The 55375-nt window shown below is 70.8% G+C and carries 52 protein-coding genes, 4 tRNA genes and 1 pseudogene (2 of these 57 running past the window's edge); 26 read left to right on the top strand and 31 right to left on the bottom strand.

All coding sequences use genetic code 11. The features are described from left to right. Nucleotides 1–4, bottom strand: partial view of an ROK family transcriptional regulator gene (locus tag ACTFTM_RS07150; RefSeq protein ID WP_449565050.1) — the start only. Its footprint begins 1172 nt before the window's first position; 4 of the gene's 1176 nt are visible here — the first part of the coding sequence; it begins with the start codon at nucleotides 2–4; its stop codon lies off the left edge, out of view. A gap of 165 nt (nucleotides 5–169) precedes the next feature. Here ACTFTM_RS07150 and ACTFTM_RS07145 point away from each other — a divergent pair, with 165 nt between their 5' ends. Further along, entirely contained in the window at nucleotides 170–1624 is a 1455-nt protein-coding gene (locus tag ACTFTM_RS07145) for a glycoside hydrolase family 3 N-terminal domain-containing protein (protein WP_449565049.1), read from the top strand. Between the two features lie 236 nt (nucleotides 1625–1860). Here ACTFTM_RS07145 and ACTFTM_RS07140 read toward each other — a convergent pair whose 3' ends face one another. Then, nucleotides 1861–2523: a GNAT family N-acetyltransferase gene (locus tag ACTFTM_RS07140; protein ID WP_449566562.1), complete on the bottom strand. Its 663-nt coding sequence runs from the start codon at nucleotides 2521–2523 to the stop codon at nucleotides 1861–1863. A gap of 170 nt (nucleotides 2524–2693) precedes the next feature. On the opposite strand from ACTFTM_RS07140, the gene ACTFTM_RS07135 reads away from it, so the two are divergent. Next, nucleotides 2694–2879, top strand: a complete 186-nt coding sequence (locus ACTFTM_RS07135; RefSeq protein WP_449565048.1) for a DNA repair protein — start codon at nucleotides 2694–2696, stop codon at nucleotides 2877–2879. 137 nt (nucleotides 2880–3016) lie between these two features. Then, nucleotides 3017–3535, top strand: coding sequence for a hypothetical protein (locus ACTFTM_RS07130; protein ID WP_393134411.1), 519 nt, complete (start codon nucleotides 3017–3019; stop codon nucleotides 3533–3535). 9 nt (nucleotides 3536–3544) lie between these two features. Here the strand turns inward: ACTFTM_RS07130 and ACTFTM_RS07125 are convergent, their stop codons facing one another. Further along, entirely contained in the window at nucleotides 3545–4060 is a 516-nt protein-coding gene (locus ACTFTM_RS07125) for a hypothetical protein (protein WP_449565047.1), read from the bottom strand. Nucleotides 4061–4207: 147 nt separating this feature from the next. Then, the gene (locus ACTFTM_RS07120) at nucleotides 4208–4960 is read right to left on the bottom strand and encodes a Clp protease N-terminal domain-containing protein (RefSeq protein WP_449565046.1); all 753 of its coding nucleotides are present in this window, start codon (nucleotides 4958–4960) and stop codon (nucleotides 4208–4210) included. A 133-nt stretch (nucleotides 4961–5093) separates the two neighbouring features. Here ACTFTM_RS07120 and ACTFTM_RS07115 point away from each other — a divergent pair, with 133 nt between their 5' ends. Then, entirely contained in the window at nucleotides 5094–5909 is an 816-nt protein-coding gene (locus ACTFTM_RS07115) for a DUF72 domain-containing protein (RefSeq protein WP_449566561.1), read from the top strand. A 10-nt stretch (nucleotides 5910–5919) separates the two neighbouring features. Here ACTFTM_RS07115 and ACTFTM_RS07110 read toward each other — a convergent pair whose 3' ends face one another. Together ACTFTM_RS07110 and ACTFTM_RS07105 are read right to left on the bottom strand one after the other, a co-directional pair. Next, nucleotides 5920–7767, bottom strand: coding sequence for a glycoside hydrolase family 15 protein (locus tag ACTFTM_RS07110; RefSeq protein WP_449565045.1), 1848 nt, complete (start codon nucleotides 7765–7767; stop codon nucleotides 5920–5922). 62 nt (nucleotides 7768–7829) lie between these two features. After that, a complete protein-coding gene (locus tag ACTFTM_RS07105) occupies nucleotides 7830–9026 on the bottom strand; it encodes an FUSC family protein (protein WP_449565044.1) in 1197 nt (398 codons plus the stop codon). Between the two features lie 124 nt (nucleotides 9027–9150). Between ACTFTM_RS07105 and ACTFTM_RS07100 the strand changes: the two genes are divergently transcribed. After that, a complete protein-coding gene (locus tag ACTFTM_RS07100) occupies nucleotides 9151–9600 on the top strand; it encodes a hypothetical protein (protein ID WP_449565043.1) in 450 nt (149 codons plus the stop codon). Nucleotides 9601–9656: 56 nt separating this feature from the next. Here the strand turns inward: ACTFTM_RS07100 and ACTFTM_RS07095 are convergent, their stop codons facing one another. From ACTFTM_RS07095 to ACTFTM_RS07080, 4 genes are all read right to left on the bottom strand, one after another. Beyond that, nucleotides 9657–10043 (bottom strand): hypothetical protein, encoded by a 387-nt coding sequence (locus ACTFTM_RS07095; RefSeq protein WP_449565042.1) that lies wholly within the window; start codon nucleotides 10041–10043, stop codon nucleotides 9657–9659. 101 nt (nucleotides 10044–10144) lie between these two features. Then, on the bottom strand, nucleotides 10145–10714 hold the full coding sequence (locus tag ACTFTM_RS07090; protein ID WP_449565041.1) for a kinase: 570 nt from the start codon (nucleotides 10712–10714) through the stop codon (nucleotides 10145–10147). 22 nt (nucleotides 10715–10736) lie between these two features. Next, complete coding sequence (locus tag ACTFTM_RS07085; RefSeq protein WP_449565040.1) at nucleotides 10737–11087, bottom strand: nuclear transport factor 2 family protein; 351 nt, start codon at nucleotides 11085–11087, stop codon at nucleotides 10737–10739. Nucleotides 11088–11213: 126 nt separating this feature from the next. Further along, nucleotides 11214–11822 carry a CGNR zinc finger domain-containing protein gene (locus tag ACTFTM_RS07080; protein ID WP_449565039.1) on the bottom strand — a complete coding sequence of 203 codons (609 nt, stop codon included), beginning with the start codon at nucleotides 11820–11822 and terminating at the stop codon, nucleotides 11214–11216. Nucleotides 11823–11873: 51 nt separating this feature from the next. Between ACTFTM_RS07080 and ACTFTM_RS07075 the strand changes: the two genes are divergently transcribed. The 4 genes from ACTFTM_RS07075 (at nucleotide 11874) to ACTFTM_RS07060 (ending at nucleotide 14441) form a co-directional block, all read left to right on the top strand. Then, entirely contained in the window at nucleotides 11874–12599 is a 726-nt protein-coding gene (locus ACTFTM_RS07075; RefSeq protein ID WP_449565038.1) for an AzlC family ABC transporter permease, read from the top strand. After that, on the top strand, nucleotides 12596–12904 hold the full coding sequence (locus ACTFTM_RS07070; RefSeq protein ID WP_449565037.1) for an AzlD domain-containing protein: 309 nt from the start codon (nucleotides 12596–12598) through the stop codon (nucleotides 12902–12904). The genes ACTFTM_RS07075 and ACTFTM_RS07070 overlap by 4 nt, the downstream gene beginning before the upstream one ends. A gap of 150 nt (nucleotides 12905–13054) precedes the next feature. After that, nucleotides 13055–13489: a DUF6010 family protein gene (locus tag ACTFTM_RS07065; protein WP_449565036.1), complete on the top strand. Its 435-nt coding sequence runs from the start codon at nucleotides 13055–13057 to the stop codon at nucleotides 13487–13489. A gap of 16 nt (nucleotides 13490–13505) precedes the next feature. After that, nucleotides 13506–14441 (top strand): GlxA family transcriptional regulator, encoded by a 936-nt coding sequence (locus ACTFTM_RS07060; RefSeq protein WP_449565035.1) that lies wholly within the window; start codon nucleotides 13506–13508, stop codon nucleotides 14439–14441. 87 nt (nucleotides 14442–14528) lie between these two features. On the opposite strand, the gene ACTFTM_RS07055 is transcribed toward ACTFTM_RS07060, so the two are convergent. After that, nucleotides 14529–14604 (bottom strand) — tRNA-Lys (locus tag ACTFTM_RS07055). Nucleotides 14605–14671: 67 nt separating this feature from the next. Then, nucleotides 14672–14968 carry a DUF6582 domain-containing protein gene (locus ACTFTM_RS07050; RefSeq protein ID WP_435204561.1) on the bottom strand — a complete coding sequence of 99 codons (297 nt, stop codon included), beginning with the start codon at nucleotides 14966–14968 and terminating at the stop codon, nucleotides 14672–14674. Nucleotides 14969–15191: 223 nt separating this feature from the next. On the opposite strand from ACTFTM_RS07050, the gene ACTFTM_RS07045 reads away from it, so the two are divergent. Continuing rightward, complete coding sequence (locus ACTFTM_RS07045; RefSeq protein WP_449565034.1) at nucleotides 15192–16313, top strand: DUF1996 domain-containing protein; 1122 nt, start codon at nucleotides 15192–15194, stop codon at nucleotides 16311–16313. Nucleotides 16314–16360: 47 nt separating this feature from the next. On the opposite strand, the gene ACTFTM_RS07040 is transcribed toward ACTFTM_RS07045, so the two are convergent. Both ACTFTM_RS07040 and ACTFTM_RS07035 read right to left on the bottom strand, forming a co-directional pair. Further along, nucleotides 16361–19051 carry an RICIN domain-containing protein gene (locus tag ACTFTM_RS07040; RefSeq protein WP_449565033.1) on the bottom strand — a complete coding sequence of 897 codons (2691 nt, stop codon included), beginning with the start codon at nucleotides 19049–19051 and terminating at the stop codon, nucleotides 16361–16363. Nucleotides 19052–19373: 322 nt separating this feature from the next. Next, complete coding sequence (locus tag ACTFTM_RS07035; protein WP_449565032.1) at nucleotides 19374–22358, bottom strand: glycoside hydrolase family 3 C-terminal domain-containing protein; 2985 nt, start codon at nucleotides 22356–22358, stop codon at nucleotides 19374–19376. 272 nt (nucleotides 22359–22630) lie between these two features. Between ACTFTM_RS07035 and ACTFTM_RS07030 the strand changes: the two genes are divergently transcribed. Next, the gene (locus tag ACTFTM_RS07030) at nucleotides 22631–24304 is read left to right on the top strand and encodes a Na+/H+ antiporter (protein ID WP_449565031.1); all 1674 of its coding nucleotides are present in this window, start codon (nucleotides 22631–22633) and stop codon (nucleotides 24302–24304) included. A gap of 64 nt (nucleotides 24305–24368) precedes the next feature. Here the strand turns inward: ACTFTM_RS07030 and ACTFTM_RS07025 are convergent, their stop codons facing one another. After that, entirely contained in the window at nucleotides 24369–24914 is a 546-nt protein-coding gene (locus ACTFTM_RS07025) for a hypothetical protein (RefSeq protein ID WP_449565030.1), read from the bottom strand. A 120-nt stretch (nucleotides 24915–25034) separates the two neighbouring features. Continuing rightward, nucleotides 25035–28106 (bottom strand): VWD domain-containing protein, encoded by a 3072-nt coding sequence (locus ACTFTM_RS07020; protein WP_449565029.1) that lies wholly within the window; start codon nucleotides 28104–28106, stop codon nucleotides 25035–25037. 168 nt (nucleotides 28107–28274) lie between these two features. Between ACTFTM_RS07020 and ACTFTM_RS07015 the strand changes: the two genes are divergently transcribed. Continuing rightward, the gene (locus tag ACTFTM_RS07015; protein ID WP_449565028.1) at nucleotides 28275–29480 is read left to right on the top strand and encodes a DUF418 domain-containing protein; all 1206 of its coding nucleotides are present in this window, start codon (nucleotides 28275–28277) and stop codon (nucleotides 29478–29480) included. A 24-nt stretch (nucleotides 29481–29504) separates the two neighbouring features. Here ACTFTM_RS07015 and ACTFTM_RS07010 read toward each other — a convergent pair whose 3' ends face one another. Continuing rightward, nucleotides 29505–30236, bottom strand: coding sequence for an SDR family oxidoreductase (locus ACTFTM_RS07010; protein ID WP_449565027.1), 732 nt, complete (start codon nucleotides 30234–30236; stop codon nucleotides 29505–29507). A gap of 105 nt (nucleotides 30237–30341) precedes the next feature. On the opposite strand from ACTFTM_RS07010, the gene ACTFTM_RS07005 reads away from it, so the two are divergent. Beyond that, the gene (locus ACTFTM_RS07005) at nucleotides 30342–31190 is read left to right on the top strand and encodes a LysR family transcriptional regulator (protein ID WP_449565026.1); all 849 of its coding nucleotides are present in this window, start codon (nucleotides 30342–30344) and stop codon (nucleotides 31188–31190) included. Between the two features lie 79 nt (nucleotides 31191–31269). On the opposite strand, the gene ACTFTM_RS07000 is transcribed toward ACTFTM_RS07005, so the two are convergent. Further along, a tRNA-Lys gene (locus ACTFTM_RS07000) sits at nucleotides 31270–31345 on the bottom strand. A gap of 188 nt (nucleotides 31346–31533) precedes the next feature. Here ACTFTM_RS07000 and ACTFTM_RS06995 point away from each other — a divergent pair. Beyond that, nucleotides 31534–32805 carry an Ig-like domain-containing protein gene (locus ACTFTM_RS06995; RefSeq protein ID WP_449565025.1) on the top strand — a complete coding sequence of 424 codons (1272 nt, stop codon included), beginning with the start codon at nucleotides 31534–31536 and terminating at the stop codon, nucleotides 32803–32805. A 253-nt stretch (nucleotides 32806–33058) separates the two neighbouring features. Next, nucleotides 33059–34336 carry an Ig-like domain-containing protein gene (locus tag ACTFTM_RS06990; protein ID WP_449565024.1) on the top strand — a complete coding sequence of 426 codons (1278 nt, stop codon included), beginning with the start codon at nucleotides 33059–33061 and terminating at the stop codon, nucleotides 34334–34336. Between the two features lie 127 nt (nucleotides 34337–34463). Here the strand turns inward: ACTFTM_RS06990 and ACTFTM_RS06985 are convergent. Together ACTFTM_RS06985 and orn are read right to left on the bottom strand one after the other, a co-directional pair. After that, nucleotides 34464–34539, bottom strand: a tRNA-His gene (locus ACTFTM_RS06985). A gap of 108 nt (nucleotides 34540–34647) precedes the next feature. Then, nucleotides 34648–35238, bottom strand: a complete 591-nt coding sequence (gene orn / locus ACTFTM_RS06980; protein ID WP_396801517.1) for an oligoribonuclease — start codon at nucleotides 35236–35238, stop codon at nucleotides 34648–34650. A 73-nt stretch (nucleotides 35239–35311) separates the two neighbouring features. Between orn and ACTFTM_RS06975 the strand changes: the two genes are divergently transcribed. Beyond that, complete coding sequence (locus tag ACTFTM_RS06975) at nucleotides 35312–36589, top strand: glycosyltransferase 87 family protein (protein ID WP_449565023.1); 1278 nt, start codon at nucleotides 35312–35314, stop codon at nucleotides 36587–36589. A 120-nt stretch (nucleotides 36590–36709) separates the two neighbouring features. Here the strand turns inward: ACTFTM_RS06975 and ACTFTM_RS06970 are convergent. From ACTFTM_RS06970 to ACTFTM_RS06960, 3 genes and pseudogenes are all read right to left on the bottom strand, one after another. Continuing rightward, nucleotides 36710–37045, bottom strand: a pseudogene (locus ACTFTM_RS06970) (hypothetical protein); the annotation flags it as partial. Nucleotides 37046–37724: 679 nt separating this feature from the next. Continuing rightward, nucleotides 37725–38456 (bottom strand): YcnI family copper-binding membrane protein, encoded by a 732-nt coding sequence (locus tag ACTFTM_RS06965; RefSeq protein WP_449565022.1) that lies wholly within the window; start codon nucleotides 38454–38456, stop codon nucleotides 37725–37727. Nucleotides 38457–38473: 17 nt separating this feature from the next. After that, nucleotides 38474–40138 carry a copper resistance CopC/CopD family protein gene (locus tag ACTFTM_RS06960; protein WP_449565021.1) on the bottom strand — a complete coding sequence of 555 codons (1665 nt, stop codon included), beginning with the start codon at nucleotides 40136–40138 and terminating at the stop codon, nucleotides 38474–38476. Between the two features lie 202 nt (nucleotides 40139–40340). Between ACTFTM_RS06960 and ACTFTM_RS06955 the strand changes: the two genes are divergently transcribed. The 4 genes from ACTFTM_RS06955 to ACTFTM_RS06940 are packed head-to-tail and all read left to right on the top strand — an operon-like array spanning nucleotide 40341 to nucleotide 43279. Next, nucleotides 40341–40931 carry a sigma-70 family RNA polymerase sigma factor gene (locus ACTFTM_RS06955; protein ID WP_449565020.1) on the top strand — a complete coding sequence of 197 codons (591 nt, stop codon included), beginning with the start codon at nucleotides 40341–40343 and terminating at the stop codon, nucleotides 40929–40931. Between the two features lie 32 nt (nucleotides 40932–40963). Then, nucleotides 40964–41488 (top strand): MauE/DoxX family redox-associated membrane protein, encoded by a 525-nt coding sequence (locus ACTFTM_RS06950; RefSeq protein WP_449565019.1) that lies wholly within the window; start codon nucleotides 40964–40966, stop codon nucleotides 41486–41488. After that, a complete protein-coding gene (locus ACTFTM_RS06945; protein WP_449565018.1) occupies nucleotides 41481–42197 on the top strand; it encodes a DsbA family protein in 717 nt (238 codons plus the stop codon). Before ACTFTM_RS06950 ends, ACTFTM_RS06945 begins: the two co-directional genes overlap by 8 nt. Next, nucleotides 42194–43279, top strand: coding sequence for a hypothetical protein (locus tag ACTFTM_RS06940; RefSeq protein ID WP_449565017.1), 1086 nt, complete (start codon nucleotides 42194–42196; stop codon nucleotides 43277–43279). Before ACTFTM_RS06945 ends, ACTFTM_RS06940 begins: the two co-directional genes overlap by 4 nt. A gap of 104 nt (nucleotides 43280–43383) precedes the next feature. Here the strand turns inward: ACTFTM_RS06940 and ACTFTM_RS06935 are convergent, their stop codons facing one another. Genes ACTFTM_RS06935 through ACTFTM_RS06920 form a run of 4 tightly spaced genes read right to left on the bottom strand, consistent with a single transcriptional unit; the run spans nucleotide 43384 to nucleotide 46059 of the window. After that, on the bottom strand, nucleotides 43384–44142 hold the full coding sequence (locus ACTFTM_RS06935) for an energy-coupling factor ABC transporter ATP-binding protein (protein WP_449565016.1): 759 nt from the start codon (nucleotides 44140–44142) through the stop codon (nucleotides 43384–43386). Beyond that, complete coding sequence (cbiQ, locus tag ACTFTM_RS06930; protein ID WP_449565015.1) at nucleotides 44139–44909, bottom strand: cobalt ECF transporter T component CbiQ; 771 nt, start codon at nucleotides 44907–44909, stop codon at nucleotides 44139–44141. The genes ACTFTM_RS06935 and cbiQ overlap by 4 nt, the downstream gene beginning before the upstream one ends. 14 nt (nucleotides 44910–44923) lie before the next feature. Continuing rightward, nucleotides 44924–45343 carry a PDGLE domain-containing protein gene (locus ACTFTM_RS06925; protein ID WP_449565014.1) on the bottom strand — a complete coding sequence of 140 codons (420 nt, stop codon included), beginning with the start codon at nucleotides 45341–45343 and terminating at the stop codon, nucleotides 44924–44926. After that, entirely contained in the window at nucleotides 45340–46059 is a 720-nt protein-coding gene (locus tag ACTFTM_RS06920; RefSeq protein ID WP_449565013.1) for an energy-coupling factor ABC transporter permease, read from the bottom strand. Before ACTFTM_RS06920 ends, ACTFTM_RS06925 begins: the two co-directional genes overlap by 4 nt. 231 nt (nucleotides 46060–46290) lie before the next feature. Here ACTFTM_RS06920 and bcp point away from each other — a divergent pair, with 231 nt between their 5' ends. The 4 genes from bcp to ACTFTM_RS06900 all read left to right on the top strand — a co-directional run bounded on the left by bcp (nucleotide 46291) and on the right by ACTFTM_RS06900 (nucleotide 48055). Beyond that, nucleotides 46291–46767, top strand: coding sequence for a thioredoxin-dependent thiol peroxidase (bcp, locus tag ACTFTM_RS06915; protein ID WP_449565012.1), 477 nt, complete (start codon nucleotides 46291–46293; stop codon nucleotides 46765–46767). A gap of 30 nt (nucleotides 46768–46797) precedes the next feature. Beyond that, nucleotides 46798–47394: a hypothetical protein gene (locus ACTFTM_RS06910; RefSeq protein ID WP_449565011.1), complete on the top strand. Its 597-nt coding sequence runs from the start codon at nucleotides 46798–46800 to the stop codon at nucleotides 47392–47394. Continuing rightward, nucleotides 47385–47458 (top strand) — tRNA-Leu (locus ACTFTM_RS06905). The genes ACTFTM_RS06910 and ACTFTM_RS06905 overlap by 10 nt, the downstream gene beginning before the upstream one ends. Before the next feature lie 69 nt (nucleotides 47459–47527). Then, nucleotides 47528–48055, top strand: a complete 528-nt coding sequence (locus ACTFTM_RS06900) for an N-acetyltransferase family protein (RefSeq protein WP_449565010.1) — start codon at nucleotides 47528–47530, stop codon at nucleotides 48053–48055. Between the two features lie 29 nt (nucleotides 48056–48084). On the opposite strand, the gene ACTFTM_RS06895 is transcribed toward ACTFTM_RS06900, so the two are convergent. Together ACTFTM_RS06895 and ACTFTM_RS06890 are read right to left on the bottom strand one after the other, a co-directional pair. After that, nucleotides 48085–49119 (bottom strand): expansin EXLX1 family cellulose-binding protein, encoded by a 1035-nt coding sequence (locus ACTFTM_RS06895; protein WP_449565009.1) that lies wholly within the window; start codon nucleotides 49117–49119, stop codon nucleotides 48085–48087. Between the two features lie 96 nt (nucleotides 49120–49215). After that, nucleotides 49216–50034: an MOSC domain-containing protein gene (locus tag ACTFTM_RS06890; RefSeq protein WP_449565008.1), complete on the bottom strand. Its 819-nt coding sequence runs from the start codon at nucleotides 50032–50034 to the stop codon at nucleotides 49216–49218. Nucleotides 50035–50254: 220 nt separating this feature from the next. Here ACTFTM_RS06890 and ACTFTM_RS06885 point away from each other — a divergent pair, with 220 nt between their 5' ends. Then, nucleotides 50255–51331 (top strand): LCP family protein, encoded by a 1077-nt coding sequence (locus ACTFTM_RS06885; RefSeq protein ID WP_449565007.1) that lies wholly within the window; start codon nucleotides 50255–50257, stop codon nucleotides 51329–51331. A gap of 327 nt (nucleotides 51332–51658) precedes the next feature. Further along, a complete protein-coding gene (locus ACTFTM_RS06880; protein ID WP_449565006.1) occupies nucleotides 51659–52963 on the top strand; it encodes a sugar transferase in 1305 nt (434 codons plus the stop codon). A gap of 24 nt (nucleotides 52964–52987) precedes the next feature. Here the strand turns inward: ACTFTM_RS06880 and ACTFTM_RS06875 are convergent, their stop codons facing one another. Together ACTFTM_RS06875 and ACTFTM_RS06870 are read right to left on the bottom strand one after the other, a co-directional pair. Beyond that, a complete protein-coding gene (locus ACTFTM_RS06875; RefSeq protein WP_449565005.1) occupies nucleotides 52988–54235 on the bottom strand; it encodes a DUF1501 domain-containing protein in 1248 nt (415 codons plus the stop codon). A gap of 1 nt (nucleotide 54236) precedes the next feature. Continuing rightward, on the bottom strand, nucleotides 54237–55375 hold the 3' portion of the coding sequence (locus ACTFTM_RS06870; RefSeq protein ID WP_449565004.1) for a DUF1800 domain-containing protein. Its footprint extends 130 nt past the window's final position; 1139 of the gene's 1269 nt are visible here — the last part of the coding sequence; the start codon falls outside the window, past its right edge — the gene reads right to left on this strand; its stop codon occupies nucleotides 54237–54239.

Below are 55375 nucleotides of genomic sequence, written 5' to 3'. Positions count from 1 at the left end.
TCATGCCACGTCCTCTAGTTTTAGTAAACTTTGCTAACTGTAAACCGACCTGCGAACGGGTAGCCGTAGCGTAACGGTCACCCGGAGGCAGAGCGCTCGGCCAACCCGGCAGGGCGACGACCACCGCGGGTACACGTTCGTATCCACGGGAAGCGAAGGGGGAAATCTCGTGGGGCTCGATCCAGGACTGCGCCGGCTCGCGCTGGGCACCTTGCTCGCCGCGTACCCGGGAGCGGTCCCGCCGGAGTGGGCGGTCGACCTGGTGGCCGACGGACTGGCCGGGCACACCCTGTTCGGCACGAACGTGCACGACCCCGCGCAACTGGCCGCGAGCACGGCGGCGCTGCGCACCGGCCGGTCGGACGTGCTGATCGCCATCGACGAGGAGGGTGGCGACGTGACCCGGCTGGCCCACGCCACCGGCAGCCCGTACCCCGGTAACGCCGCCCTCGGCGCGGTCGGCGACGTGGCGCTCACCCGCCGGGTCTACCAGTCGATCGGCGCGGAACTGGCGGCGCTGGGCATCACCGTCAATCTGGCCCCCACCGTCGACGTGAACACCGCCGACGACAATCCGGTGATCGGCACCCGCTCGTTCGGCGCCGACCCGCTGCGGGTGGCCGCACACTCGGCCGCCGCCGTCAGCGGCCTCCAGGCCGCCGGTGTGGCCGCCTGCGCCAAGCACTTCCCGGGACACGGCGCGACAGTCACCGACTCCCACCACGAGCTGCCCACGGTGGACGTACCACTGGAACTGCTCCGCCAGCGCGACCTGCCGCCGTTCGCCGCGGTCGTCGCGGCCGGCGCGCAGGCCGTGATGACCGCGCACATCCGGGTGCCGGCGCTGACCGGCGACGGCCCGGCCACCTTCAGCCGGGCGGTTCTGGTCGACCTGCTGCGCGCCGAGTACGGCTTTACCGGCACCGTCATCACCGACGCGCTGGAGATGAAGGGCGCGGCGGTGGCCGCCGGCGGCGTGGGACCCGCCGCCGTGCGGGCCCTGTCGGCGGGCGCCGATCTGCTCTGCATCGGCGCACAGGTCGACGCCGCACTGGTCGAGCACGTGGCCGCCGAGATCGTCGCGGCCACCACCGACGGCCGGTTGCCGATCGCCCGGGTGGAGGAGGCGGCCGGCCGCGCCGCCGCGCTCGCCGCCTGGACCCGGGGCGCCGGCCGCTCGTCGGTCACCCCCGACCCCGATCTGGGGTACGCGGTGGCGCGCCGCGCGGTGCGGGTGGAGGGGCTGCTCACCGGTCTGGACCAGCCACTGGTGGTGCAGTTGCACACCGAGTCCACGATGGCCGAGGGTCGGGTGCCGTGGGGCCTCGGCCCACACCTCGACGGTGGACGCGAGATCCGCGTGGTGGCTGCCGAGACCGATCAGGCGGCCCTGCGCGAGTTGGCCGGGGATCGACCGATCGTGCTGGTCGGGCGGCATCTGCATCGGCTGTCGGGCGGCCCGGAGCTGATCGACGCGCTGGCCGCCGCGCATCCGGTGACCGTCGTCGAGATGGGCTGGCCGGGTACCTGGCGACCGTCCGGCGTACGGGCGTTCGTCACCACGTACGGCGCGAGCCACGCCAACGGTCGGGCGGCTGCGGAGGCGCTCGGCCTGGCGAGCTGACCCTGCGTTACCGACCCGCGCACAGTGTCACCGCACTTTATCGCAGGTCAAGTCCACTATTCGACACTCCGACTCGACAGCTCGCACCTTGCAGCTTGCAGTTTCGATACGTAGCGTGATCGATATCGGATCGCCGCGTCGGTGCCGCGGCCGATCGGAGAGAACCGGGGACCTGGGGGCAGGTTGCGGACCGTGGATCCGGCCCGGGATCCACGGTCCGCGCACTGAAAGCCACCTCAGCGCGGATACACCCCGTACGACCGCCAACCCCGGTCCGGGAAGCCCGCCGCCTCCGCGACCCGGGCCGAGGCCTGGTTGTCCCGCTCGTGCAGGTACGTCGGCACCGCGCCCTCGTCCAGGACCCGCCGCGCCGCCTGCGCCACCAGCCGACGCGCGAGACCCCGACCGCGGGCCTCCGGGACGGTGCCGACGGCCAACTCGTGCCCGTACGCGTCGTGGCGCTTGATGGCGGCGCCGGCCAGGTAGGCGCCGTCGGCATCGCGCACCACGAGCACCGGTCTGTCGAACAGCCGCAGCCAGGGCGGCAGCCCGGGCGCGGTCGGCGCGATCCACTCCCCCACGTCGGGCAGGGGCGCGGGAGCGTTGGTCCAGCGGAAGGGACCGTCGTGCACGCAGAAGGCGGGGTACCCGACAGCATCGGGCAGCGCCGCGAGCATCCGCTCCGGCGTGCGCTCGATCAACGCCCGGATCGCGGCGACCCGGTCCGGCGCGACGGAGAGCACCGCGCTCTGACGGGTGTCCACGGCGAGGGCCGGACGCAGTCGGCCCTCCCAGGCCGGCAGGGCCCGTCGATGCGAGGCGACCACGTGCAGCCCGGACCCGGCCGGCCATTGACCGAGCCAGGAGGCGAGGTGCAGTTGCAACCGCCGGTCGAGCATGCGCACCTCCCGTCACCCCAACAGTCGTGATCACCGTACGCCTGAGCGGCCCGGCCGGACGGACCATCGAGCCAGCGCGGGACGCTGCCCGAGATCCGGGAATCAGCTCGCGGCATCGACCGTCATAGGTATTTCCATACCTGGACACCTTTCTCTGCGACGGTATGGGCATGCCGATGCAGCCGAACGACCGCTTCCACCAACACCCCGCGCGACTCTGGCGAGCGGGCGAGGCCGCCACGGACGTTCCGACGCAGGCGCGGTACCGGGTGATCCGGGTGACGGGCGGGCTGCCCTGGGCGACGCTGAACGAACTGCCGGCCGGCTCCGGCCGGCACGGTCTCGACCGGCACTGAACCCGCCGGGCCGGCAGCTGCCGGGACCAGCGTCGGGGACGACACACCGCGGGAGGACCTGCGACGGCATTCGCACACCTGTCGGGTAATTTCTTCCAGGTCCGGCACCCCGGCCTACGACAGGAGAAGCTCCCCGCATGGGCAAGAAGACGATCCACGTCTCCGACTTCACCGGAACCGTTCTGCAGCAGGACGACGAGGTGGTTCGTGTCGTCGTCCTGGAGCACCCGGACCTGGTCGCCGGGCCCGTGCAGCTCGACGCCACCCCGGGCGAGGTGGAGAACATCGACGACGCCGCGCTGGACGTGGCGGTGGTCGAGATCCACGACCGGCACGGCGGGGGCGAGCCCCGACGGGTCGTCCTCACCGCGAGCGAGTTCGACGCGATGGCCACCGACGTCCCGATGGCGCAGTTGTTGAAGACCGCCGAGCGGGTTCGCCCGCCCAAGGCCCGCAAGAGCACCGAGAAGATCGACTACGGCACGCTGGAGCACGCCGGCAAGCCGCACCGGGGCCGCGTCACCGAGGAGGAGGCCCGGCTCGTCCGCGAGCAGCTCGACGAGGTCAACAAGCGACTCGCCGACGCGGGCGTACGCCAGATCGACCCCGCCGATCCGGAGCACGCCCTGCGCTACGGCTTCCCCGACGTCTCCTGAGCGAGGACGTCAGCAGGTCTTCTCCGCCCGCTTGCGGAAGGCGGTCTCGGTGACCGCCTTCCGCCTGCCGGCCGCCTCCCCGACCAGGACGTCTTCGGGCCCGAGCGCGGTCAGCTCGTCCAGCGTGAAGTGGACGGGGACGGCGTTGCGCTGCGTGCCGTAGGCAGCGGCCGAATATTCGACTGCGGGATCGAAGGCGACCAGCGTCTGCTCGTCGACCGTCCAACCCGGTGGCAGCTCGAAGACGGTCACACTCGTCACCTCGGCGTCGCCCATGCGGTCGATGGTCCAGCTAGCGGCCGGCGTGGGATCGATGGTGAAGACGCTGATCCGCTCCAACTCGAACACGGCGCACTCGGCGAACAGCAGCACCGGCCGACCGTCGACGGCCCGGACCGCCAGCACCTCCTTGTCCGCCGGGCTACAGGCCGACATCCCGGCCAGGGCGGCGGCCACCACGAGGATGCCCACCACCCCCCGATTGCCAGTGCCCCGGCGGGACATCCGTCCGTCGGCACGTCGCATTGCGCCGTCCCCCGTTCCGCCGGCATCGATGCATCGGCATGTCGCCCTCCGGCAACCCGAGGTTAGGCGAGGGGTCGGCGACGTGCGGGCCGGCGAGGACATGCGCGACTTTTCCGTACCGTCGCGCGCCCTCCGGTCCTGTTGCCGCTACCGGGCCTCGTCGTCGGCCGCGGACGCCTTGACGACGGCCGCGAGGGCGGCAGCCAGGTCGCCTTCGACGGATTCCTTGGTCAGGCCGAGGTCGGTGAGCACGCCGGCCCCGTCCTCCTGCTCCAGCAGGGCGAGCAGGATGTGTTCGGTGCCGATGTAGTTGTGCCCGAGGCGCAGCGCCTCCCGGAAGGTCAGCTCCAACGCCTTCTTGCCGGCGGCGTTGTAGGGGATCAGGTCGGGGACGTCGTCGGTCCTCGGCGGGAGGACGGCGGCGACGGCCTCGCGCACCGCCGCCGGGGCGGCGCCCCGACCGGTCAGCACCCGGGCGGCCAGCCCGTCGGGCTCGGCGAGCAGGCCCAGCACCAGGTGCGCGGGACCGATCTCGGGATTTCCGGCGGCGCGGGCCTCCTCCTGCGAGGCCATCACCACGTTGCGGGCGCGCGGGGTGAACCTCCCGAAGCCTGCGTTCGGGTCGAGCGCCGCCGCATCGGTGGAGCCCTTCGCCACGAAGCGCTTCTGGGCGGCCTGCTTGCTGACCCCCATGCTGCGGCCGATGTCGGTCCAGGAGGCGCCCGAGCGCCGGGCCTGGTCGACGAAGTGACCGATCAGGTGGTCGGCGACCTCACCGAGATGGTCGGCGGCGATCACCGCGTCGGTGAGCTGGTCGAGCGCGTCGGTGTGGGCCTTCTTGATGGCCTGGATCAGGTCGTCGAGCTTGACGGAGTTGCTCATCTGGAATGGCTCGGTCATGCCGTCAACCATAGGTTGACGGGGCCACTTCGTCAACCCGTGGTTGACGGCTTCGGTCGCGCAGGTGCCGGATATGGTGGGCGCGGCCGCACACCGGAGGAGGGCCGCCATGCGTCTGCACGTGGGATGCGCGATGTGGAGTCACCGGTCGTGGCCGGGCCACTCGCTGCCGTCCGGCGAGCGCCTGCGCCACTACGCGGGCTGGTGCGACGCCGTGGAGGGCAACACCACGTTCTACGCGACCCCGACCCGGGACACCGTGGCGTCCTGGGCGGCGCAGACCGAGGCCGACTTCCGGTTCGTCCTCAAGCTGCCCAAGGTCGTGACGCACGAACGCCGACTCACCGACACCGGCGAGCCACTGCGCGCCTTCCTGGACGCGATCGAGCCCCTCGGCCCGCGCGTCCACGCCCTCTGGATCCAACTGCCGGGGTCGTTCGCGCCGGACGACGTACCCACGCTGAGCCGGTTCCTCGCGCAGCTCCCGGGTTCCCACCGGTACGCCGTGGAGGTCCGCCATCCCGCGTTCTTCACCGAGGCCCGCGCGACCCGACTGCTCGAGGAGACCCTCACCAGGGCATCGGCCGAATGGATCCCCTTCGACACCACCGCGTTCTTCAGCCGCCCGCCGACGAGTGACGCCGAGCGCGACGCCTGGATGAAGAAGCCCCGGGTGCCGCTGCGATCCGTCGCGCTGACCGACCGCCCGATCGTGCGCTACCTGGGCCGCGACGACGACGCCCGAACCGTCGAGGGCTGGCAGCGCTGGGTCGAGGTCACCGCCGGCTGGCTGCGCGAGGGCCGCTCCCCCACCATGTTCGTCCACACTCCGGACAACGCCGACGCGCCGCGGCTCGCCCGCCGCTTCCACGACGAGGTACGCGCCCGCGTGCCGGCCCTCGACGCGCTGCCCGAGCCGGTGTCCGTCGAACCCCTGACCCTCTTCTGAGCGCTGGCGGTCACGGCTCGCGGTCGAGGAGCGTGTTCAGGTGGTGGGCCGTGCTGATCAGGGAGAGGTGACTGAACGCCTGCGGAAAGTTGCCGATCTGCTGCCCGGTGGGCGCGATCTCCTCCGAGTAGAGCCCCAGCGGCGTGCTGTACGTCAGCATCTTCTCGAACGTCAACTGGGCGTCGTCGAGCCGTCCGGACTGGGCGAGGGCCTGGACGTACCAGAAGGTGCACATGCTGAAGGTGCCCTCCGAGCCGGCGAGGCCGTCCGGCGAGGCCTGCGGGTCGTAGCGGTAGACGAGGCTGTCCGAGACCAGCTCATTGTCTATCGCCCGCAACGTCGACAGCCACATCGGATCGTTCGGCGCGATGAAGCCCACCCCCGGCATCGCGAGCAGCGAGGCGTCGGTGATGTCGGTGCGGTAGTGCTGCACGAAGGCCTGCCGTCCCGGATCGAATCCCCGAGCTATGACCTGCTCGTAGACGGCGTTGCGTTCGTCCGCCCACCGGGTGATGCTCGCGGGACGCCCCCGGTTGTGGGCGATGCGGATGGCACGGTCGAACGCCACCCAGCACATCATCCGCCCGTAGGTGAAGTCCTGCCGGCCGGACCGGGTCTCCCAGATGCCGTCCTCGGGCTGGTCCCAGTGGTCGCAGAGCCAGTTCATCAGGCCGGCCGCCTTGCGCCACCCCTCGTACGACGCCATCAGTCCGCTCTGGTCGGCGAGGTGCAGCGAGTTGAGCGCCTCGCCGTAGATGTCCAGTTGCACCTGGCCGGCGGCGCCGTTGCCGATCCGCACCGGCGCCGACCCGCGATACCCCTCCAGGTGGGGCAACACCTCTTCGGGGAGGTTCGGCGAGCCGTCGACGCGGTACATGATCTGCAGCGGCACGTCACCGTCGTGGGCGTCCTGGATGCGTGCTTCGAGCCAGGACAGGTAATTCTGGGCCTCCTCGGTGAAACCGACGCTGAGCAGCGCGTGCACCGAGAACGAGGCGTCGCGGATCCAGGTGTAGCGGTAGTCCCAGTTCCGCGGCCCGCCGATCTGCTCCGGCAACCCCATCGTCGGCGCGGCGACCAGGGCGCCCGTCGGGGCGTACGTCATGAGCTTGAGCGTCATGGCCGACCGCTCGACCATCTCCCGCCAACGGCCGGTGTAGGAGGTGCGCAGGGCCCACCGACGCCAGTAGTCCCGGGTCTCGGCGAGCAGGTCACAGGCCTCCTGGGTGGTGAGAGCCCGGGGAGCGTCGGGGCGGGCCGTCTCCAGGACCACCCCGCCGATGTCTCCCGCGTGCAGCACGTTGCGGAAGCTGACGCCCTCCTCGTCACGCTGGATCGTTCGCCTGTCGACGAGCCGTTCCGAGTCCTTGAACGGGGTCAGCGTGAGCGAGAGTGTCGAGCTACGAAAGACGTCGCCCTCCGGATGAACCTCCAGCTCGTACGGATCCCGGCCGTAGTTGAACCGGGGCCGGCAGTCGAAACGGAAGGGCATGCTTCCCCGGATCATCCGGACCAGCCGGACCAACCGGTGCCGGTCCGTGGCCTGCTCGCCCGTGACGGGCATGAAGTCCAGCAACTCTCCCACCCCGTCGGCGCCATGGAAGCGGGTGATCAAAATCGGCGTGCCGGGTAGGTACAACTGTTTGGTCGTGTAGTCGATGCCGTCGGGCGAGAGCTGGAAGTGCCCACCCTTGTGGCGGTCGAGCAGAGCGGCGAAGACACTCGGCGAGTCGAAGCGCGGCGCACAGAACCAGTCGATCGTGCCGTCCTTGCTGATCAGCGCGGCGGTCTGCAGGTCACCGATCAGGCCGTGCTCCTCCACCCCCGGGTACGTCGTCCCCACGCTGAACCCCCTCATCAGGCTGACGGCGACGACTACCCGGGAACCCGCGCGCTACACGAACGCGGCCGCGTGAGCCGTCAGCTCCGTTGCTGGTCCACCGCCTGCCGCACCAGCGCCGCCGCCTTCTCGGTCTCCAACCCACTGGTGATGAGCAGGTCGTGGGCGGCCGCCCGGTACTCCCCCACCGCGACCAGCCCGGAATAGCCGAGACGATGGATGTGCGGACGGGTCGAGTCCCCTACGAACCCCTGCGCACGCCCGACCAGTTCGACGCCCGCCAGGATCTGGTCGCGGGCCTCCCGAGGCTCCCGACCGACCTGGACGGCTCGGCGCAGCGTTGGCAGCGCGTCGGCCAGCAGGTCGATGGCCTGCGGAAACTCCTCGGGAATCGGCTCGTCGTCCTTCAGGGCTGTCGTCAGCCGCCGGCACAGTGACCGGCAACCGTGCAGGCTCCGTTCCAGGTGGCGGATCGCCGTGGTGTGGAATTTCAGGGAGTCGCGCTCGCGCCACCGCAGGGGTGCCAGCCGCGTCACCTCCTGCGCGGCCCCGAGCCCGTCGTTGAGAGCGGCCAGGCGGGGATCGAGTTCCCGCAACCTGCGCAGGCTCCGCTCGGCGTCCCCGAGATCGCGCGTCCGCAGCGCATTCGCGAGGTCGTGCATGATATCGGCCGCCGGCCCGACCACGGGCTCGGCCAGTCGCAGCAGCGTCCGCTGCGGATTGATGGGCACCAGGAGCAGACCGACCCCCAGACCCACGAGCCCACCGATCGCCGCGTCGACGAAGCGCGGGATGGACAGGTCGCGTAGCGGCGGCTCCAGCGTGGCGATGAGCACCGCGGTGCCACCGGCCTGGGTGAGCAGCGAGCCACCACCCTTGAGCAGGATGGCGACCGTTATCGCCAGGACGACGACCACGCCGGTCTGCCAAAACCCGATGCCGAAGAACGGCATCAGCGTGTCGCCGACGGCGAGCCCCAGGGTCACCCCGGCCAGCAGCTCGATGGTGCGCCGCAGGCGTGACCCCATCGAGGCGGCCACGATGCCGACCGCCGTGGTCGGCGCCAGGACGGGAGAAGGGTTGCCCAAGAATTGGTACGCCACGAACCAGGCGATCGCCGCGGCGATGCCGGCCTGCACCGCGAGCAGACCGAACAGGCGCAGCCGCCAGGCGCGCGAGCGCAGCCCCTCGTGTGCCCGCGCCCGTAGCCGGTCGACCCGGGACTCTCGGCGGTGCGTCGACTCGCCGGCGGCCTCCGACTCCTGGTGGGCACACATCCGCGCCGCATACCCGGGCGAGCGGGAACCTATCCGGCCAGGCCACGCCTGCTCGGAATCAACAGTTGTCGACGTCTGCTGTACTCGACAGCGAGGATTCCCTCGGCGAAGGAGGCCCCGTGCCATGTCCAGCTCCGAGTTCAGCCCCGACAGCCTGCGTACGCTGATCCGCGCCGGCGCCTGGATCAGCCGTCCCGACACCGGGAAGGCCGCCGTACACCTGTTGACCTTCACCAAGCTGCCGGACCAGCCCGGCTTCGCGGACCTGGTCGAGGTCGTGCAGATCCCCGAGTACGACGACGGCCACGACATCCAGGTGGCGGTCATCCGGGACTGGCCGGCGCTGCTCGCGCTACCGGCGGTCGAGCACCTGTCCGACGACGACAGGCGGCTGCTCGCCCTGGCCGGCAGCCTCGCCACCGGGCAGCCCGTCGACCTGGCCGCCAACGCCGCCGTGCAGGGCCACGAGCACGCCGCGAAGGTCGCCGAGGCGATGGTGATCGCCGCCGGCTACCACATGAAGTACGAGGTCACGGCGACCGAGCGGCTCACCACGAGGTTCGCCAAGGCCTGACCGCCGGCCTCCGGAACGCCGACCGGCCCCGCCACCGGTGGGACGGCCCCCAAACGTCAAGGGGTACGACCTTCGCCCGCATCGCGGGGTAGCCAGCGCAGCGCGGCGTCGGCAGTGTCCACCGGGCTGCCGTTGAAAGCGATCGCCGCGTCGGGCGCCCATTGCCGGACGAGGTTCACCACCTTCTCGAAGAGAAGGAGCAACGGCTCGTGCTTGCGGAGGCCACCGCCGACCACCACACAGGTGTAGTCCTTACGCTTCAACGCCTCGACGACAGCGGACTCGGCGTCGTCGTCGGGTGCCACCAGGCACAGGTCGGCTTCGACGCCGTGCTCGACGAAACGGGCCTGACCGCGTGCTATCGCCGCCACCACCGGCGCCGGATCCCAGCCCGGGATCCGCGCGGGATCAAGACCAATCACCAGTACGGGACCCAGCGCCATCCGCTACTCCTGTAAGCGGTCCACCGTCGTTCAGCACGGTCGATGCTGCCACAGTGGCAGCGGTGCGGCGTACGGCGACACCGGTGGACGGCTGGGCGGCTCTAGACGGGCGGAACATCAGGCAGCAGGTCGTCGTCACGTCCGGTCTGGGGTAGCCCGGCGGCAGCGGCGATGGCCTCGACGGCCTCGTCCAGTCCGGTCGTCTCGGGCAGGACGAGTTCGTCAGGCCAGCCCAGGACGTCGTGAGCGGCGTACCAACCGCTCATGTGCTCGGCCGTGAACTCAGTGACCTGGGGACGGGTGAGGTGCCGACGAAGGGTCTCGGCCAGCGACACGTCGAGGTAGCAGAACAGTGACTGACCGCGGTGGCCGTCGCGGAGCGCGGTCAGCATTCCTCGGTAGCGACTGGTGTGCATGATGCCTTCCATGACCACGTGGTATCCGTGGTCCAGCGCGAATCGAACTGTCTGCCCGATCAACGCCGGCGCCGCCCCGCCGGGCTTGTCCCGCTCGCGCAGCAGGATGCGGCGCAGGTAGTCCTGCTCGACGAGGGCGCAGCCCCGGCCGTGCCGGCGTCGTAGCTCACGACCGATGCTGCTCTTGCCGGAGCCGGAGTTGCCCCGGATGCAGACGAGGATCGTGTCCGGGCTGCCGATGGGTTCAGCGACCACGATGCCTCCTCGGCTCCCTACGTCACTCCCGGATCTCCATCTCGGTCACCAAACCCCCGTCGAAGCGGTACACATGCGTAACGATGTGGTCGGCGAGTGTGGCTCCGGTCTTGTCGTGTACCACCTGATGAACGGTGACGGCAATACGGCCGTCGGCCTCCGTACTGAACGCGGTCGGCGTGACGGTGGGTTCGATCTGCTCCCACTGTCGACGCCAGTAGGCACTCACCATCTCCCGGCCGTGGACCATGCCTCCTTCCCAACCGTTGGGCCAGGAGACGGCCGGCGTCATAACGGCCAGCAGAGTGGGGATGTCGCGCTCGTTGAAGGCCGCGTAGAGGTTGGCGAGCAAAGCCTGTTCTGGCGAGTCCATCGAGCCAGCATGGCCGGTGGCCACGACTTCCCGACATGTTCTTCGCTGTCAGCAGATCGTCCTGGCGAAGCGGTAGGCCGTCGTCCGGGCATCGACCGGGTCCGGCTCGGCGGCGACCGCGAGGGCTCAGTCGGTACGACGATGGCGCTGCACGTAGTTGCGCACTCGGGCGCGGTTGCCGCAGTCCAGCGGATCGCACCAGCGCCGGCTGCGGTTGCGGGTGCTGTCCAGGAACAGCCAGCCACAGCCCTCGCCGTCGCACCGACGCAATCTGGACAGGTCGGGCTGGCCCACCAGGTCGACGACCGACAGCGCCAGGTAGGGCACGAGCGCCGGCACGGACGTCGGGTCGACCACCGGCGCCAACGGCAGCCGGGCCGGAAATGTCGCGACGCCGAGTGCTTGCCGCCACCCGGTCGTGATCGTGGCGAGGTCGGCGGGGTCGACGATTCCGCCGTCGACCTGGGCGTCCATCACCCGGGTCGCTGTGTCGCGCAATCGCCGGACCGCCTCCAGTGCCCGGACGGCATCTGCGGGCCGGTCGGCCAGGTCATCCATCAGCCGGCCCCGATCGGCCTCGCCCATCACGGTGGCGAACCAGTTCACCAGGTCCGCCGGATCGGCGAGCCGGTCGATTTTCCGGGCGGCGTCGAGACGCCACGACATCGTGTTGCACAGGTCCAGGGCAAGGTGACCGCCGATCCGGCTCCACACGTACGCCCCCGCTTCCGCCATGCCGACGACTCTACATGAGCTACATAGCTTTAGGGCATGTATGGTCCGACCATGACGCCTTCCATCAAGGGCGGCTGGCGTACCGGGTTACGAGTCGGCGCCGGCCTGGCGGCCGGTTCGTTCCTGCTGGCCGTGAGCTTCGGCGCGTACGCCGTCACACACGGCTGGCCGGCGGCCCTGACGATCGCCCTGTCGCTGCTGGTCTTCTCGGGATCGGCACAGTTCGCCCTGGTGACGGCACTCGCCGGTGGTGGGCTGCCCGCCGCGTTGACCTCGGCCGCACTGATCAACCTCCGATTCGTACCCATGGCGGCGGCGACCGCGCGGCACCTGCGCGGCGGCCGATGGCGGCGGGCCGTCGAGGGGCAGGCCGTCGTCGACGGCTCCTGGGCCGCCGCTCAGCGACCCGACGGCGGGTTCGACCGGCGGATACTCATCGGCGCCACCCTGGCGCAGTGGCCGGCCTGGGTCTGCGGCACCGCCATCGGCGCCCTGGCCGTTCCGGACACCTCGCTGATCCACACCTGGGGGATCGACATCGTGTTTCCCGGCTTCTTCGTCGTCCTGCTGGTCGACTCGCTCACCGGCCGACCCCGTCTGGCGCCGGTCGCCCTGGCGGCCGCGGCCGTCGCCGGTACCGCTGCCCGGTTCCTGCCGGTCGGCGTGGCGCTGCTGCTGGCGGCCACCGCCGTGCTGCTCGCCGTCTTCGGACAACGCAGCGCCACGTCACCCGCAGCGGGCACGCCCCGCAGCACGGCAGCGGAGCAGGTCGGATGACCACCATGATCGTCGCGATCGTCGCCCTGGCGGCGATCAACATCAGCTTCAAGGCGGTCGGGCCGGCGATACTGGGAGACCGCCCTTTCCCCGCCCCGGTCCAGACCGCCGTCGACGCCCTGCCCGCCGCCCTGCTGGCCGGCCTGCTCATGACCGACCTGCTCGGACAGTACTGGCGGGCCTTCGACTGGACGCTGCTGCCGGGCCTCGGCCTGGCGGTCGCGCTGCGCATCTCCGGCCGATCGCATCTCGTCTGCATCGTCGCGGCGGTCGCCGGCACCGCCGCGCTGCGCGTCGTGGCCTGAAGCCACGGCCGACCGGGCAGGGCGACGCACTTCGCTGTGCCAGTGGCGAGAATCCGGCGGACCATGGCATTTTCGCCTCTCGTCCCCGACTGCGAGCTTTCCTAGGCTCCCTCCCGACACGCTTCAACTGGAACGGAAACGGGGCGGACCATGCTTCGCTATGTCATACCGGCGGTGATCGGGCTGGTCTACGTCGGGCTCAATTCCCTCGTTCCGGAGCCGCATCGGCGACGCCTGAACGCGCTCGTCGTCACCGGCGCCGGGGCTGCCTACATCAGCGGTGGCGGGTTCGGACTGTGGGAGTTGCTCTTCTGCGCGCTGCTGCTGGTGGTGGGCTACGCCGGGCTCACCTCGTACACCTTCATCGGCGTCGGATGGCTCCTGCACACGGTGTGGGACGTGCTGCACCACCGACGCGGCACCCCGATCATCCCCGCACTGCATGACTCGTCCTTCGGCTGCGCGCTCTGCGATCCGGTCATCGCGCTCTGGTGCTTCGCCGGCGGCCTGTCGGTCAGAGACGTGTACGACCGGGTCACGCGACGGGCGACCGATGCGCCGCCGCCGGTGACCGCACAGTCCTGACTGGTTGAATTCCGCCATGCACACAGTGGCCGTGCTCGCCCTCGACAGTGTCGTCCCGTTCGATCTGGCCACCCCGATGGAGATCTTCCAGCGCACCCGCCTGCCCGACGGCCACGCCGGCTACCGCGTCCTCGTCTGCGCCGCCACACCGACGGTAACCGCGGGCGCGTTCCGCATGGCGGTGCCGTGGGGCCTGGACGTCCTCGTCGACGCCGACACAGTCGTCGTGCCGGGCGTGTCCGACCCCGCCGCCGCGACGCCCGCAGTGGTCCTCGATTCGCTGCGGACCGCCGCCGCGAACGGTGCCCGGATCGCCTCGATCTGCGGTGGCGCGTTCACCCTCGCCGCCACCGACCTGCTCGACGGGCAGCGTGCGACCACGCACTGGCTCGCCACCGACCGGCTCGCCGCCGAGCATCCACGGATCCAGGTCGACCCCAACGTGCTCTACGTGGACAACGGCCAGTTTCTGACCTCCGCCGGCGCCGCCGCCGGGCTCGACCTGTGCCTACACCTGGTCCGCCGCGACCACGGCGCCGCTGTCGCGGCCGCCACGGCGAGGTTGTCTGTCATGCCGCTGGAACGCGCGGGCGGACAGGCCCAGTTCATCACGCACGAACCACCCGCCGCCGACGGGGCGACCCTGGAGCCGCTGCTGACCTGGATGCGCGACAACGCCCGGCGTGAGCTGACCCTCGCCGACATCGCCCGCCACGCCGGCTTGAGTACCCGGACCCTGAACCGGCACTTCCGCGACCAGACCGGCACCAGCCCGCTGCGGTGGCTGCACCGGGTCCGCGTCCACCAGGCTCAGCATCTCCTGGAAACCACTGTCCATCCCATCGAGCGGGTGGCTACCCAGGTAGGTTTCGGCTCCACCACCGCCTTCCGGGACTGCTTCAAGCGGATCACCGGCACCAGCCCGCAGGCGTATCGGCGGAGCTTCCGGTGACCGCTACGCCCGGCACGATGGTCAGCGGCCCGCGCTGACGAAAGGACCCCGACCCGGCGGTTAGTGCCAGGTCAGGGCCTTGATCGTTGGTGCGCCGCCAGGGACTCGAACCCCGAACCCGCGGATTAAGAGTCCGCTGCTCTGCCAGTTGAGCTAGCGGCGCTCGCTGACAACGACGAGCACGCTAACACGCCCGCGAACCCACCTCGGAACCCGTCCCCGGGCCGCGCTCAGTGGGCAGGGTTCGGGGTGTGCGGCAGCTTGCCGAGTTGCTTCCAGTTCGTCTCGGCGACCTCGACGCCGTAGTGCTTCGCGGCGGCGAGGATGTTCTGGAAGGCCAGGTCGCGGTCGGCGTCGGTGACGCCCTGCACCTGGTCGAAGCGGGCGATGGCGTTGCGGACGTGGCCCGCGTCGGTCATCGGCTCCTTGCGCTTGCCGGGGAACGCGAAGACGGTCTCCGGCAGCTCGCGCTTGTCCTTGTCGGTCAGGCCGCCGTGCTTCTCGTGGGGCTTCCAGGTCGACTTCATCGCCCACCATTACCCATTTTTCGTCCAGACGTACGGCCGGACCGGCTTGATTAAGAGTGTTTAAAGACCCTGTCCGGCATGCGCGGCGAATGCCTACCATACGGCGGCCCGTGAACGTTCGGGTCAGCCTGTCGTCTGCTCGTTGGAGTGACCCGTGTCGTACGAAGGCCCACCGCCGTCACGTCATCGCCCTCCAGGGTGGGCCACCCACAGGAAACTGAGCGTGGCTGCGGGCGCGGCCGTCGTGCTCGTCGTCGCGGCCGGGGCCGTGTACCTGGGCAACGGCGCAGCGCAGCCCCAGCCGTCGAACGCGGCCAACGCCCTCGACTATCCGTCGCCGTCGGGTGGGCAGGTGGAGTCGCCCGGAGCTGCGGTGTCGGCCTCCGCGACTCCGTCGGTCTCCGCGACGCCGTCGACCGGCGCGACGCCGTCGACCGCTGCCGCAGCGAAGACCCCCGTGACCGGCTGGGTTCCGATCGACCGTGCGGCGTGGAAGGCGCAGGCCGACGCGTACCGGGCGCTGAAGATCGACCCCGTCCCGGCCGGTGTCGGCGACCTTCCGGAGTTCCGGGCGGACTGCCAGTACAGCCACCGACTGCCGGACGACCCGATCGTCGCCCCCGGCCTCCCGGGCGCCTCACACATGCACTCCTTCGTCGGCAACAAGGCCGTCGACGCGAACACCGTCGCCGCAGACCTGACGAAGTTCACGGCCACGTCCTGCAAGCCGATCCAGGACCACTCGGCGTACTGGGTGCCCACGCTCTACGACAACGCGACCGGTAAGCCGGTCGAGACCACCGGCTTCCGGGTCTACTACCGTTCGCTCGCGAAGAACTCGACCGGCCAGATGCCCATGCCCAACGGCCTGCGCATGATCTCCGGGGACGCCACGAAGAAGAAGCCGACACCGCGCGGCACATCCGGCCAGTTCTACTGCGCCTTCTACGGCCCCGGCGACCTCGACGGCGTCGCCCGCAGCACCAACGGCAACTGGCCGATCTGCGGCGGGACGGCCACGCTGCACTTCATGCTCCAGTTCCCGGACTGCTGGGACGGCAAGCACCTGGACAGCCCCAACCACAAGGACCATGTGGCGTACGGCAGCGGCAACACCTGCCCGCCCGGCCACCCGGTTCGGATCCCGGCGATCACGTTCGACATCCAGTACCCGGCCAGGGGCACCCCGGCGGGCTACTACCTCTCCTCCGACAAGGCGGGCAAGAGCGCCTCGTCGATGCACGGCGACGCGTTCGTGATGTGGGACGTCAACACGATGAACAAGCGCACCAAGAACTGCGTCCTGGGACGCAGGACCTGCGACAACTACGGCTACCAGAAGTAACCCGGGGCCAGGCCGGTGTCGGCCTGGCCCCGGGTTACCGGTGGTGGTCAGCTACGCAGCGTCCACCGCTGGTTCGCGCCACCGTTGCACGTCCAGAGGATGAGCTTCGTGCCGTTGGCGCTGGCCGCGCCGTTGGCGTCGAGGCATAGCCCGGACTGGCCGTTCGTGATGGTGCCGTTGCTGTTGATGTTCCACTGCTGGTTCGCGGCGCCGTGGCAGTCCCAGATGATGACCTGGGTGCCGTTGGCCGTGCCCGCCCCGGAGGCGTCCAGGCACTTGTTGCCGTACACCATCAGCTGCTTGCTGGACGTGGAGGTCCATCGCTGGTTGGCGCCGCTGCCGCAGTCCCAGAGCTGCACCTGGGTTCCGTTGGTGGTCGAGGAGTTGGGGACCTCGACGCAGCGGCCGGACTGGCCGCCCACGAGCTGGCCGCCCTGCTGGGTGCCGCCGCCGCTCTGCTGCCGGACGATGGAGGTCGACTCCGCCGACCGGTTGTTCTGGGCGTCGACGACGTAGAGGCGGTACTCGCCCTGGGTCGACGGCACGGCGATTGACGTGGCGTTACCGGCCGCCCTGGTCATCGTCGCACCGGCCGTGAAGGTGGTGGTGCCGTACGGTGCCAGCCAGACCGACTTGCTCGCGTCGCCGGTGCTGCGGATCGGGATCGTCGCCGTGGCGCTGGTGACGTACGTGCTGGCCGGCAGCACGTAGTTCGGCGCGGAGAACCTGCTGGCCGGGATCATGTCCCGGTAGGCGTCCTCAAGACCGGAGTTCGCCGCGATGGCGTACGCAGCCGCCGGCCACACGTAGTCGGAGGAGACGAGGATGTCGGCGACCGTGCTGTTCGGCAGGTTCTTGTTCGACACCTTGTTGATCGGGCCGTAGATCTGCGTGATGCTCAGGTCGTGCTTCCGGCCGAAGTCGTCGGAGTTGATCATCCAGGTGACGTTCTTGTCGATGCTCAGGACGTTGTCCCGGAAGGTGATGTACGCCGAGCCCTCGTCCGGGTGGAGTCCGTACTTGTGCCCCGAGGGCACGCCCTGGAGATAGTTGTTGGTGATCGTGGTCCCGGGCTGGCTGCCCAGCGTGTAGATGGGCGCGGTGTCGCTGAGACGCTGGACCGTGTCGATGATGTGGTTGTAGCTGATCGTGTTGTTCCGCGCCGTCGTGGTTGGCCGGTTCGGCGCGATCGAGCCCGACGACCCGTCGAAGTTCCACCAGCCCCAGCCCATCGTGATGCCCGACCAGGGGGCCTTCTCGATCCGGTTGTGCTGGATCGTCAGGGTGTCGACGAAGTACGCCGAGATGGGGCTGTGCCCGTTGAACAGGACCGCGCTGTCGTACAGATAGTTGTTCTTGATCTCGATGTTCTTCGGCAGCCCCTCGACCTGCGGGAGGTACTTCTCCCGGTTACTCGACGTGCCGTCTCCGATGTAGACGTGCTGGGGATGACCGACGTCGATGGCGGAGCCGGCGATGTCGTTTGTGTAGTTCCCGAACAACTGCGAGTTCTGCACGTCGTTGACCATGCTGATGCCGTCGGCGCCGGTGTGCTGGACCCGGTTGCGTTGCAGGAGGATCCCGTCGGCGTTCTGCACCTGGACGATGCCGGGCGTGACGTCGACGTTGCGGTAGTAGTAGACGTGGAAGTTGCCCTTCGCGTACGCCTGCGCGCCGAGGTTGCCCTGCTGCGCCTGCTTGAACGACGAGCCGGCGACGTTGAACAGGTTCCAGTCGGAGTGCTGCACGGTCAGCCCGGAGAACGTGAGGTTGCGCGCGTGGCTGCTGGTCGAGGTTCCGGCGACCCGCAGCACGGTGGTGACGTTGTTCGGCGCGTAGACCGACGCGGTCGTCATGTCCTCGGAGCTGGCCTTGTAGTAGTAGACCGTCTGGGTGCCCTTGTCGAAGTAGAACTCACCGGGCGCGTCCAGGAACTCGTACGCGTTCATGAGTTTGTGACTGCCGCCGACCTGGGCGTTGCCGTTGAACGCGCCCTGCGCGATGGCCGCACCCGGCTGCTGGAACAGGGCGACGCGGTTCGTGCCGTCGGTGGTCACCTGGCGGACCCCCACGATGGCGGTGGTCCAGGTCGTGCCCGTCTCGATCTCGATGTCGTCCTGGTTGCGGGCGATGGCCGGGAAGTCGCTCTGGCTGTACTTCGCGCCGTCGCACTGGGAGCCCGACTCCCACGCCCAGGACGCCTGGCCGGCGGTGACGTTGTACGTCCCGTAGCAGCCCGCCGAGCTGACCGTCTTGGTCGCCATCTGCGCGCGCTTGTCGTTGACGTAGAGCGTGCGCAGCTTGGTGCTGCGGTTCAGCGGCGCCTTCCAGATGTTGCCGCTGTGCTGGGTCCACCCGGTGACCGGGACGCCGCCGTCGAGGACGGGGGTCTCGCCGGGGTAGGCGGCGTAGCTGATCCGGTACCCGTTGGTGCCGGAGTCGCTGGCGCCGAACTCGACGGTGCTGGTGACCGGATATCTGCCGCCGCGCAGGTAGACGTCGATGTCGCCGGACATGTTCGCGTTAACAGTACGGACGACGTCCCGCGCCCGTTGCACCGTCTTGAACGGGGACGCCAGCGTGCCCGCGTTGGAGTCGTTACCGTCGGGCGCGACGTAGTACGTCGCCTGGGCCGCGGCCGAGGCGGGCGATTGACTGATCACCACGGCCGGCAGCGTGGCGGCGACGAGCGCCGCCGCGAGCAGTGCCGTTCGGGTGGTGGATGCGGCTGATCTCACGTGCTGTCCTTTCTCACTTGTCGTCGACGTGGTGCCTGATACGTGCATCGAGCGACAAGCAGGGAACAGCGACGCCACCAAGGTTCGGCGGGGGCGGGTGGTGCCGCCCGACCGCACTCTTTGCCAATCGCTACGAAGTCTTGGCCGGAGCGTATGTCAGACGTGTGACGAATGCAATACGAGATTGGGTCCCATCTATGTTTAAATGCCTATCAAAGGCGTCAATCAGACGAGCCGCACTAGGCTTGATCGTCGATCATCCGATGAATCCGGGAACGGCTCGGGCCGGGGTCCAGCAGCACCCCGGCCCGAGCCGGCCAGATCACCGCAGCGCGAAATCCACCAGCCGCAGTGGAGCGTCGAACACCAGGTAGACGTCGTGGGTGCCAGCGGTCCGTGCCACCGCGGCGCTGACGCTGACGTACCGGTAGTCGTCGCCGGTGCTCGGCACGGTGGCCGTACCGAGCAGTCGACCGGTCGGCGAGCCCAGCCGAACCTGGACCGTCCCGGTGCCCGCCGTGGCCTTGGCGACCCGCGCCGTGAAGGTGTGGCTGTCGGGGCGCAGGGCGGACTTCGTGAACGAGATCCACTGGCCGGCGGCGGTGGCGCCCACGGCCGTGCCGCGTACCTTCGTCTCGTCGACGAGCCGGACCCCCGCGTACCCGTCGAAGTTCTCGGCGCGGGTCGTCCGGGACAGGTCCCGGGCCGGGATCGTCTCACCGCGCACCGTGACCGCCGTGCGGGCCCGGACGTCCGTGGCGCTCGCGCCGACCATCAGGTCGTACGTGGACGACTCGACCACCCACCGGCTTCGGGTCACGTCCCAGTTCGCGAGGTCGGCGGCCCGCACCCGCAGCGTCACGGTGCGGGTCTGGCCGGGAGCGAGCTCCACCCGCTGGAACGACCTGAGCGCCCGGATCGGCGTCTTCACCCGCGAGGTGCGTTGGTGGCTGTAGAGCTGGACGACCTCGGAGCCGGCCCGGCTACCGGTGTTGGTCACGTCGACGCGGGCCGTGATGGTGCCGTTCGCCGCGACCGGCCGGGTGTCGGCGCGGAGCTGGCCGTACCGGAACCCGGTGTACGACAAGCCGTGGCCGAACGGGTAGAGCGGCTTCGCGGTGCTGTACAGGTAGGTCTGCCCGGACGAGATGATGTCGTACTCCAACAGGTCCGGCGGTAGTTGCCGGTCCGAGCGGTACCAGGTCTGGGTGAGCTTGCCGGACGGGTTGCGGTCGCCGAACAGGACGTCCGCGACCGCGTGGCCCGTCTCCGCGCCCGCGTGGGTGGTCCACACGATCGCCGGCACGTGCTCCTGCTCCCACCCGATCGTGACCGGGTAGCTGGTCTGCAACACCAGCACCGTCCGCGGGTTGGCCTTCGTCACGGCCTTGACCAGCGCCTCCTGGCCGGCGCTCAACGCCATCGAGGTGCGGTCGTGCGCCTCTCGTCCGTTGATGAACGGGTTGCTGCCGACGACCAGGACGGCGGTGTCGGCCGCCTTGGCCGCCGCGACGGCACGGTCGACCCCGCTGCTGATCACCTCGCGCTGGAAGTGCGTCGCGTCCGCCGCGCTGGACGCGCCGAGCTTGAGCGCGCCGTCCTCGCCGACCGTGATGTAGGTGTTGACGCCGAACCAGCTCTCCGTCGTCTCGTAGCCGGCGTAGCGCAACGCGACCGTCCCGTCGGCCTGCGGCTCGAAGGTGAACTGCTGCTGGACGTACCAACCGTTCGGCTGCTCGTCACGGGTGACGAACGGCCCCCAGTTGTAGCCGAGGTAGCGCCCGTTGGCGGCGTTGCGCAGCGTCACCACGTTCTGTCCCCAGTCGACACTGTCGAACTGGGCCGCGAGCGAGGCGTCGGCGCCGGTGGCGGCGACCGGGTCCGCGTCGGTGGTGCCGGTGGCCGTCACGTACCGGCCGGTGGACGGGTCCTTCAGCGCGATCCGGTCCGCCCCGTCGAGCCCGTCGACGCTGGCCGAGCTGCCCAACCGCTCGCGGATGCCGTCCAGCGCGGTCACCTGGTACGGCAGGTCGGCGCCGTACCAGTCGGTGTAGAGGGTGTCGGCCAACGGGCCGAGCACGGCCACCTTGCGGGTCCGCGCCGGGTTCAGCGGAAGGGCCTGCCGCGAGTTCTTGAGCAGCACCATCGCCTCACCGGCGGCCTGACGCGCCAGCCGTTGGTGTTCCGGGCTGTTGATGACGTCCGGGGTGATGCCGCCGTACCGGCCGCCGCCCGGGTCGAACTCGCCGAGGCGGAAGCGCAGGTTCAGGATCTCGGAGATCCGGGCGTCGATGTCCGCCTCGGTGAGCAGGCCACTGGAGAGGGCCTGCTTGATGGCGTTAACCGTCGGCTGAGCGTTGGTGTCGTCGGTGATGAAGCTGTTGAGGCCCGCCTTGACGATCGCGGCGTTCCCCTCGGCCTGCGTCGGGTAGTACCCCTGCGAGGCGACGAGGTTGTTCGGCGCCCACGCGTCCGTGACGTTCATCAGGGGCTGGTGGGTCCAGCTCCGCACGACCGTCGCCAGGTCCGGGTCCACCGTCGCCGGACGGCCGTTGACCAGGTTGTACGAGGCCATCACGCCGGTCGCCGCGTCGGCGGCGATGGCCGGCTTGAACGCGGCCCGGTCGTACTCGTTGAGCACCCTCGGCGGGACGTTCGACGAGGTGACGTCGCGCCGGACCTCGTTGTTGTAGGCCAGGTAGTGCTTGAGGGTCGGCGCGCTCTTGAGGTGGTCCGGGTCGCCGCCGGTCATCCCCGAGCCGTACGCGGTGGAGATCTTCGCGGTCAGCAACGGGTCCTCGGAGTAACCCTCCTCGTTGCGACCCCAGCGTGGATCACGGAGCAGGTTGACCACCGGCGCCCAGAGGTTGAGACCCCAGACCCGCGGGTTCTGCGCGTGGTAGCCGCGCGCCTCGTCGCCCACGGCCGAGCCGACCCGCTGGATCAGGTCCGGATTCCAGGTGCTCGCCATGCCCACCGGCTGCGGGAAGGACGTGCCACGGGCCTTGACCACCGCGCCGTTGTTGTCGATGTCGGTCGACCAGGCGACGCCGTGCAACGCCTCGGTGCCGGTCTTGAACAGGCCGATGCCCAACCGGGGAACGGCCGGTTGGTACTGGTGCAGCCAGGAGATCTTCTCGTCCAGGGTGAGCCGGCCGAGCAGGTCGTCGACGCGGACCTGGACGGGCAGGTGCGGGTCACGGAACGGGTAGGTGGGGTCGGCGTGTGCCGTGCCGGGGACGGTCGGCAGGGCGAGCAGGGCGAGCGCGAGCGCGGTGATTCCGCGCCGAAGGCGCCACTTCCGCATGCGGTTCTCCTCATGTCGTACGACAGGCGCGATTCAGCGCCAAGACCGGCCTGGCCAGGCTCGACACCCGGCTGACGGGCCTGAACGACGAATCGTCGAAGCGCTTCGACGACCCAGCCGCGTAACCACGGCCATGAATGTGGTGATCGCGCAACTATAGAAGCGCACCAATTGATGGGCAAGGCCGGACGGTCGCGCGCCGAACCCGTGTGGTCCTCCGACGGGTAGGGTCGACCCGAGACCCACGCGCCGACCCGGGGGGACGTCACCAGGTGAGCGCCCATTCGATGGTGTTGTTCGTGCTCGCCGCCGTGGCGGTCATCGTCGCCGTCCGGTGGGTGGCGTCTCGTACCGGCCTGCCGGCGGCCGCGTTGCTGCCGCTCATCGGCATCGTGTACGCGCTGCTGCCCGGCCCCAACATCGGTCTCGACCCGGAGCTGGTGCTCATGGTCGTGCTGCCGCCGCTGCTCTACAGCGCCGCGTTGGACTCCTCACTGCTGGACATCCGCCGGAACCTGCGCATCGTGGTCAGCCTCTCGGTGGTGCTGGTGCTCCTCACCGGGCTGCTCGTCGGCCTCGGATTCCACCTGTTCGTCGCGGGCGCGACCCTGGCCGCCGGAATCGCGGTCGGCGCCGCCATCGCCCCACCCGACCCGGTGGCCGCCCTCGCGGTGGGCCGTCGGGTCAACCTGCCGCCGAAGATGGTCACGATCATCCAGGGCGAGGGGCTGCTCAACGACGCGACCGCGCTGACGATGCTCAGCGTCGCGGTGGCCGCCGCCGTCGGCGGCACGTTCTCGTTCCCCGCCGCCGTGGCCCAGTTCGTGCTGGCGGCGGCCGGTGGGGTCGCCGTCGGCGTCGCCGTCGCCTGGGCGAAACGACTGGCCCGCCCGCTCACGGCGGACCCGCTGCTGTCCAACGCGATCTCGCTCGCGACACCGTTCGTGGCGTACCTGCTGGGCGAGGCGCTGCACGTCTCCGGCGTGCTCGCCGTGGTGATCGCCGGGCTGATCGTCGGCCACCAGACGCCCCAGGTCGGATCCGGGGCCGCCCGACTCCAGACCAGCGCGGTGTGGCGCCTCGTCGACTTCCTGCTCGAAGGCTTCGTCTTCCTGCTGATCGGCCAACAGCTCCCCGAGGTCGTGAAGAACCTGCGCCAGTACGAGACGTCGACGATCGTCATCGCCGTCGCGGTGTCCGTGGGCGTGGTGCTGCTCCTGCGTCCCGCGTGGCTGGTGCTGACCCAGTCGCTCCCCCGCTCCCTGCACACCCGCCTGGGCGGCATCTCGGAGCAGGACGACGCCGACGAGCCCGGCAGCGCACGACAGGTGGCGCGGGCCGACCGCAACGCCCGCCGACTCAACTACCGCGAGGTGGTGGCGCTGAGCTGGTCCGGCACGCGGGGCGTCATCAGCCTGGCCGCGATCTTCACCCTGCCGCTGACCACCGACGACGGGTCGCCCTTTCCCGACCGCGACCTGCTGCTGTTCTGCACCTTCGTGGTCGTGCTGGTGACGCTCGTCGGGCAGGGACTGACCTTCGCACCGCTCGTGCGGATGCTCGGCCTGCGCGCCAACGAAACCGACCAGGCCCGCGTACGCAACGAGGCCCGCTCCGCAGCGGTCGAGGCGGCCCTGACCCGCCTCGACGAGGTCGCCGCCGCCGAGCCGGACAGCGCGGTGGCCGTCAACACCACCCGTACCCAGTTGCTGGCCCGCCTCGCGCGATACCGCGGACGGCTCGACCTGCTCGAACAGAGTGGGTCGACGGAGATACCCACCTCACCGCAGTACGAGACGGCGCTGCGGGTCCGCCGTACCGCGCTCGACGCGCAGCGCGAGGAGCTGGTGCGCTGGCGCGACTCCGGGCGGCTTCCCGACGAGGAGCTGCGGGTCCTGGAGCGGGAACTCGACCACGAGGAACTGCTGCTCCCCAAGCGGCAGTAGATGTGCGCCGATGGGGCGCACCATTGGTCGGCCGACGGCTCCGGCCCTCGCCCGGCCGGCCCGACTACGAGCCGGCACCGACCGGTGGCATCGCCCGCACGGACGCCTCGGTGGCCAGCCGCTCATCGAGGTACGCCGTCACCCGCGCGTCCTCAGCCGGCGTCAGAGTCGTCCTGCACAGGTAGCGGGGCTGCTTGTCTGCGCAGTCCAGACGGTACGCCTCCCGCATCCGAACGGCGTGGGTGATCGCCGTCCAGGGCAACCGCAAGGCCGCATGGGCGGTGTGCCACTCGATGGCCTCCGCGGTGAACACGTACCGCACCGGCGCGCTCAACTCGGCATGGCGTCGCAGGTACGCCGCTGCGCTGATCAGCCCCGCGATGAACAAGATCACCCCGAACGGGAGGCCGAACAGCCCGGCCAGGAGCCAGCCGCCATCGGCCGTGAACGTGCCGAGACTCGTGATCGACAACAGCAGGCCCGAGATCACGAACAGGAAACTCAGCGGCCGCAGATCCCGTCGCCGTGACCGCGTGTACCGGACGTCAGGGGTGACCAGCAGGTCGAACCCGTCCCCGATGCCCGCATCGTCGAGCTTCTCGTCGCCCACCCCGTACCCCCGTCGTCGACACCAACCGCCAAGAACCTAGACCCGTGCCGCACGAGGAGTCGATCGGTGGCTGCTCAGCAGCACGCCGTCCGGCGTGTCGCACCGCTCAGCAGCCACCGATCACCGCAGCGCCAGCGTGACCCGACCGGTCGCGGGCCCGGACGGGTCCACCACCACGGTGTACGTGCCGGAGGCCGGCAGCGTCGTCGGCCCGATGTCACCAACCCCGTTGATCACGCATCCGCTGGTGATCGGGCTGCCGTCGGGGGCGCGCAGCTCCAGCACACCGCACTGGTCGGGCAGGTCGGAGGCGGTCGCGGTGAGACTCACCGACGTGCCGGCGCCGGCGGTGAACCGGTAGCTCGTCACGGCCCCGGCCCGGTCGACGGTGGCGACGACCGGCGGACCGCCAACGGTGATCGTCTCCGCCCGGTCGCGGCCGCTGACCAGCCGCAGCGTGATCGCGCCGGTGGTGCGTCCGGTCGGATCGACCACCACCGTGTACGTCCCGTCGGCGGGCAACAGCGTGCCGTCGATCTCGCCGACGCCGTTGATCACGCAGCCGCTGCTCAGCAGCCGGTCTTCGCTGTCGCGCAGTTCCAGCGGGGAGCACTGGTTGGGAAGTGTGCTCGTGGGCACCTCGACGAAGACGCGCTCGCCCTGCTGCCCGGCGAACCGGTACCGGGCCCACGCGCCGGGCTGCTCCAGGGTCGCGGTGACCTCCGGGCCGTTCGCCCGCAGCGTGCCGTCGACGCCCCCGGCCACGTACACCCGGACGGCGGCTCGTCCGGTGTCGCCGGGGGCGGCGGCGACCCGCACGGCGTACGTGCCGGTGGTGGTGAGGTCGACGCGGTCGATGTACCCGACGCCGTCGATGGCACAGCCGGCCCCGATCAGCCGGTCGGTCGGATCGGTGAGCACGTACGGCGAGCAGCGGTTGGCCATGCCGGGCGCGATGACGTCGACGAAGACGGCGTCACCGGCGCGACCGGCGAACGTCAGCGGCTCACCGCCCGGCGTGAGGCTTGCCGTCGCGATCGGTACGGCGGTGATCGACGCGCCGGTCGGCGGGGCGATCCGTTCGGTGGTGGCCCCGGCGACGGCGAACTCACCACGTCCGCTGACGGCGACATCGAAGACGCAGTCGGCGAGCGGGCCCGCAGCGGCGACGCCGGCCCACCGGCAGATCCGTTCGGCGGCGGCACGCCGGGCCGGGTCGAGGTCGGCGACGGTCACCTCCCGCTCGGGGAAGGTCCGGTCGGTGAACGTGCCGGTGTCCTCGCCGTCGTTGTACGCGAACAGCGAGCGGTCCGCGGTAATCCGCCAACTGTCCGCGTACGACGGGTAGAGCGTCCCGAACGGCACGGGCTGGGCGAGGGCCGGGCCACCGGCGGGCGCGATGTCGTCGGCCGGATCGCCGTCGAAGTCGCCGAGCAGGCCGCGTACCTTCCCCGCGCGGCCGTCGGCGAGCCGGACGAGCACCCGGTAGCCGTAGCGGCCGATCTGGTCCACCGCCGCCGCCGACCCGTCCGGCCACGTCACGTCGTACCCGTCGGTCTCCGCCGTATCGGACGGGCGGCGGGTGAGGCTGCCGGCGGCTAGGGTGGTCCGCTCCGGCGGCGCGGCGACGGGCGCGCCGTCGACGTGCACGCGGGTGGCGCCGTCGGTGAGGGTGAGCGCGACGCGGTGGGCGCCGATCCGGAACGCGACCGCCGAGTTGACCGAGGCGGAGCGGGAACCGGCCATCGCCGTCTGCCGGACCTGGATCTCCAGCGGCTCACCGCCGGTGGCGGCGACGAGGGTGAACTCGCCGACGGCCTGGAAGTCGTAGGCGACCCGGTCGAAGGTGACGAGGTGCGGGTCGCCGTTGGTGCCGCCGCAGTCGGCGCCGTCCTCGCAGAGCTTCACCGGTCCCTTCGGCGGGGGCGTCTTCTTCTTCGGCGGCTTCTTGCACTCGTCGAGGCTCTTCGGCAGCGTCTTGCCCTTGTACTCCGTGCGCGGCGGCAGTCCCTTCGCCGCCCGGTAACGGTTCTCCGCCAAGGTCGCCCGCACCTCTGCGGTGGGAATGCCGGTGCTTCCGCACTCGCCCGCCGGGACCGCGTCGCGGGAGATGTCGTCCGCGTGGTTCAGCTCGTGGTAGAGCGCGGCGCAGGGGTCCCGGGCCACCCCGTCCTCGTACGGGTCGGTGGAGGTCGGGTTCCAGGTGACGGTGGACGAGCCCTTGCCGTCGGGGCTGTCCGGCGTCTCGAACGCGCCGGAGCCACCCGGGGTCGGGACGATCCGCACCCTCGGGCTTTTCTTGTCCTTCAACCGGGGCAGCAGGCCGGACGGGTCCCCGCCCGGAGCGGCGAACCCGCTCAGGCAGCCGTCCACGGCGGCCTGGAAGTCGACGCCCTTGATCGGCACACCGGAGGTCGGGTCGACCGAGTAGTCGGCCCGGGCCGGGCGAGCCCCACCCCCGACCAGCGCGCCGACGGCCACCAGCAGCACGGCCACGGTGGCGGCGGTCGGCCGGCGACGGCGTACCCGCAGCAGGATCACCAGCACGGCCACGAGCAGCACCAACAGCACCGCGCCGGCGACCGGCCAGAGCCAGCGGCGGCCGGACGCGCCGCCGTCGCCGACCGTGAACGTGGTGGTCCGCAGGGCCGTCGCACCCGCGCAGGGGTCTACCGCGCCGGCGACCGGCAGTGGCACGTAGCCGGCCGTCACCTCGTACCGGCCGGGAGCGCCGACCGACCAGAGCGAGTCGAGTCCGCCGCCGTCGCCGGTGGCGACCACCGACCGGAGTACGACGTCGCCGGGCACGTCACCGAGCCGAACCCCGGTGAGCGCCACGATCGCAGCCGCCCCGGGCTCGACAGTGGTCAGACCGGCGGTTGCCGCGGCGGCGATCCCGTCGTCGTGGAAGCTGCGGGCGAGCGCTGGCGTGAGATCCCGCCCGTCCCGGCGTACCCCGGTTATCTGGACGGTCCCGACGGCCGTGGTGGGCAGCGCGCACGCCGACCCGGTGGAGTTCGTGACGGTGAGGTCCAGGCGGACCTGGTCACCGGCGCGGTAGTCCGCCTGCCCGGGACGCAGGGCCAGGCCGAGACCGCCGTCGTCGGGCGCCGCGGCGGCGCTCGCCGCCCCGGCCACCAGGGCCGTCACCAGTACGGCGAGTCCGGTAGCCGATCGCAGCGTCCACCTCATGGTGGGGACTGTAGGGGCGCGGTGCCGGGATTCCCGTGCTCTGTCGGGGACCGGTCGCTCGGCGGGTAGGGCCTGCCCCACCTGCAACCGTCCCGCTCACCGGCTGTCGTCTGGACGGGCTGCTTCATAGCCTGCGAATACGGTTCTCTGTCGCTTACGGGGGTAGTCGTGAAGTTCTCCAGCAAAGACCCGCCAGTCACGATCGAAGAGCTGCCCGGGACGCCCTCCCGGATCGCCACCGTCGACGCCCTGCGTGCCGTGGCGCTGCTCCTCATCCTGGTTGTCAACATCGCCTTCTTCGCCTCCGGCTACCCGTTCCACCTGGTCCCCGATCCCGCGCACGACTCGTGGGGCGACCAGACGGTCGGGTGGATGGTCGAGCTGCTCCTCGCGATGAAGGCGTACCTGCTCTTCGCCTTCCTGTTCGGCTACAGCTTCACCCTCCAGCTCGACTCCGCCGCGCGGCGCGGCGTCGACATCGTCCCCCGGTTCCGGCGACGGCTGGCCGGGCTCTTCGTCCTCGGCGTCCTGCACGCGGTGCTGCTGTTCCAGGGCGACATCCTGACCACGTACGCACTGCTCGGCCTGGTCCTGCTCGCCATGCGGAAAGTCCGCGTCGGGACCGCCGTCCGCGTCGCCGTCCTGCTGACCGGCGCGATCGGTTTCGTCCTCGCCCTCGCCGCCACGAGCGGGTCCCAACTGGTCACCGATCCGGCGGCGGCGCTCGCGGCGGGGCAGCGGTCCACCGAGGCGTTACAGGGCGGGCTGGGATCGTTGATCGCCGAGCACGTACGCCAACTGCCGGCGATGGTCGGCACGCTCCTCGTGCAGGGACCGCTCGCGCTCACGGCCTTCCTCTTCGGGTACGCCGCCGGGCGACGAGGGCTCCTCACCGACATCGTGGGAAACCAGCAGCTCCTGCGCCGGGTGCGGCGGGTGGGCTACCCGGTCGGCCTGGCGGGCGCGGTGGTCTTCGCCTCGGGCGGAGGCACCGCCAACCTGACCGGGCTGACGGTCGGTCTGCTCACCGCGCCGCTGCTCGCGGCCGCGTACGCCGCCACGCTCCTGGAGTTCTTCGAGACCGACCGGGGCCGGCGCGTCGTCGCCGTACTCGCGCCGGCCGGACGGATGTCCCTGTCGAACTACCTCGGACAGTCACTGCTCTGCGTACTGGTCTTCACCGGCGTCGGCCTGGGTCTCGCCGGTGCCGTCGCACCTCCGGTCGTGCTCCTCATCGCGGTCTCCATCTACGGCGTGCAGGTCGCCACCAGCGCGGCGTGGATGGCACGGTTCCGGTACGGGCCGGTGGAGTGGCTGTTGCGGGCCTGGACCGAGCAGCGGTGGCCCCGGCTGCGCGCTTCGGTCCCAGACTGAGTGACGCAGGAAGAGGGCGAGCCGTCACCAGGGCACCACACCGGCGTCCTCGAAAAATCCGCCGGTGGGGCCCCCGTCGGGCAGTGTGGCCAGGCGGATGGCGGTCGCCGCGCCCTCCTGGGGAGTACGCACGCCACGGAAGCCGTTGAGGTCGGTGGCGACGAAGCCCGGGCAGGCGCAGTTGATGAGGATGTTCGTGTCTGCCAGTTCCCGGACGTACTGAAGGGTCACCGCGTTCAGGAACGACTTGGAGGGCGCGTAGGCCACTGCGACCGGACCCGTGGAGGTCTCACCGCCGGGGCCGGACTGTCGGGTCAGAGAGCCGACGCTGCTGGACATGTTCACGATGCGCGGCGAGGCCGACCGGCCAAGCAACGGCAGCATCGCGTTCGTCACCCGGATGACGCCGATGACGTTGGTCTCCACCACTGTGCGGATGACGGCCGGATCGACACTGCTTGGCTGCTGCGTCCCGCCCCCGGTGATTCCGGCGTTGTTGACCAGGGCGTCGAGGCGTCCGGCGCGTTCGGCGATCAGATCGGCCGCGGCGGCGACACTGCTGTCGTCGGTGACGTCCAACGGGACACCGAAGGCGTCGACGCCGGAGTCCCGCAGTCGCGCCACCGCCGCGTCCCGCCGGGTCTGCTCGCGCGCCCCGACACCCACGCTCCAACCGAGCGCACCCAGACCTGCCGCGATCTCGTACCCGATGCCCTTGTTGGCCCCGGTGACCAGGGCGATCTTCTTGTCATTCATGTCTTCGACTGTGGGTCACGGACCGCAAGCCGTCCAAGACCAGCTGAGTCATGGGCGATACCCTCACGGTATCGTCGCACCTCTGTTACCGGCTAGGCTCCAGAGGTGGAGACACGAGAGCTGCGGTACTTCGTCGCCGTGGCCGAGGAGCTGCACTTCGGCCGGGCAGCGCAACGCCTGGGCATGGCCCAGCCGCCATTGTCGCGGGCGATCAGTCAGCTCGAACGCCGTCTGGGTGCCGCCTTGCTGAAGCGGGACAGCCGGTCGGTGACCCTGACCGAAGCCGGTGCGGTCCTGCTGCACGAAGGACGAGCAGCGCTGGACGCGGTGGAAGCTGCCGAACACCGCACCCGCCGCGCAGCTCTCGCCGTCACCGGTCACGCCGGAATCGTCCTGGCCACCAAGGCTGGAGCGTCCAGCGAGTTGCTCGCGAAGCTGCTGCACGCCTATGCCACCGAACCTGGATCGGTCGACGTCGACGTGGTGCTGTGTGGCCCCGGCGAACAGGAACGACTGTTGCGGACCGGCCGTGCCGACGTCGCGATCCTGCACCACCCGTTCGACGACCTGAGCGGGTTCGACACCGAGGAACTGCTCACCGAGGGCCAGGTCGCCATCCTCCCGACCGGCCATCCCCTCACCACTCGCGCGAGTTTGCGGCTGAGCGAGGTGACCGAACTGCCCGACCTGCCTCTACCGCGTTGGCGCGGGAATGACGGCACCTACCCCGACGGCCCAGGTCCTGAGGCACAGAGCCAGTCGCAACTCCTCCAGCTCACCTCCCTTGGCCGGACCGTGCTGGTCGTGCCTGACTCCGCCCGATCCCAGCTCAACGATGATCTCGTCGCCGTGCCGATCGTGGACGCGCCGGAAGTCACCACGGTCATCGCCTGGCCCCCGCACAGCCGTTCCCGAGCCGTCGCTGATCTGGTACGAGCCGCACTCCGCCTCTAGGGCATCGGACCTCGTCGCCCCGCCGTACAGCAAAAAGACCCTGACCGGCAGACATCTGCCAGGTCAGGGCCTTGTTTGTTGGTGCGCCGCCAGGGACTCGAACCCCGAACCCGCGGATTAAGAGTCCGCTGCTCTGCCAGTTGAGCTAGCGGCGCTCGTTCGGCAACGGAGAGAACATTAGCACCCCGCCAACCCGGGCTCCAATCCGGTTACCCGGCTCCCCCCTTCGGTCGAGCTTAAAGGGCATACAGCCACAAACCATCCCTTGCCCCTGGGACGGGGGCGTGGGTCCGGCCACTGATACGGCACGATGTCCGCCAGGTACGCGAGAACAGAGGTGGGGATGGCACGGTTCACGCGAGCCGGGGCGGTGGTGGGCGCTCTGACCCTGGCGGCGTCGCTGGCACTGACCGGGTGCGGCGACGAGCAGAAGAAGCCGGAATTCGTCGGCGGGACGTCGGCGGATGCGAGTACCGCACCCGACTCGGCCGCGCCGTCGACGAGCGGTGAGGCCAGCGCGCCCGGTGGGCCGGCGCTGACGCTGAGCCCGGCCGACGGCACGAAGAACAAGCCCGTGAGTACGGAGATCAGCGCGAAGCTGCCGAGCGGCGGGAAGGTGTCCGCGGTCACCCTGACCGCGGCGAGCGGGAGCGCCGTGGAGGGCAAACTCCGCGCCGACGGCTCGGCCTGGGTGCCGTCCGCGCCCCTGAAGTGGGGGACGAAGTACACGGCCACGGTGACGGCGAGCGCGCCGGACGGCACGAGCAGCCAGGGCACCAGCACCTTCACCACGATGGCCAAGCCGAAGTCGACCATCGGGTCCGGCCTGTACCTCTTCGACGACAAGAGCTACGGCGTCGCCATGCCGGTGGTGACGGAGTTCCACCCGGGCATCCCGAAGAAGGACCGGGCGGCGGTGCAGAAGCGGATGTTCGTCAAGACCGATCCGCCGCAGCCGGGCGCTTGGCACTGGGTCGACAACGGCACGCAGGCGTACTACCGGGCACCGGAGTACTGGAAGCCGGGCACGACCATCAGTGTGCGGATCGCGCTGGCCGGGGTGCCGTTGAGCAACGGCAAGTACGGCGACATCGACCGCAAGGCGACCGCCAAGATCGGCCGGTCGTTGGTGATGAAGGTCGACAACGCCACGAAGAAGATGTCGGTGTACGAGAACGGCGCGTTGACGCGCACGATCCCGGTGAGTCTGGGCAAGAGGAGCACACCGTCGTCCAGCGGCACGATGGTCGTGATGGAGAAGAAGGAAGCCACGGTCTTCGACACCCGCGACGATCCGGACCCGGCCAACCGCTACGTCACCGACATCCAGTTCGCCCAGCGGCTCACCTGGGGCGGCGAGTACATCCACGCCGCGCCCTGGTCGGAGCACGTGCAGGGGCGGCAGAACGTCTCGCACGGCTGCGTGAACGTGTCGATGACCAACGCCAAGTGGCTGTTCGACAAGACCCGGATCGGTGACCCGATCACGATCAAGGGCACCGAGCGCAAGATCGCCGCCGGCAACGGCTGGACGGCGTGGAGTCTGAGCTGGTCGGAGTTCATCAAGGGCAGTGCGCTGCCGGTACCCAAGGGTGGGTCCGGCCCGGCGCTCTGAGCGTTCGGCGTCGTCGCGCCGGCCCTGCCGATGGCACGGGCCGGCGCGTACCCTTGCACTGCCCGCGACGTGACGACGGTGGCGGCGACCCCCTCGGCGCCGACAGGAAGACGAACCCCCATCACGAAACGCCGGATAGTAACAAAAATCCGACACCGCGATCGGCGTGTTCCTGCCCACCCTCGGCAACCAGGACCGGTTCTGACACGTCTTTAGGAGACGATGGGTCAGCTACCACGACTGTGAGGACATCATGCGAGCTAGCCAGGACCAGCTGATCCGGCCCCGCGGGCGACGCCGCGCGCTCGCGGCGGGGCTCCTCGCCGTGGCGCTGGCCTTCACCTCCGCCTGCACCGACAGCGACGGCGGCAAGCCGTCCTCGTGGCAGGGCGGCGCCGAGACCCCCGCGCCCAAGGCGTCGGCCACCATCAGCGAACCGGCGGCGGACGCCAAGGACGTGCCCGCCTCCACCGGCATCACCTTCACCGCGAAGGACGCCCAGGAGACCGCCGTCGAACTCAAGGACGCGGCCGGCAAGGCGGTCGAGGGGAAGCTCGCGGCGGACGGCAAGTCGTGGCTTCCGAGCGGAGCCCTGGAGTACGGCACCAGCTACACCGCCACGGTCACGGCCACCGGTGACGACGGCCGGCCGGCCACCGCGACCAGCACCTTCACCACGATGGCCAAGCCCGGCAAGCAGATCCGGGTGAGCAGTTTCCTCGGTGACAACCAGCAGGTCGGTGTCGGAATGCCGCTGATCGTGAAGTTCAGCCGGGACATTCCGGAGGACTACCGCGACGACGTGCAGCGCCGCATGACGGTGACCTCGACGCCCGCCCAGGAGGGCATCTGGCACTGGGTCAGCCCGACCGAGATCCGGTACCGGCCGAAGGAGTTCTGGAAGGCGAACAGCAAGGTCTCGTACCGCGTCCAGGCGGGTGGCCTGCCGATGGGCGACGGCTACTACGGCCGCGCCGACCTGTCGGTGGACATCAAGATCGGCCCAAAGCTGATCATGACGGTCGACAACAAGACCAAGCGGATGACGGTGACCCGCGACGGCAAGGTGATCAAGACGATCCCGGTCAGCCTGGGCAAGAAGAGCACACCCTCGTCCAGCGGCACGATGGTCGTGATCGAGAAGCTGCGCAAGACCGTCTTCGACACGTTCGAGGAGCTGGGCCCCGAGGACGGCTACCGGACGAAGATTGACTTCGCGCAGCGCCTCACCTGGGGCGGCGAGTTCATCCACGCGGCCCCCTGGTCCGAGGGCCAGCAGGGCAGCGTCAACGTCTCGCACGGCTGCGTGAACGTGTCCATGGCGAACGGCGACTGGCTGTTCAAGAACACCGAGGTCGGTGACCCGATCACCGTCAAGGGCACCGAGCGCAAGCTCCAGAACGGCAACGGCTGGACCGACTGGAACATGAGCTGGGACGAGTACGTCAAGGGCAGCGCCCTCCCGTACGACCCGGACGCCCCGGCGACCCCGGACGCCGCCGGCACCCCGTCGCCCACGCCGACCGCCTGATCCAGACCGACACCGGCTTTCCCGGAATCCGGGGTGTCCCGTCAGCGGGCACACCCCGGATTCCGGGGAACGGGGTGAATCGCCCCCATGACGACTCAGGCCCCCTCCGAGGAGGGGGCCTGAGTGTTGGGGTGACTGATGGGAATTGAACCCACGACAACCGGGACCACAACCCGGTGCTCTGCCAACTGAGCTACAGCCACCATGCCTCCGACACCCGGTCTGTCGCCCCGGGCGTCGTGCGGACCAATAATAGCCCCACCACCGCGCACGGCGTCCAGCGGGTTCCCCGCCGGCCGAGCGACGTCGGGTCAGAGCTCGGCGGCGATGCCCTTGGCGGTCTCGACGTCCGGGCCGGGCAGCGGCACGAAGATGGTCCGCCGGTAGTACTCCAGCTCGCGGATGCTCTCGCGGATGTCGGCGAGCGCCCGGTGCGCCAGGCCCTTCTGCGGCTGACCGAAGTACACGCGGGGGTACCAGCGGCGGCAGAGTTCCTTGATCGACGAGACGTCGATCATGCGGTAGTGCAGGTGCGCGTCGAGGCGGGGCATGTCCCGGGCGATGAAGCCGCGGTCGGTGGCGATCGAGTTACCGCACAGCGGCGCGGTACGCGGGTCCTTGACGAAGGTGCTCACGTACTCCAGGACCCGGTCCTCGGCCTCGGCCAGGGTGACCACCGACCGACGGACCTCCTCGGTGAGGCCCGACTTGGCGTGCATCGTCTGGACGATCTCCGGCATCGCCTCCAACGCCGCCTCGTCGGCGTGGATCACCACGTCGACACCATCACCGAGCACGTTGAGGTCGGGGTCGGTGACCAGCGCCGCGACCTCGATCAGCTTGTCACTGCCGAGGTCCAACCCGGTCATCTCACAGTCGATCCAGACGAGGAGATCAGCCACCGGGACAGCCTACGCGCAGCCCACGCCCCGCTGCTGCGCGCTCCGGAGGGGGTGGACCGCTAGGGTTTCTCAAGTGCCAGCCGAACCCATCGCACCGCCCGCCGTCACCGACGACGATCCCGGTGGCCGTACGGTCCGTCGGCTGGTCGCGATCGTGGCGCTGGTCGCCGTGCTGCCGGCGCTCTACCTGCGCAACCTGGTGCACAACTTCTTCGACCTGAAGATCTACATGTCCGCGATGGACTGGTGGACGGCCGGTCACCCGCTCTACGACTACGTCCAGCCGGACCGGGTGCAGGGTGAGTTGTACTTCACGTACCCACCGTTCAGCGCCCTGCTGTTGTGGCCGTTCGGCCTGCTCCGGCTCGGCGCCACCGTGGCGATCTTCACGGTTCTCACGGTGGCTGCCGTGGTGCTGACCACCCGGTGGCTGGTGACGCCGCTGATCGCCCGCCACGGCCTGCCCCGGACGTTCACCCTGACCGTCGCCGTGCTGCTGGTGCTGGCCGTGGAGATCACCCGCGAGACGATCACGCTCGGGCAGATCAACATGCTGCTGGTCGTGCTGATCCTGGCGGACCTGTTGTTCGCCGTACCGCAGGCGCGGCGCTGGGCCGGGGTCGGCGTGGGACTGGCGACGGCGCTCAAGCTCTTTCCGGGCATCTTCATCGTGTACCTGTTGGCCACCCGGCGGTGGCGGGCCGCCGCGGTGGCGAGCGCGACGGCGGCGGCGGCGACCCTGCTGGCGGCGGCGGTCGCACCCGGGGACTCCTGGCGGTTCTGGACGCAGGAGTTGTGGGACACCGACCGGGTGGGCCGCACCGACTACGTCGGCAACCAGTCGATCTTCGGCCTGCTGAGCCGGTTCACCGCGCCGGAGAAGCCGGACCGGCTGCTCTGGTTGGCGGTGGTGGCGGTGGTGGCCGGCTACGGGCTGTGGCGTGCGGCCCGGGCCGCGCGGGCCGGTGACGCGTTGGCCGGCCTGACCCTGACCGGCCTGGTCGGTGCCCTGATCAGCCCGATCACGTGGACCCACCACATCTACTGGTTCGTGCCGGGGGTGGTGCTGCTCGCCGACGCGGCGCTCAGCGCGCGACGCCCGGACGAGGCACGCCGGCGGTGGTGGTCGGCCGCGCTCGCCGTGGGCACCACCGCCGTGCTCGTCTACGGCGTGGTGACGTTCCAGAGATGGGGTACGGCGCCCGTCCGCACCCATGATCCGCTCGACTTCGTCCTGCAGAACCCGTACGTCCTGCTCAGCCTGCTGTTGCTGGTGGCTCTGCCGGTCCGCGCGCGTCGTCCGGTCCGGGTGGTGGAAAAGTCGCACCAAATGGACAGAACTCCCCAGTAGCGACCATCGGCGCTAATCTGGACCCAACTACCTCAAGCGTCGCTCGGGTAGCACCGCTCCCCCGGTGAGAGTGGCCCTTCGCGTCGGCAGCGCGAAGGGCCACTTGCCGCGTCAGTCCTCCGGCGTCGGCCGGGCCGGCTCCGCGCCGATCGCCGACGGGGACCACTCGGACACGCCGGAGCCGACCGGGGCGAGCTGCCGCACGGCCGGCACCGACCCGGCGGGATGCGGATCGCGAGCACCCAGGCCGCTGAGCGACGTGACCCCGAGCCGGCCGGCGAGGACCGGCACCTGGTCCGGTTCGACCACGAAGACCACCTCACGCGGACGCGGTGGGCGCAGCAGAAGCAGCACCGCGCACGCCACCAGCAGCACCCCCGCCACCAGCAGTCCCCAGGCGACCGGGCCGACCCAGCCCGCGCGCAGCTCGGCGCGCAGATCCAGCGTCAGGTCGGCACGGCCGTCCGGGCGCATCACCACCAGGCTCATCGCCTCGCCGTCGAGGTCGTCCGCGCTCCACTCAAGGGTGCCGACGCCCTCGCGTACCCAGAACGGAAGGCCCAGCGGCGGACGGACCGCATCGGCGGCGGGGCCCACGGCCGGGACCGCCGCGTCCGTGCGGACCGGCAGCGGACCCCGGGCCAGCGCCACCCGGCGGACCGAGGCGTACGGCACGGGCTCCAGCCAGTGGCGTACCTCGGCGGTCGGCGCGAGCCCCACGAAGGCCGGGCCGTCGGGCGTCCGGGCGTCGAGCCGCAGACGGGTCTGCGTGCCGCGCGCGAAGGGCGCCTCCCGCCGCAGCAGCCGATCGAGGTCGGTGACCACGACCGCCTGGCCCGGTGTGCGGACGGTTTCGAACCGGGCGGCGAAGGCCCCACCGGGATCGGCGTGGCGGGCGACCAGCCACAGCCCGACGCCGGCGAACAACGCCGGAATCCCGATCACCAACAGCAGCATTCCGGCGATCACCCGCACGAACCGCATTCGCACCGTCCCCCTCCGTAGCCAGATACCCGGCCGACCTTACCGACGTACGCCCGCTGATCAGGGGATATCCACGGCACGACCGGTGCCCGTCCCGGAAAGCACGCTGGCCCGCCGGATTGTCCGGCGGGCCAGCGGGTGCGCGGTGAGATCAGGACTTGGCGACCGGCGCCCGGCGGGTGCGGGCGAACGCGAACCCGCCCAACGCCAACCCGGCCAGGCCGGTGACGAGGCCAGCGACGCCGAGGCCGATCGCGGCGCCCACGTTTTCGTCGTCGTCATCGTCCTTGTCGGCCACGGCCGCGGCGGATGGCGCGGACGACGCCGCCGGCGCGGCGGCCGTGAGCGTGAGCACCGGAGCGGGCTTCTCCGGCTCCTCGCCGCCCGGCTGCGGCTCGTCGATCCAGCGCGAGACGTTGCCGTCGGAGTACGTCTGGAGGGTCTTGAAGACCATCGACTCGACCTTCGGCAGCGGCCCCATCGAGACGCCGAACTCCTGGAACTGCCCCGGCTTGACCGCGGCGTCACCCGTGGCCGTCCAGGTGATCTTCGAGACCGCCTCGGTGAGCTGGCTGCCGTGCACCTCGATCGGCGGGTCCACCTTGCGCTTCTCCGTGGCCACCGTCCAGCCGGGCACCGGGATGATCGACACCGAGCCCACCGGGGCGTTCTCCGGCAGCACCACCTCCAGCTTGGTGGTCGAGGCGGTGTCGCTCTCGTTGGGCACCCGGAACGCCACCCGGGCGTAACCGCCCTGGGTCGCCTCCTTCGGGTTCACCGTGACGTGGGCGGAGGCCGGCCCGGCGAAGCCGAGCACGGCGGTGGCGACGGCGGTGAACGCCAGGGCGGCAGCGGCGGACGCGGTACGCCGGAGTCGGGTCATGGGTGTCGTGGGCCTCTCTAACGGATGGGCACGGTGGCGGTCACCGTGGCCTGGTCGATGTCGGTCGTGCGAGCGGTGATCTTCAGCTGCCACTCGCCGGCGGCCGGCAGGCTGATGTCGCCGTACGCGTGGTTGTCGGTCAACGGCAGCAGCGGCACGTCGATCGGCTCGATACCGGCCGACGGCAGCGCGGCGGTCGCCCGCCACTCCACCACCGGCAGCGGCAGGTTGTCCTTGCTGTACGCGTACAGGTGCACCGAGTTGTTGCCCCGCTCGGCCGGGCTCAGCTCGACCTGCATGGAGAAGAGCGAGCTGTTCAGGGTGGCGGTGAAGAGGCCGGCCTCGACGCCGGACGACTCGGCCGCCGCCGTACGCGCGGGCGTGGTCTGCACCAGGGTCGCGGACACGGCCAGCACCACGGCGGTGACGGCCAACTCCACCAGGACCGCCCGGCGCACCGGCACCGGCCGCTGGGCGGCCACCCGCCGACGGACCAACTGCCGGGAGTACGCGGCAACGGCGATCACGATCGCGAAGAGCCCGATCTTGGCGAGCAGCAGCCGCCCGTACGTGGTGCTGAACAGGGCGTCCAGCGTCGCCACCTCGATCAACGCCTGCACGGTGCCGGCCAGTAGCAGGGCCGAGACGGCGAGCGCCGCCCAGCGCGACCAGATCGGCAGAATCGCGCTCAACTCCCGCTCGTCGGCCCGGCGCAGCAGGAAGACCGCGAGCATGAGCAGGCCGCCCAGCCAGACCGCCATGCTGCCCAGGTGGACCGCGTCGACGACCACGGACACCGCCGGCGCCGGGGAGGCCGCCGGGTGCCCGGCCAGCGGCCAGGTCAGCAGGGCCGCCCCGCCGAGCACCGCCAGGATGATCGCGTCGGTCCGGCCGGCCGGGCGTTCCAGCAGCGGCCGTAGCAGGAACGCCGCCGCGGCCAGCAGGCCGAGCCGGACCAGGTGGGCCGCGCCGAAGGTGCTGCCGAAGACACTGCCGAACCCCGCGCCGGTCACGTCGAAGAGGCCGCCACCGGCGGTGTAGGGCACCTGCAACCACAGGTCGGCGAGCGTGGCCAGCGCCGTCAGACCGAGACCGGCCCAGGCCAGCCGGGCCGGCCCCCGACGGGAGAGCCGCTGCGGCCAGAGCGCGGCGAGCACCAGGACCGGACCGACCAGCAGCACCAGACCGGCGTACCCGAGGAACCGGGCCACCTTCACGGCCGTGCCCACCACCGGGTTCGCCCGACTGTCGTTGCCGGAGTCAACCGGCGGCGTCGAGGGCGCGCCCACCGAGTAGGTGAACGCGCCGGAGACCGGGTGACTGTCGGCGGAGATCACCCGGAAGCTCACCAGGTAGGTGCCGCGGCCGGCGGCCGGGTCGACCGGGATGGTCACCACGGCGCCCGCGAACGACGGCTCACCCCGGTCGGCCCGGGAGCCGTCCGGGGCGATCACCCGGACCTTGTCGGGGACCTTGCGGACCGACTCGCTGAAGGTGAGGACCACCTCGGACGGGCCGCTCGGCACCACCGAGGAGGCGGCCGGGCTACTGCTGGACAGCACCGCGTGGGCGCTGGCCGGGGTGGCCGGCGCGATCAGCAGGGCGACGACGGTGACCAGGAGGCCGGCGGCGGCAGCCAACCGGGCAGCCCAGCGGCGGGGGGCGACAGTCATGCCTGCCATGGTCGCCGACCGCGGTGGATCTCGGCGAGCCGAGTCGGGCGAACAGCTCACCTCCGCTCAGCCGCCAGCGCCGCGCGGGAGAGGTCGCGTGTCATGAGCAGGTAGTCGGCCGAAGACGGGGAAAAGTTCCCGACGTGTCGCAGACCATCCAAGGGCCGAAGGACCCTGACGCCACACCGGGCGCCGCGTAACCTGGTTTGTCGTGATCCCCGTCCCGCGTGACACCGGCCCCACCGGCCCCGCCGGTCCGTCCGGTGACGCCGCCCCGGACCCGGCGACCGAGTCGGCCCTGATCGCGCGCGACGGCGATCCCTCCGCCCAGGCGGTGTTCGTGCGGTTGACGCAGGCCGAGGTCTGGCGCTTCACCGCCGCCCTGGTGGGCCCGGACAGCGCCGACGACCTCGCCCAGGAGACGTACCTGCGGGCGTTCAAGGCCCTGCCGGCGTTCGAGGGCCGGTCCAGCGCCCGTACGTGGTTGCTCGGCATCGCCCGCCGGGCCTGCGCCGACCACCTGCGCACGGTGATCCGCCGCCGTCGCCTCGACGAGCGGCTGGCCGCGAACGCGTACACCGACGTTCCGCACCCCGACCCGGCCGGGCAACTCGGCGCCAACGACCTCGTACGCCGGCTGAGCCCGGAGCGACGTGCGGCGTTCGTGCTCACCCAACTGCTGGGTCTCTCGTACGCCGAGGCCGCCGCCGTCGAGGGCGTGCCCGTGGGCACCATCCGGTCACGGGTCGCCCGGGCCCGGGACGAGCTGGTCGAGGCCGTCGACGACGCCCGCACCGGCTGAGCCGGGAACTTTCGGCTGAGGCGGGACGACAAATGAGCGTGACTGCACCCCCCACGCGGGTCGGCCGTTGGGCGGCTGTCCGGCCCTGGCTCGGCACGGCGGCCCGCCTCGGTCTCGCCGCCGTCTGGCTCGTCGCGGGGGCGTCGAAGGTCGGTGACCTGGCCGCGTCGGGTCGGGCGGTGAACGCGTACCAGGTGCTGCCGTACGACGCCGCCACCGTGATCGGCGCGGCGCTGCCCTTCGTCGAGCTGGCCCTGGGCGTGCTCCTGCTGCTCGGGCTGGCCACCCGTCTGACCGCGGCGATCTCGACGGCCCTGCTGCTGGTCTTCATCGCGGGGATCTCCTCGGCGTGGACGCGTGGCCTGGCCATCGACTGCGGCTGCTTCGGCAGCGGCGGGCAGCTCGCCGAGGGGCAGGCCCCGAGTTACCTCCCGGAGATCCTGCGGGACCTGGGATTCTTGGTACTGGCCGGGTTTCTGGTGATCTGGCCGCGTACGCCCGTATCAGTGGACGGGTGGCTGTCCGCCGAACCCGCCGTGGAGGACGAGGATGAGTAGTCGCAAGGGTCAGCGGGACGCGGCCCGGGTGGTCCGCGAGCAACTGGCCCGCGAACGACGCCGCCGCCGCACGATCTGGGTGTCCGCCGCCGCCGTCGCCGTACTGGTCATCGCCGGCCTGATCGGCTGGGGCGTCTGGTCCAGCCAGCGTTCGGACACCTTCACCACGCCGCCCGGCGCCAACGGGCCCGGCACCGGCATCGTCACCGGCGGCGGGCCGGTCACCGTCGACGTCTACGAGGACTTCCTCTGCCCGGTCTGCAACCAGTTCGAGCAGAGCAGCGGCGCGACGTTGGAGCAGTTGGCGTCCGAGAACAAGGCGAAAGTGGTCTACCACCCGGTCGCGTTCCTCAACCGCTTCTCCACCACCGAGTACTCCACCCGCTCGTCGGCCGCGTCCGGCTGCGCGGCGGCCGGCGGCAAGTTCCGCGAGTACGCCAAGGCGCTGTTCGCCAAGCAGCCACCCGAGGGCAGCGCCGGGCTGGGCGACGACGAACTCGTCGACATCGGCGTCGGCGTGGGGCTGGACCGGGGCTCGTTCGGCGGCTGCGTGAAGGAGGGCACGTACAAGACGTGGACCGAGCACGTCACCGAGGAGGCCAGCCGCAGCGACGTCACCGGCACGCCCACCATCCTGGTCAACGGCCAGCCGCTCGCCGACCGCACCCCGCAGGGCCTCACGGCAGCCGTGGCGGCGGCCGGCAAGTGATCCGTACCGTCCTGGCTCGCGCCGGCCTCGTCGCCGCCGCCGCGTGCGCGGCGACGCTGCTCACCGCGGCGCCCGCCGCCGCACACGGCGCGGACGCCCCGGACGGCACCGACTACCGCGCCCGCGTCACCGGTGTCACACCGGCCCGGCCCGGTCTGACGGTACGGGTCATCGAGGCCGGCGCACGCCTGGAGCTGACCAACCGCACCGGCCGGGCGGTCGAGGTGATCGGCTACTCCGGCGAGCCGTACCTGCGGATCGGTCCCGATGGTGTCTTCGAGAACACCCGCTCCCCCGCCACGTACCTGAACCGCACCCTGGCCGGTGACACCGCGCTCCCGCCCGGGGCCGACCCGGCCGCACCACCGTCCTGGCGGCGGATCGACGACGGGACCACTGCCCGCTGGCACGACCAGCGCGCGCTGTGGCAGGAGTCGACGCCACCGGCGCAGGTCCGCGCCGCGCCGGAACGCGAGCACCGCGTCCGCGACTGGACGGTGCCGCTGCGCGACGGCACCGACCCGCTGACGATCGGCGGCACCCTGGACTGGTTGCCGCCACCGGACGCGTACACCTGGTGGGCGGTGAGCATCGTCGGCCTCCTCGCGGTGGGCGCGCTCGGCCTGTTCGCCGCCGCCGCGCCCGCCGGCGCCCGGGCGCTGGCCGCGCTCGGCGCGTTGCTCGTCGTCGGCGGCACGGTCGCGGTCGTCTACCCGGTGGGACGGGAGATCGACGCGGGCGCCCAAGGGATCGGCGGGGTCCTGTCCGGGCTGCTGTCCGGGCAGATCTGGTCGCTGCTCACCGGCCTCGGCGCGGTCGCCGCCGGCTGGTACGCGCTGACCCGCCGCCCGGCAGCGGACTTCGTGGTCGCGCTGGCCGGAGCCTGCCTGGCGCTCTTCGCCGGTGTGGCGAACGCGGCGGTGTTCACCCGGTCCGTCGCCCCGGTGCCCTGGTCGCCCTACCTCGCCCGGGTCATGGTGGCGGCGGTCCTGATCACCGGCGTCGGCGCGACAGCCGCCGGCGTCCTACGTCTGCACGCGGCCTCCCGGGCCGCGACCCGAACCCCCGCCCCCACGCCCTGACCCCAAACTCCCGCGATCTTGCACTTTGTGTCGTCCAAGTGCGGGAATTTGCGTGGTTTGCCGGGGCAGAAAGTGCAAGATCGCGGGGGTCTCCGGGTGCGGGGTCAGGGGTGCGGGGTGAAGCCGTAGGGAAGCTCCAGGCGGTGCTTCGCCAGCAGGGGGGCGTCGGCGAGCAGTTCGCGGGTGGGGGCGTCCGCGGCGATCCGGCCGCCATCCAGGATCACGGCGCGTTCGCACAGCTCCGCCGCGTACGGCAGGTCGTGGGTGACCATCAGCAGGGTCACCGGCAGGCCGCGCAGGATCTCGGCCAGCTCGCGCCGGGCCGCCGGATCCAGGTTCGACGACGGCTCGTCCAGCACCAGGATCTCCGGGTGCATGGCCAGCACGGTCGCCACCGCCACCCGGCGACGCTGCCCGAAGGAGAGGTGCTGCGGGGCTCGGTCCCGGTGCTCGCCCATCCCCACGGCGGCCAGCGCCTCGTCGACCCGGGCCGCCAACTCCGCCCCGCGCAGGCCGAGGTTGGCGGGCCCGAACGCGACATCCTCCGCCACCGTGGGCAGGAAGAGCTGATCGTCCGGGTCCTGAAAGACGATGCCCACCCGGCGGCGTACCTCGGCCAGCGTCGCCCGATCCGGAGTGACCGTCAGACCACCGACGCTCACACTGCCCTCGGCCGGGGTGAGGATGCCGTTGAGGTGCAGCACCAGCGTGGTCTTGCCGGCCCCGTTCGGGCCGAGCAGCGCCACCCGGTCGCCGCGCGGCACCGCCAGGTCCACGCCGTGCAGGGCCACGTGCCCATCCGGGTACGCGTACCGGAGGCCACGAACGTCCAGCGAGAGGGCGGTCTGCACGAGACCGATCATGTCAGCACGACGGCGGTCGCGGCGATGGAGGCCGCCACCACCGGCACGGTCGCCGCGACCAGCCACTGACCGGCGGTCGCGGCGCCGTCGCCCTGCCACACGGCGGGCATCCGCCCGGTGTAGCCCCGCGACAGCATCGCCAGGTAGACGCGCTCACCCCGTTCGAAAGCGCGCAGGAACAACGCGCCGATGCCGGCGGCGAAGCCACGTAGCTGCCACAGGAAGCGCGGGTCGTCGCCCCGGGAGATGCGCGCCACCCGCATCCGCCGCGCCTCGCCCACCAACACGTCGAGGTAGCGCAGCATGAACGTGGCGATCTGGGTGAGGATCTGCGGGCAGCGCAACCGGTCCAGCCCGACGATCAGGTCCCGGGTGGTGGTGGTCGCGGCCAGCAGCAGCGACGCGAGGACACCGAGGGTGCCCTTGGCCAGGATGTTCCACGCGCCGTGCAGGCCGTCCTCGGACAACCGCAGACCCAGCACCTCGACCCGCTCGCCCGCGCCGAGGAACGGCAGCGCGACCGCGAACAGCACGAACGGCAGCTCGATCAACGCGCGACTCAGCAGCCAGCGCGGCCCCACCCGGGCCAGCGCCGCCACCAGCGTCACCAGCAGGGCGTACGCCCCGAAGGCCCAGAACGCCTCGCGCGGGGTGGCCACCACGGCGACCGTGAAGACCACCATCGCCACGATCTTGACCTCGGGTGGGAGCCGGTGCACCGGCGAGGACAACTCGCGGTACAGCACGTGCCCGTGACCGGCGCCCATCGCGTACCCCCTGCTCAGTCGCTCGTGCCGGTGCGGCCGTGCCCGGCGGCGACCGCCGGGCCTTCGGCGGACGTGCCGCCGTCGCCCCTGGCCGGCCCGGTGTCCCGGCGGCGCAGCAGCCAGAAGCCGCCGAGGCCGATGGCGAAGGTCACCAGCACGCCGAGCACGCCGGAGAGGCCGGTGGAGAGGAAGCTGTTCTCCACTCCCCGCACGCCGTAGTCGGCCAGCGGGCTGTCGCCCAACTCGTGGTCCTTGGCCTGCTGGGCCGGGCAACTGCCACCGACGATGTTGTCATCCGCGTCGACGGTGCAGCCCTTGAGCAGGGAGGAGTCCAGCCCGTCCGGGTGCGACGAGGCGTAGTTGCTCACGACGCCGGCGAGCAGCAGGGCGACCAGCAGGCCACCGGCCAGGAAGGCCCAGGAACGGTTCTTCATCGGACACCTCCGGAGACCGGGACGGCGGGGGTGGTGGTCGGGGTACGCAGGGAACGCAGCGCGTACACCAGGTCGGGGCGGACCTTCGCGACGGTGAGCACGGTGGTCGCGGTGATCAGGCCCTCGCCGATGCCGATCAGCAGGTGCACGCCGCCCATCGTGCCGGCCAGACCGGCGAGGTTGTTACCGAGGTCGGTGGTGCCGCCCAGCCAGTACTCCAGGACGAAGCCCTGGGACGCGACCACCACGCTGACCAGGGCCGCGACGAACGCGGTCACCGCCAGGCCGGCCCGCGTCCGGGGCAGCACCCGCAGCAGCACCGAGATCAACAGGTACGCGGCGGCGGTGCCGAGCAGCGCCATGTTGGTGATGTTGAGGCCGAGCATCGCCACCCCACCGTCACCGAAGATCAGGGCCTGTACGACGAGGACCACCGCCACGCAGAGCGCGCCGACCCACGGCCCGACCAGCATCGCCGCGAGCGCGCCACCGAGCAGGTGACCGCTCACACCGGCCGTGAAGATCGGAAAGTTGAGCATCTGCACGGCGAAGATGAACGCCGCCACCAGGCCGGCCATCGGGGCCAGCCGGTCGTCCAGGTCCCGCCGGCCGCGCAGGACGCAGTAGGTGAGCGCGACGAGAGCGAGCGCAGCGAAAACCGCTGCCACGGGACCGTCGATGATCCCGTTCGAGATGTGCATCGCCAGTGTTTCCACGCGACCTCCCACGCGTCAGCGGACCCGTCCGGACCCGGCGGGGGTCAGCCTATTTCCTACGACTTGTTGTTGCCAGAGTCTGGCAACAACGCATGGCCTTGATCACTTCGGTCGACCCGCTTTCCCTGATGTCGCGGTGTCCGCGGCCCGGGGACACCGCGCTTTCCAGGCACACGAGCCGGCGCGCGCCGGCGACGCGGGGCGCGCACGCCCGGCGGTAGGGTCGGGGCCATGACCGCGCCCGATCGTCTCTCCCCCGGTGACCCCGCGCCCGAGTGGACCCTGCCCACCGACACCGGCGACCAGCTCTCCCTGGCCGACCTGCGGGGCCGCAAGGTCGTCCTGTACGCCTACCCGGCCGCGATGACCCCCGGCTGCACCAAGCAGGCCTGCGACTTCCGCGACTCGCTCGCCTCGCTCCAGGCGGCCGGCTACGAGGTGGTCGGCATCTCCCCCGACAAGCCGGAGAAACTGGCCAAGTTCCGCGACCGCGACGCCATCACCTTTCCGCTGGTGTCGGACGCGGACAGGACGGTGCTCACCGCGTACGGCGCGTACGGCGAGAAGCAGCTGTACGGCAAGACCGTCACCGGCGTGATCCGCTCCACCTTCGTCATCGACGGCGACGGCAAGATCGAACGGGCGCTCTACAACGTCAAGGCCACCGGTCACGTCGCCAAGCTCCGCCGCGACCTCGGGCTCGACTGAGCTGTCACACCGGACCGCTACCTTCCGTCAATGGTCCGATACAAATACACACCGGAGCTGCTCGCCGAGGCGGCCGCCGCCGCCCGGAACATCACCGAGGTGATGCGGATGCTCGGCGTACGCGTCAGCGGCGGCTCGCACGCGCACATCAGCCGCCAGCTCAAGAAGTTCGGCATCGACACGTCGCACTTCACCGGCCAGGCACACAATCGGGGCGTGCGGTGGAGGCGGCTGTCCCCCGTCGAGCTGATGGTCGTACTACCCGACGGCTCTCGTCGGATCCCTGGGTTCCGCCTCAAACGCGCCCTGGCGACAATCGGTCTTCCCGAGACCTGCGAGGTGTGCGGGACCGGATCGTCTTGGCAGGGACGACCACTGACGCTGCACGTCGATCACATCAACGGAGACTTCCTCGACAATCGGCCCTGCAACCTGCGGCTGCTGTGCCCGAACTGTCCCAGCCAGACCTCCACTTACGCTGGCCAACGACGGACTGCACCCGCCACACCCGAGGTGGTCTACGATCCTGAGGCGGTTACTCCAACGGGTTTCCGGATAGGCCGACGGCTGCCTCGTGGGCCAGAATGGCCATGGAAGCTGGTGGAGTTCAGTTTTAGGGGGCCGTAGCCCAACGGCAGGAGGCATGCGGTTTAGGTCCGCACCAGTGCGGGTTCGAATCCCGTCGGCCCCACAACAGATCGGCTGTCGACCGCGTCACGGTGGTGGGTCACGAGCCCGGTCGACCGGTCAGGATGGGCGCGTGAGTCTGCGCTTCGTCCTGGATCCCGAGCTGACCCCGCAGCTGCGCGCCGAGATCGTCGCCCTGTGGGTGGACGTCAGCAACGCCGGCGGCGCGGTGGGCTTCGTCCCACCGGTGACCGCCACCGACGTCCGTACGATCGCCGACCCGACGTTCGCGGGCATCGCCGACGGGCCGGACCGGCTCCTGGTCGGGTACGCCGGTGAGCGGCCCGTCGCGGTGCTGATCTTCTGCGACAACCGGTTCGGGCTCAAGGCGCACTGGTGTGTGCTGAAGCGGGTGATGGTCCACCCGGACACCCAGGGCGCGGGCTACGGGTCGGCGCTGATGCGCGAGGCCGCCCGGCTGGGCCGCGAGTTGGGCCACGAGGCGCTGCACGTGACGGTACGCGACGGGCTGGGGTTGGACGGTTTCTACCGCCGCCTGGGGTACCGGGAGATCGGCCGTCTGCCGGGCGCGCTGCGGGTGGCGCCGGGCGACGACCGCGACGAGATCCTCATGTGGCTGGACCTGACACCGACCGACTGAGTGATCGACGGTCGACACCGGCGAACGGGTCAGCCGCACCAGCGCGCGGTTGCCCCGGCCGGTCGGGTGGAGGGCCCGTCGGCGGCCGGGGTGGCGGGCGCGCTCGCCACGGCCACCTTGTCGGGGCGGCGGGCCGGTGTCGGCGTGCCGTTGGGCCGGGCGACCGGCGGGCGGGTCGTCGTCGGCGGGCGCGGGGTCGCTGCGACGACGCCGCGCTCGTACATCCGCACCACGCTCGTCTGCACCTGGCCCGGGTTCATGCGAATGCCGGACACGGTGACCCGGTGCCCGTACACGTCGCTGACCCGCACGCTGTACGGGCCGGGACCCGCCCCGGAGGCCAGCAGCCAGTAGTTGTAGTCCTGGCGGGCTGTTGCCCGCCAGGGGCCGCTGGTGCCCTGGCGTACCTCGACGGTGCGCAGCGGGTTGCCGTGGTTGCCGATCCGGACGGCGAACCAGAACTGCGACGCGCCCTCCTTGATGCGGAAGGTCAGCGGGCCGGGCAGCGGCGGGTTGACCACCGCGCGGTAGGTGACCTGGACGAGCCCCTGGACCGGGTCGGCGATCCGGGCGAACGCCTCCCGGGACAGGTCGAGGTGTCCGGGCTCGCACTCCGGGCACTGGTCCATGATCAGGACGCGGACGGTGCCCTTCGGGCCGGTGACGTCGAGGAACCCGCCGCAGGCGGCGCCCGCGGCGTACTCGGTGGGGCCGAGGGCGACGTAGAGCCGGTTGGCCGGGGCGGCCGGGTTCGAGCAGTTGCCGCCGGCGCCCTTGGAGTCGTAGAAGGTCGCCTTGCCGCTGTGGGTGGCGGTGCCGGTGGGTGGCGCGGCGGCGAGTGTCCGGCCGGCGGCGCAGGCCGGGGTGGAGCCGGACCGCAGGGCCAGGGTGAGTCCGAGCGCCGCCGCGAGGACGGTGACGCCGGTGGCGACCAGCCAGGGCACCGGGCCGGACGAGGACGCGGGCGGGTCCGCCGGAGCACGGTCCAGGTCGAGGTCGATGTCGACGTTCTGGACGGCGACGGTGGGACCCTCGACGCCGCCGGAAGCGCTTCCGTCGGTCACGTCGCGATGCTGCCGGAACGGCGGACGGCCGGACAAGGCGGCTAAGCGAAAGCTAAGAGAGCATCGACGGACGGTGACGGTTCCGCCGCTGGCCGGTCAGGGCTCGACGACGAGCGGGTCGCCGATCCGTATCGTTCCACTGTCGACGGGTACCACGTTCAGTCCGAACAGGAGCTTCTGACCGACGTTGCGGTAGCGGCCGAGGGTGCGCAGGGGCTCCTTGGCGCGTACCCCGGTCTCCTGGTCGGTGGTGGTGACCACGCAGCGGTCGCACGGCCCGGCGGCGCGCAGGCGCACGTCGCCGACGCGCAGCGAGCGGCCCGCCCAGCCGTCCTCGGCCCAGGCCGGCGCGCCGTCGACGACCAGGTTGGGCCGGAACCGTGTCATCGGCACCGGGTCCTGCCCCGCGTCGGCGAGCCAGCCGTTGAGGGCGTCGAGGGAGCCGGTGCTGGTCAGCAACAGCGGGTAGGCGTCGGCGAAGCTGACCTGGTCGCCGGTGTCGTACTCGCGATCGGCGGCGGCCAGGTGTCGCGTGGGACTGGCCATCCAGACCAACCGGACGGGCCGGCCGAGGAGCGCGGCGAGCCAGGCGTCCGCCGCCGGGCCGGCGTGCAGCGCGGGGACCGAGGTGGTCCGGCTGCGGAAGGTCCGCACCCATACCGGGTCGCCGCCGGTCGGCTCGGGGACGTCGAGGTCGGGCCTGGTGTCGGCGCGCAGCACCAGGCCGCCCGGGCGCACGCTGGCACGCAGGCCGACCAGGCGGGTGGTGTCCCGCTGGGTGACGCCGACGCCGTCGGCGTCGACCACCATCCAGCGCCGGTCGCCGGCCAGGCCCCACGGCTGCACGAACGCGCCGTCGTGGTCGAGCCGGTGACAACCCTTGACGGGGTACGTGTGAATCGAGGTCAGCCGCACCTGACGATGCTGACACGAGCAGCGTCGCCGATGGGAACGGGCGCCCTGCCCAGCCTCGTCTTCGGGTTGAGTCCCGCGCCACCGTCCCTTGCGGAACGTCAACGTGCGGCGAGGGATCGGTTGCGTGGCAACGATCGTCGTCGAATCTGTGAGTCGAGAGGCGGATTCGATGGCACGGACGGGGGTACATGGCGTGGACCGCAATCAGTAGCATCGCCGCATGCAGTATCGCCAGGAGCACGTGGAGCCCGAGACCCGGTCCGTCGAGGCGCAGCCGCCGACCGAGTCGCCTGAGCCGACCGAGGGCGCGCCTCCGCGGCGACGCCGGTGGCGGAAGATCGTCCTGATCACCGTCGTGGTCCTGGCGTTGATCGCTGGTGGTGGCGTCATCGCCGGTGGGCTCTACTACCGATCGGTCAGCTCGGGGATCGAGCGCGTCGACGCATTCGGAGATGTGCCGGAGGCCTCTCGGCCCCAGGTCGTCGCGAAGGGCGCGATGAACATCATGATCCTGGGCAGCGACTCGCGCGACCCGGACAACAGCTCCGGCTCCCGAACCGACACCATCATCCTGGCCCACCTTCCGAAGGACCGGCAGAGCGCCCAACTCATCGCGATTCCCCGCGACAGCTGGGTGAGCGTGCCGGAGTCGCCGCAGGGGCGCGGCGGTCGGGACGCCAAGATCAACGCGGCGTTCGCGTGGGGCGGTGTTCCCCTGATGGTGCAGACCATCGAGAAGTTCACCGGTGTACGCATCGACCACGTGGCAATGGTCGACTTCGCGGGCTTCAAGGAGATCGTGGACGCGCTCGGCGGCATCGACGTCACCGTGGACAAGGCCTTCACGTCGAAGCACTCACTCAACCCTGACGGGCGGCGTGAGTTCGCCGCGGGGCCACAGACGATGGACGGGGCGACCGCACTGGACTACGCCCGCGAGCGCTACGCCTTCGCCGACGGCGACTTCAGCCGGATCAAGCACCAGCAGCAGGTCATCAAGGCGATCCTGGACAAGGCCGCCTCCGGCGGCACGCTCGCCAGTCCCACCAAGCTCAACTCGTTCGTCCGGGCGACCGCCGACGCCGTCGCGGTCGACAAGTCCATGTCCCTCGTGGACCTCGCGATGGAGCTGCGGCACCTGCGCAGCGGTCAGCTCGGGTTCTTCACCTGCCCCACCAAGGGCACCGGCCAGATGGGCAGCGAGAGCATCGTGGTCGTCGACAAGACCCGGGCCGCCCGTGTCTTCGACGCGGTCCGTCGCGACGCTGCCGCGGAGATCACCGCGGCAGCGAAGTAGGTACATGGATTAAACTCTTCGTCCAATGCCGACGGATCTGCGCCGGTCGTATTCTGCCTTCGGTTCTTTGGCTCGGCCCAACAGCCGGTCGAAGGATATCGGGGGAAAGGGTCGACCATGTCAGGTCACGCGACGACAAGCCGTTCCAGCGGACCAGGTCCACACGTGCGGGAGACGGGGCCGCCGGTGACGCCAACCGAACCACCGGCGGCCGGCGCGGCCAGGACCGTGCCCGCACCCCGGTCGGGGTCGGGCCTGGACACGACCGCTGTCCTGCCGTACGCCGGGTCCCGGACATCGTCCTGGACCCGGCGGCTGCGTGCCTGGATGATCACGTTTCCGATCGACGTCGTGGCACTGCTCTTCCCACTGCTGCTGTCGCAGGCGTACTGGCGCGGCACACTCGTCAACGCCGGACTCACCATGGCGATCTTCGCCACCGGTGGGCTCTACCAGGCCCGCCGTCACGTGAGCTTCCTCGACGAACTGCCGAGTATCGCCGGCCGGCTGCTGGCCTCGGCGGCCGTGGTGGCCATCATCGCGGCGGAGCGTCACTACTCGGTCGAGTACGTCGCGGGCTTCATGCGCGGCGTCGCCATCTCCGCCGGCCTGGTGATCATCGGTCGTGGGTTCAGCAGGGCGTTCACCATCGTGGTCCGCAAACGCCGGTGGGTCGAGCACAACGCGATCATCATCGGCAGCGGCCCGGTCGCCCTGGAACTGGCCCGGCTGCTACGCCGCTACCCGCGGTACGGCCTGCGTTTCGTCGGCTGTGTCGACGTCGTGGCACAGCCGGACGGCAACGCGCTTCCCCTGCTCGGCGGGTTGACCGACCTGGAGAAGTTGGTCCGGGTGTTGCAGTGCGAGGTCCTGGTCATCGCCGACCCGGACTGCCCGGAGTCCGTGCTGATGGAGACCCTCCTGCTGCCGTACAGCTCGCGCTGCGACCTGTGGGAGGTGCCGCGCCTGTGGGGCTCACGCTCGCTGGGCGGTTATCCCGACCACATCGGGGCCATCCCCATCGTGCGAGTAGGCGACATCTCCCTGACCGGTCCCCGCTGGGCGGTCAAGCGGGCATCGGACATCCTGTTCGCCTGCGTGGCCCTGATCGTGCTGAGCCCGCTGCTGCTGCTGTGCGCGTTCGCGACGCTCCTCGACGGCGGGCCGGGGATCTTCTTTCACCAGGAGCGCATCGGTCGGTACGGGAGGCCGTTCAAGGTGGTCAAGTTCCGTTCGATGCGCCCGGTCGACGAGACCGAGTCGCAGACGAACTGGTCGATCGCGTACGACCAGCGCGTCGGTCCGATCGGACGGTTCATGCGTCGCACCTCCCTCGACGAGCTTCCACAGCTGTGGAACATCCTGCGCGGCGACATGAGCGTCGTCGGGCCGCGACCCGAACGGCCGCACTTCGTCGAGAAGTTCTCCGCGGAGTACCCGCGCTACGCGATGCGGCACCGGGTTCCGGTGGGGCTCACCGGGCTCGCGCAGGTCAGTGGCCTACGCGGGGACACACCCATCTCCGATCGGGCTCGGTTCGACAACTACTACATCGAGAACTGGTCGCTCTGGTTGGACTGCAAGGTGGTCCTCCGCACCATCGCCGAGGTGTTCCGTGCGGGGGGCCGCTGACGGCCGTCCGCGGTCTCGAGGCGGTCAGCCGGTGCCCAGGATCGGCAGCGACCGTGGCTCGTAGCCCTCGAAGTAGCGGCTCGGGTCGGCCTGCAACACCGAGTCGAGCACGCTGCCGAACACGTCACGGAAGTCGGTCGTGGCCTTCAGGTCACCCTGGTCCAGGTCCGTGAGGCTCGGCTGCTCCCCGTAGATGCCACCCGTGACGCGGTGACCGAGGACGAGCACCGGGCCCGCCGTGCCGTGGTCCGTACCGTCCGACGCGTTGGCGCGGACCCGGCGGCCGAACTCGCTGTAGACGACGACGGTGACACGCCGCCCGGCCTCCGAGCCCGCCATCCGCTCAACGAACGACGTGAGCGAGTCGTCGAGCTGCCGCAGCAACAGTTCCTGGGTCGAGATCTCGTCGGCGTGGGTGTCGAAGCCGCCGAGGCTCACCGAGTAGACCCGGGTGGGAACGCCCACCTCCACGCACCTTGCCACGAGCGCCAACTGGGCCGGGAGGACGCTCTCCCCGCCCGTGCCGGTCGCCGGAACGGCCGGCTCGGTGTGCGCCTTGGGCGCTCCCGTGGCGTCGTCCGCGTCCCGCACGACTCGTTGCAGCTCCAGCAGGTCGGCGTAGGCGGCCGCGCCACGGGCCTGCATCTCGGGCTCTCCGGGCTCGGGCCTGCCGAGATCGGCGACCAGACCGGCGTCGATCCAGGACGGCAGGTCCAGGCCCTGGTAGCTGATGCAGGAGCCGATCCGTCGTTTTCCCACCAACAGCGGCGGCAGCACCGGCTCGAAGCTGACCGCCGTCCCGACGGGCGCGTCGACGCTGTCCAGCCAGCGGCCGATCCAGCCGGTCGTGGCGGGGTTTGCCGGGGAACCGGTCTGCCAGATGTCCATGGACCGGAAGTGGCTGCGGTCGGGGCGTGGGTACCCGACACCGGGGATGATTGCCAGACGCTTGTCGTCCCAGAGCCGTTTCAGGCCGCTGAGCGCCGGGTTCAGGGCGAGCGCATCCGTCAGGTGCAGCGTCCGCTCGGCGGGATACGCGAGTTCCGCACGACTGTCGTGGTACACCGGGTCGGCGTACGGGATCACGGTGTTGAGGCCGTCGTTGCCGCCGTACAACGTCACCAGCACGAGCGTCTCACCGGCCGGCGCCTCGGCGTGGTCCGCGTCGCTCAGCAGCCGGGAGTAGGCGAGCGCACCGCTTCCGGCTGCCAGCGCCGCCGCGCCGGTGACTCCGGAGGCGAGCAGGAACCGACGTCGGGTCAGGGCATTCATCTCACGTCACCGCGTATTCGGGGCTGACCAGACCCAACGTCACCATGATGCGGGCGTTGTCCGCCCGCCGTAGGACGGCGTACGTCCGGTTGGTCCACCGGTCGACGCAGAGCATCCCGGCGACGTCCTCCGGGCTGAGGCGGCCGAGGTGCAGTTGGCTTGCCAGTTTGCCGGCGAGGCTGAGTTTCAGGCGGGCGGCCGCGGAGGTGAGCCAGGCGGGACCGGCCGGCCACCCGCCGACACTGGGCGGCGCGAAGGGACGTTGCCCCAGGCCGCCCAGGCCGTCGACGAGTTGGATCAGCATGTCGCGGGGAAGGCTCGACGGCCGGAGTCCCATCTGACGCATGGCCCCGACCAGCCATTCGACGGGCTGCTTGACCATCGTGCCCGCGGTGGCGCGGAAGGCGTCGTCGGTGAAGAGGGCACGCAGCATGGCGTGCGGTACCGGGAACGCCGCGACCATCCGATCGCGGGTCGCCGGCGGAATCGGCTCGGTGGACGAGGCGTAGCGGAACCACAGCCGGGTCGCAATGAACTCGGCGCAGGCCGGCCGGCGCAGAAGCAGGTCGACAAGGCTGCGGGCGGTGAAGTTGGCGGTGCTGCCGAGGATCGTCTTGCTACCGGAATCACATGACTCCTCGTCCAGGACCAGGCGCCCGGCCCTCCGATCCAACCGCCAGCCCGTCAACGCCCGGCCGGCCTCCTTCACGTCGTTCTCGGTGTACTGCCCGATGCCCAGCAGGAACAGCTCGCAGAGTTCGCGGGCGAGGTTCTCGTTCGGGGCGTCCCGGGTGTTGTACTGCCCGTCGAGCCAGTACACGAGCGCCGGATCGACCACCATGCGGCGGGCCATGTCGGCGAAGTTCGGGGCGAGACGCAGGGTTCGGTGCTGCGCGAGCATGAGCTGCGGGCTCTTGACCTTGCGGATGGAGGTCGCCCAGTGCCCATGCCAGAAGAAGACGAGTTTCTCGACCGCCTGGTGATCGGCCACCACCATCCGGTCCAGCCACCACCGCGTCAACTGCTCGGCCTGTGCCTCACGGGTCTTCTCCGCGTTCGCCCGCTGCCGGTCGCTCGGATTGGACAGGTCGGCGTAGGGGTCCGGGCCGAGTTGCGGCACCGGGGCCGCCGTGGCCCCGA

The organism is Micromonospora sp. RB23, from assembly GCF_053585025.1.
The sequence above is the reverse complement of the archived record's forward strand: the minus strand, read 5'-3'. Positions and strand labels throughout refer to the sequence as shown.

Coding starts and splice junctions, on each gene's coding strand:
- ACTFTM_RS07140 (WP_449566562.1), bottom strand. CDS start 2,523: ATGCTCGACCGGCGGTTGCAACTGCACCTCGCCTCCTGGCTCGGTCAA.
- ACTFTM_RS07135 (WP_449565048.1), top strand. CDS start 2,694: ATGCCGATGCAGCCGAACGACCGCTTCCACCAACACCCCGCGCGACTC.
- ACTFTM_RS07130 (WP_393134411.1), top strand. CDS start 3,017: ATGGGCAAGAAGACGATCCACGTCTCCGACTTCACCGGAACCGTTCTG.
- ACTFTM_RS07125 (WP_449565047.1), bottom strand. CDS start 4,060: ATGCGACGTGCCGACGGACGGATGTCCCGCCGGGGCACTGGCAATCGG.
- ACTFTM_RS07120 (WP_449565046.1), bottom strand. CDS start 4,960: ATGACCGAGCCATTCCAGATGAGCAACTCCGTCAAGCTCGACGACCTG.
- ACTFTM_RS07115 (WP_449566561.1), top strand. CDS start 5,094: ATGTGGAGTCACCGGTCGTGGCCGGGCCACTCGCTGCCGTCCGGCGAG.
- ACTFTM_RS07110 (WP_449565045.1), bottom strand. CDS start 7,767: ATGAGGGGGTTCAGCGTGGGGACGACGTACCCGGGGGTGGAGGAGCAC.
- ACTFTM_RS07105 (WP_449565044.1), bottom strand. CDS start 9,026: ATGTGTGCCCACCAGGAGTCGGAGGCCGCCGGCGAGTCGACGCACCGC.
- ACTFTM_RS07100 (WP_449565043.1), top strand. CDS start 9,151: ATGTCCAGCTCCGAGTTCAGCCCCGACAGCCTGCGTACGCTGATCCGC.
- ACTFTM_RS07095 (WP_449565042.1), bottom strand. CDS start 10,043: ATGGCGCTGGGTCCCGTACTGGTGATTGGTCTTGATCCCGCGCGGATC.
- ACTFTM_RS07085 (WP_449565040.1), bottom strand. CDS start 11,087: ATGGACTCGCCAGAACAGGCTTTGCTCGCCAACCTCTACGCGGCCTTC.
- ACTFTM_RS07080 (WP_449565039.1), bottom strand. CDS start 11,822: ATGGCGGAAGCGGGGGCGTACGTGTGGAGCCGGATCGGCGGTCACCTT.
- ACTFTM_RS07075 (WP_449565038.1), top strand. CDS start 11,874: ATGACGCCTTCCATCAAGGGCGGCTGGCGTACCGGGTTACGAGTCGGC.
- ACTFTM_RS07070 (WP_449565037.1), top strand. CDS start 12,596: ATGACCACCATGATCGTCGCGATCGTCGCCCTGGCGGCGATCAACATC.
- ACTFTM_RS07065 (WP_449565036.1), top strand. CDS start 13,055: ATGCTTCGCTATGTCATACCGGCGGTGATCGGGCTGGTCTACGTCGGG.
- ACTFTM_RS07060 (WP_449565035.1), top strand. CDS start 13,506: ATGCACACAGTGGCCGTGCTCGCCCTCGACAGTGTCGTCCCGTTCGAT.
- ACTFTM_RS07050 (WP_435204561.1), bottom strand. CDS start 14,968: ATGAAGTCGACCTGGAAGCCCCACGAGAAGCACGGCGGCCTGACCGAC.
- ACTFTM_RS07035 (WP_449565032.1), bottom strand. CDS start 22,358: ATGCGGAAGTGGCGCCTTCGGCGCGGAATCACCGCGCTCGCGCTCGCC.
- ACTFTM_RS07020 (WP_449565029.1), bottom strand. CDS start 28,106: ATGAGGTGGACGCTGCGATCGGCTACCGGACTCGCCGTACTGGTGACG.
- ACTFTM_RS07010 (WP_449565027.1), bottom strand. CDS start 30,236: ATGAATGACAAGAAGATCGCCCTGGTCACCGGGGCCAACAAGGGCATC.
- ACTFTM_RS06995 (WP_449565025.1), top strand. CDS start 31,534: ATGGCACGGTTCACGCGAGCCGGGGCGGTGGTGGGCGCTCTGACCCTG.
- ACTFTM_RS06990 (WP_449565024.1), top strand. CDS start 33,059: ATGCGAGCTAGCCAGGACCAGCTGATCCGGCCCCGCGGGCGACGCCGC.
- ACTFTM_RS06965 (WP_449565022.1), bottom strand. CDS start 38,456: ATGACCCGACTCCGGCGTACCGCGTCCGCCGCTGCCGCCCTGGCGTTC.
- ACTFTM_RS06960 (WP_449565021.1), bottom strand. CDS start 40,138: ATGGCAGGCATGACTGTCGCCCCCCGCCGCTGGGCTGCCCGGTTGGCT.
- ACTFTM_RS06950 (WP_449565019.1), top strand. CDS start 40,964: ATGAGCGTGACTGCACCCCCCACGCGGGTCGGCCGTTGGGCGGCTGTC.
- ACTFTM_RS06945 (WP_449565018.1), top strand. CDS start 41,481: ATGAGTAGTCGCAAGGGTCAGCGGGACGCGGCCCGGGTGGTCCGCGAG.
- ACTFTM_RS06935 (WP_449565016.1), bottom strand. CDS start 44,142: ATGATCGGTCTCGTGCAGACCGCCCTCTCGCTGGACGTTCGTGGCCTC.
- cbiQ (WP_449565015.1), bottom strand. CDS start 44,909: ATGGGCGCCGGTCACGGGCACGTGCTGTACCGCGAGTTGTCCTCGCCG.
- ACTFTM_RS06925 (WP_449565014.1), bottom strand. CDS start 45,343: ATGAAGAACCGTTCCTGGGCCTTCCTGGCCGGTGGCCTGCTGGTCGCC.
- bcp (WP_449565012.1), top strand. CDS start 46,291: ATGACCGCGCCCGATCGTCTCTCCCCCGGTGACCCCGCGCCCGAGTGG.
- ACTFTM_RS06910 (WP_449565011.1), top strand. CDS start 46,798: ATGGTCCGATACAAATACACACCGGAGCTGCTCGCCGAGGCGGCCGCC.
- ACTFTM_RS06885 (WP_449565007.1), top strand. CDS start 50,255: ATGCAGTATCGCCAGGAGCACGTGGAGCCCGAGACCCGGTCCGTCGAG.
- ACTFTM_RS06880 (WP_449565006.1), top strand. CDS start 51,659: ATGATCACGTTTCCGATCGACGTCGTGGCACTGCTCTTCCCACTGCTG.
- ACTFTM_RS06875 (WP_449565005.1), bottom strand. CDS start 54,235: ATGAATGCCCTGACCCGACGTCGGTTCCTGCTCGCCTCCGGAGTCACC.